The organism is Acinetobacter sp. YH12251 (assembly GCF_013417465.1).
GTDB classification, from domain to species: domain Bacteria; phylum Pseudomonadota; class Gammaproteobacteria; order Pseudomonadales; family Moraxellaceae; genus Acinetobacter; species Acinetobacter amyesii.
Genome location: NZ_VPDZ01000007.1, coordinates 115,344 through 173,014 on the forward strand (window position 1 = coordinate 115,344; position 57,671 = coordinate 173,014).

A 57,671-nucleotide genomic window follows, 5' to 3' on the forward strand; every position below is an offset into this window, starting at 1 on the left:
GCATGATTTTATTTGGTCGTAACATTGAATCTCCTGAACAAGTTCGTGCCCTAACCGACCATATGCGTCAAATTCGTCCTGATATTTTAATTGCGGTCGATCAGGAAGGTGGTCGTGTACAACGCTTAAAGCAAGGCTTCACACTCCTACCAGCTATGGGTAAGTTTGGAGAACTTTACTTAACTGAACCTGAAAAAGCAGTTGAACTGGCTGAACAATGTGGCTGGTTGATGGCAGCTGAAGTCCTGGCGGTCGGGATCGATTTCAGTTTTGCACCGGTGCTTGATTTAAATGATGTCAGTGATGTGATTGGTGACCGTGGTTTTGCCAAAAATATGCAAGACATTATTCCATTGGCAAGTGCTTTCTTAAAAGGTATGAAACGTGCGGGGATGGCGTCTACAGGTAAGCATTTCCCAGGCCATGGATCGGTGAAAGCAGACTCACATGTTGCTGCTGCCATTGACCATCGTAGTTATGAAGAAATCTATCAAAAAGACATGCAAAGCTTTATTCAACTGCAACCACAGCTTGATGCCTTAATGCCTGCGCATGTGATTTATGAAAATATTGATCCTAATCCTGCTGGATTTTCACCGTATTGGATTCAGAAAGTCTTACGTCAAGAGCTCCAATTTGATGGCGTTTTATTCTCCGATGATTTAAGCATGCAAGCCGCTTGTGTCGCTGGCGGCGCAGATGCTCGTATCCAAGCAGCATTAAATGCAGGTTGTGATATGGGCCTTGTATGTAATAACCGTGAATCTGCATGCATTGCGCTGGATGGCATTCAAAACTTGGCTCTCCCAAATCAAGAACGCCTAGAACGTATGCGCGGTAAAATCCCACAAATTGAGATTGGACAAAGCATTGAACTCGGAGCGGACTGGCAAAACGTGCGTAACCGTATTGTGGATTTTAAAAATCAATATTGCTAATCCAAGACTTTCAAAATTCTAGAAAATGGAGCACGACAAGGTGCTCCTTTTTGATTTATGATGAAGACAAAATAAGTGCTTCGGCGCTATACAAAAATTGCCAATAAAAACAACATTAGGTCAGGACGACATGACACAAAGTTTATCGGAACATCGACACATTTCCTTTACTGCACATTACACCGGCTATATTTGGTACAGCATGGGGATTTCGCATCCCGTTTTTGCCACACGTAAAGGCAAATTTTTAGCACGTTTAGTCCATCCTTTAGAAAGCTGGGCAGAAAAGAATGTGGGCGGTAGCATGCGTTCGACGCTTAAACAGCGCCATGCCATGATCGATCAACATTTAGATCAATTCATTACCCAACACCCTCAGCTACAAGTACTCGAAATTGCCTGTGGCCTCTCCCCGCGCGGTTGGAATTTTCGTACCAAGCATCCTGAAATTGACTATCGTGAACTCGACTTGCCGGATATGGCAAAAATCAAAACACAGGCACTCAAACAGATTGACCCGCATGCCCCTGAGGTCTTAACTGGCGACATTTTCACTCAAGATTTTGAACGTATTTTTCAGAGTTTTGACCCTGAACGTCCTTTGGTGGTGATTAGCGAAGGTCTGATTAATTATTTTGATCAAGCCCTGCTGAATAAATTATTACAAGGGATCACCGAATATGGTGCCTCGTTTCAGGAATTGCATTATCTGACCGACATCTATCCAGAACCCGTCAAGAACCGTTTAGCACGTTTTATTTGGGCCTGTAGTAAATTACTCAAAGTCATGTCTCGCAGCGCTTTTACTTTTCATTTTCAATCCCCTGCTGAATTACAGCAGTTCTTCAGTCATACAGGATTTGAAGAAGTAGACGTCGTTCAGCCAGCCTTATACTTTCCACAACAGCAACATGAACAAGTGATTCCTTTCCACGATGCAGAGCAGCACTGTGGCGATTTGGTTTGGATGGTCCATGCCAAAACAAAAAAACAGCGCTAAAGCGCTGTTTTTTTTTAGTTGTTCATGTTTTAACTGACGGCTTCTAATAACAATACATCTTCTTTTTGGCGTTGTACAAAGCGCAATAAACGCTCCGCCAACTCAAAACTACCATGCTTAAACAAAGCACGAACCTGCGTATCTACAACGTCAAAGATGAGACATTCAATTTTAAACTCACCTTCTTCATCTTCTAGATGTAATGCCAAATCCCGTGGATATGCGTGCATGGAGTCCAACATTTCAGCCTGCACATTCAACAACACCCCAAAATAATTTAAATCCATAATTTGAGTATCAACCACAAGGTCTGAATGGCGATGAGATAAATGCGTGAATGGCTGTTGTACACTCACCCGCGCTTCGCCACGGCGTTCGATATTTTGCATTTGCTCTCGGCTCATTGGAATGATCCCTTCCAACTGCTGAATAGACTCACCGCGTAGATAAGTTGCAAACAAATTCATAGTTTCCTTACGACGCTGCAACTGAGGTAAATGATCCGCATTGGCAATCATGGCAAATTGCATATTCGGACATTGCAAGGCAAAACCTGCATTTTCATGTGGCAAAGTAAAACTGTCGTACTGCCCGCATGACACCAATACATCACACTGTGGAATCGGCACGTCTTGCAAACGCAGCAAACGATTACAGTTAATGTCATAACGCTCTTGTTCGGTATTGGTGAATTCAGCCATTTGTCTAAAGAACAAACGCTTCGCTGTCGGTGACATCCGCGTCACATCCAGTTTGGCATGATTAACCAAATACAAAATCACCGCTTGACCAAATTCATCCATGCGCTGTTCTTTCATCAAATGCAAGGATTCTTCAAGCAACATGCGCCAACTCTTGCGCGTTTTTTGCATCACGCCCATTAAAATCATGCGATCAATCAATTCAGGACGTTGATCTGCCAGACCTGCTGCCACCACTGAACCTAGTGACATCCCCATCACGGATACTTTTTCTAGCCCGACGATATCCAACCAAACGCCTAACATCTGTGCCAGATCACCCAACTCTAAAGTCCCTGCCGACACCGAAGTATCGACATTGGTAATTTGCTGATTTGAGCCCATAGAGGGTAAATCAATTAAAATAATAGGTCCTGCCGCAAATAGTTGTTCGACACAATATTTGTAGGAATTAAAGTTTTGAAATGCCCCACCAATAATAACAATCGGGGTGCGATGAATCGTTTCAGGTTGTGCAATGGCCATATATTCGACCTTCCAGCCATCAATCCATGTCGTTCTGGCAGGCTGTTTAAAGCTTTGCTTGTCATATAGATCGAAAAAACTGTAATGCGTACTTTCCTGTACGGTGGGATCCATTTGGATAATGGAATTCATATTCCTTTCCTCCATTCCTGCCTTATTTTTATTGTCAGGAATTCATTTAGAGACTCTGCTCGACTTAGCGTCCTGCTCTTTAATCGTTATTTGTACGACTTCAATGTCGCTATTGTTTCATTCTATACAGAGGTTCATTTTACAAGCAACTGATATCCCCGCCGCTTATCTACTTTTGTTCTAAAAACAATTTCAAAATGTTAATTCTGGTCAGCATGTGCAATCGAATGTGCACTTAAGTGCTTCATTGTTCAGTCACAGGCTGTTAATATCGAGTTGAAATTTCTAAGTGATCAAACCGCTATGCAAGAGTCTATTGAACAATACATGCAAACGGTAGGACAGCAAGCACGCACAGCATCACGTGTGCTCGCAGGGGCTTCTACCCAGACTAAAAACAATGCCTTATCAGCAATTTATACTGCTTTACAAAACAGTGAAACTGCAATTTTGGCAGCTAACCAAGTGGATATGACCAAAGCGCATAACAACAACTTGGATAGTGCTCTACTTGATCGCTTAGAACTTACCCCCACACGCTTTAAAGGCATGCTCCAAGGTCTGAAAGATGTAATCGCACTCACTGACCCGATTGGCGAAATTACCGATATGGCCTTTCGTCCGACAGGTATTCAGCTGGGCAAAATGCGCGTGCCGCTAGGTGTTGTCGGCATGATTTACGAATCTCGCCCAAATGTCACCCTTGAAGCCGCATCTTTAGCGCTTAAATCAGGTAACGCGATTATTTTACGTGGTGGTTCTGAAGCGTTGGAATCTAACCAAGCAATTGCAGCAGCGATTCAACATGGCTTAACTGCCGCAGGTGTACCTGAACATGCCGTTCAAGTCATTAATACCCCAGACCGTGCTGCGGTCGGCCAATTAATTACTATGCCTGAATATGTCGATGTAATCGTACCACGTGGTGGCAAAGGCTTAATTGAACGTATCACCAATGAAGCACGTGTGCCCGTCATCAAACATCTTGATGGTAACTGCCATGTTTTTGTGGAAGCTCAGGCTGATTTGCAAAAAGCATTACCTATTGCGCTTAATGCCAAAACACACCGTTATGGCGTATGTAATGCCATGGAAACCTTGCTCGTCGATGAAAATGTCGCTGAAGAGTTTTTACCACGCATTGCTGAACTTTATGCTGAGAAAAAAGTTGAACTGCGTGGCTGTGCTGAAACCCAGCGCATTTTGGGTGAATCGATTGTTCCTGCAACTGAAGAAGATTGGTACACCGAATACTTAGGCCCGATTTTGGCAGTGAAAGTCGTTACTGGCCTAGATGAAGCGATTGAGCACATCAACAAATATGGCTCACACCATACCGACTCGATCATTACCGAAAACTTTAGTTTGGCTCGTCAGTTCTTAGCGCGTGTAGATTCGAGTTCAGTGATGATCAATGCCTCAACGCGTTTTGCGGATGGGTTTGAATATGGTCTTGGTGCTGAGATTGGTATTTCAACCGATAAAATCCATGCACGCGGACCAGTCGGCCTAGAAGGTCTGACTTCTCAAAAATGGATTGTGTTTGGTGATGGTCAAATTCGCCAATAACACCCAATAAGACAATGAAAGCTGTGCTTTTCTGAGTAAAGGCACAGCTTTTTTTATGACGAATTAAAAAACTAGACCCAGGGTTCACATATTGAAATATAAGCCTGCAAACACACAGGATATAGAATCGAAAACAGATTTTTTGACAATTAAATGCTTAAGAAGAATAAGAAAAGTTCAAATCACCTGCTTTTTTGCAACAATTTTAGGATTACAGAGCAGCAACCGCATGTTATGTTCTATGTATACCCCTTAAATCGTATAAATTTTGAGGATTATTTTATTAATAAATGAAAACTATGAAATGATAAATTTTAATTATTATTGTGCTCAGGGTCGATAGTGCTTAAGTCTAATCTCCTAAAGTCTATCTAGGACGATAAAAAAACCCATGATAAAACATCATCACAGATCTAAATTGCATCAATCAATACAACTGCAATCAGATCAACATTATGGATAAGTATTTCAATTAGAATTCGGGTATTTAAACGTGTCTACATCAGTATTAGTAATTAACTGCGGATCTTCTTCTATCAAATATGCGTTAGTTTCTGAGCGCCGTGAAGATCGTATTTTTGGTCTAGCCGAGAACCTAGGTTCTGCTGATGCACGTATTAAAGGGGTCACTACAGGTGGTGATGCGCTTGAGCTGTCTATTCCACATGCTGACCATGAAAAAGCCCTCGAAACTATTTTAGAGCGTTTGGCTCACCATAATCCTCAAGCGATTGGTCACCGTGTTGTTCACGGCGGTACATTAACCAAAGCTGAGCTATTAACACCAGAAATTATTGAACGTATTCGTGAAGCAACACCGCTTGCTCCATTGCATAACCCTGCTCACTTGGTGGGTATCGAAGCAACCATGCGTTTGTTCCCTGAACTTCCGCAAGTAGCCGTATTTGATACAGCATTCCACCAAACCATGCCGTCTCATGCATACCGCTATGCTTTACCAAAATTCTTGTACACACAGCATAACGTGCGTCGTTATGGCTTCCACGGTACTAGCCATGCCTACGTATCTGAGCGTGGCTCAATGTTGGCAGGCAGCTTTAAACAAGGTGGTTGGTTAACTGCTCACTTAGGCAATGGTAGCTCGACTTGTGCGATTTGGAATGGTCAATCTGTAGATACGTCAATGGGTCTAACACCTCTTGAAGGTGTGGTGATGGGCACACGTAGTGGTGATGTCGACCCAAGTATTCACAGCTTCCTTGCAAGCAACTTAGGTTGGGATATCTACAAAATCGATAAGATGCTGAACAGCCAATCAGGCCTACTCGGTTTGTCTGATCTTTCAAATGACATGCGTACGTTGATCGAAGCATCGGAACAAGGCAACGAAGATGCCGCACTTGCCATTGAAGTATTCTGCTACCGTTTAGCAAAATCTTTGGCAGGTCTCAGCTGTGGTCTACCACGTATTGACGGTTTATTCTTTACCGGTGGTATTGGTGAAAATTCTGCCTACATTCGTGAAAAAACGGTTTCATACTTACCGCACTTTGGTTTCAACCTGAGTAAAGAATTAAATGACAACCTAAAACGCGGTACTGAGGGTCGTATTGACCACGGTACTGGCCCACAAATTTGGGTTGTTCCTACCGATGAAGAAGGCCGTATTGCCAAAGAAACTGAGCATGTTGTAGACGAGGTGACAGCGTCTGTTACAAAAAAGTCTGATGCTGAAGCTGCGATTGCATAAGCAATCGCATCAGCCCCTTCGCCTTCAATATTAATTTTTAGCTTTAATTTAGACACCGTATGAAAACAATTTTACTCGTGCCAACTGGGGAAGGTGTAGGTTTAACATCTGCATGCTTAGGTTTAATTTATGCTTTGGAATGCCAAGGGGTCAAAGCAGGTTTTCTGAAACCATTTTCACAGGAAAATGTCGCAGATACTGTAGACCGTACAACGGCTCTTTATCGTCATTTATTTAATAATGAAACGGTAGAACCCATTCATCATGCCACCATCGTGAAACAACTGAGTCATGATGAAAGTGATGAATTGCTCGAAGAAGCAGTTCGTTTGCACCGTGAAATTGCAAAAAAGCATGATCTGATTATTGTTGAAGGCTTGGTTCCAAACAGCCGAGATAACTTTGCCTCAGAACTGAACGCGACATTAGCAAAAGCTCTTGATGCTAAAGTAATTATTGTCAGCACAGCAGATATTCAAAATGCCACGAAAACTGCTGAGAAAATTGACAGTTCTCTACGCCAATTCGGTGGTGCAGCATCTGAACGTACTGCGGGCGTTTTGTTTATGCGCACACGTGGTTTGCCAGAAGAATCTGCGCAAATTCCTGTCACGCTTGATCCAAATCTGCGTTTAATCAGTGATACCAATAAATTTGTGCTCGAATTACAACAAAGTAATCCGCAAATTGGTTCTACACAGCTACCTGTCATTGGCCTCGTTCCATTTAGTAATACGCTCAGCGTACCGCGCATGTCTGACTTGGCGACGCATATTCAAGCGGAATGGATCAACCAAGGCGATGCTGCTCATCGTCGTGTACTACATAGCAGCTTAGTTGCGTCGAATATTGAACATGAACTTCACAAATTTGTGGCAGGTGAACTGATTATCAGCGCCTCTGACCGTATTGATGTGTTGTTGGCTTCTAGCCTTGCAAGTAGCAATGGTATTCCACTTGCCGGTTTGGTTTTGACTGAACATCATCAACCGAACCCGCAAGTTTTGGATTTCTGCCAAACCGCGATTAAGCAAGGCTTACCGATTTTACATACGCCTTTAAGCACTTTTGAAACGGCACAACAACTTTCAAATTTAGGCAATGAAATTCCTGTCGATGACGTAGAACGTGCAGAGCAAGTGACTCGCTTTGTTTCAAGCCACATTAATGCTGAGTGGATTACTGAAGTATTGAATGGTTCGTATCAACCCCGTTTGTCCCCTTCTGCATTCCGTCATGAATTAGTACAAAAATCTATTGCTGCGAAAAAACGAATTGTTCTACCTGAAGGTGATGAACCACGCACCATTCAGGCGGCTGCCATTTGTCAATCACGTGGCATTGCACACTGTATTTTATTGGCAAAACCTGAAGCCGTGATTGAAGTTGCAAAAGCACGTAATATCGAACTTCCACATGATTTGGAAATTATTGATCCAGATCTGATTCGTGAAAACTATGTGCCTAAAATGGTTGAGCTGCGTAAAGGTAAACTCAATGATCTACAAGCACGTGAACAGCTACAAGATACTGTGGTTTTAGGCACCATGATGCTTGCACTCGATCAGGTGGATGGCTTAGTCTCAGGCGCAGTACATACTACGGCAAATACTGTACGTCCTGCATTCCAATTGATTAAGACCGCACCTGAATATTCATTGGTTTCATCTGTGTTCTTTATGCTGTTACCGGATGAAGTCTATGTATATGGTGACTGTGCAATTAATCCAGATCCAAATGCAGAACAGCTTGCAGAGATTGCGATTCAATCTGCAGATTCAGCGAAAGCCTTTGGTATTGACCCACGCATTGCGATGATTTCGTATTCAACAGGTACTTCTGGTGCAGGTGCAGATGTCGAGAAAGTGGCTGAAGCAACACGCATTGCCAAAGAACGCCGTCCTGATTTACTGATTGATGGCCCGCTTCAATACGATGCTGCATCGGTGGAAAGTGTGGGACGTTCTAAAGCACCTGACTCTAAAGTGGCTGGTCGTGCCAATGTGTTTATTTTTCCTGACTTAAATACAGGTAATACAACCTATAAAGCAGTTCAACGTTCTGCAAATGTAGTCAGTGTTGGCCCAATGCTTCAAGGTTTAAACAAGCCTGTAAATGACTTGTCACGTGGGGCTTTGGTCGATGACATCGTGTTTACCATTGCATTAACGGCAATCCAATCCGAACAGCAAGAAGCTTAATTTTAGTTTCGAGTTCTAAACCACCCTTTCGAAAGATTGGGTGGTTTTTTTATTCATTCCGATTTTCCCACATTTCAATCTTATTTATATTGCGATAATTTTCATCTTATTAATTCTTGTCATCTTAGAGTCAATATTATTGCTTATGGTATGAGCGCTTTTTTAATTATTCAAAACTTAGCTATATCATGACAAACTTAAAATTTTATACTCCATGTGCCATCTCTACATTAATATGGGTTTGCTTAAGCGCACACTCCATGGCCGCAGATTCATATCTAACACCTGACTCAGCTCCAAATAGTCTTGAAATATTATCTACTCCTCCACAAGCCTATAGTGGAGATTTTATTCGTGATCAAAGTATTTTTAAACAATCTCAATATTTGAAAAATACGGCTCGCTGGCAGCAAGCACAAATTGATGCTGATGTTTCAAATGCACACTTAGGGCGACCTTTTTCATCTGCATTTGGCGTAGAAATTAATGAGAAAAATACACCTATTTTATTTGAAATTTTAAGAAAGATTAAACTTGATAGTAGATACTCTACTCAAACTGCAAAAAAGAAATATAGCCGTGAACGTCCATATAGCTATTTTAATGTCAGCACTTGTACCCCTGAAGAAGAAAATGAAAAAAATCAATATGTTTCCTATCCTTCTGGACATACAACTATCGGTTGGACATATGCATTAGTCTTAGCAGAGTTACGTCCTGAGCGTCAAAGTCAAATTCTTAAACGTGGTATTGAATTTGGGCAAAGCCGAGTCGTGTGCAATATGCATTGGCAAAGTGATGTCGATGCTGGCCGTATTATGGGAGCAGCGCAATTTTCACGCCTACAGGCAGATCCACAATTTAAAGCCGATATGATCAAAGCCAAAACTGAAATTAACCATCTCATTTCTGCCACACATACAAAATCTGATTAAAAAAATCAGCATCTTGTCCCATTGCATGGATAGTAGATCACATGCATGGGCAGTGGTTTTTAATAGATGTGCATGTCCAATATAAAAATAAAGCGCTTAGAACCATCTAAGCGCTTTATTTAATTTAGCAGGAGTAGTAATCCCTTTTTATTTTGATTCAATCTGCTTCAGTTCTGGCTTGCCATAAGCTACTTCAAAACTGGCGACGGTCGTCATTTTTCCACCTGGTTTTTCAACAAAGTCTAGAACCTTCAAGTCTGTACGCATATAGTCTTTAAAAAAGTCTAAAGTCTGATAACCGCGTTGATCATTGATAAATTTAATGTGTGGATTTAACTTCAGCACATCTTCCTGCCCTGGACGGATTGGTTGACCATTGCCGGTAGAGGTTATCGATGTAGTTAAAAATTCGGTCGCAATCGATGGACTCTTAAAATCATTCAAATCACTTGGAATATTCGCTGCAAAATATTGATGCAAATCTCCTGATAAAATTACCGTATTACCATGAGGTGCATTTTTTTTGATAGATTCAATCAAGCGCTCGCGTGCGTATGGATAGCCATTCCACGTATCTTTCCCAAAATAAGCTTTGCCTGATTTGTTATAACGTACCCAAGGCATAACCTGAATTTGCTGTGCCAAGACATTCCAACGCTTATCATGGCGCATTTGCTTCGCCAACCATTGCTCTTGCACTTTACCAAGAATCTGCTCATTTCGGCTATTTTCCGTACGGCAGTAATCTACTTTATCAAACCCATCTTCTAACTGAGCTTTGGTGCATAAAATTGGAGAACGGTATTGGCGTGTATCTAAAATATTCATCCGTAGCATTTTGCCATAATCTAAAGTACGGTAAGCAAGGATATCTGGACCATTCGGCTTCTGTTTTAAGCGTACAGGCATATATTCGTACCACGCTTGAAACGCTGCTGCGCGGCGCAGTAAAAATATGTCTTTCTTCTCGCCTTTTTCTTCAATATCTGCAGCCCAGTTGTTATCCACTTCATGATCATCAAAGGTCATTGCAAAAGGTGCAGAGGCATGTGCAGCTTGTAAATCAGGATCCGCACGGTACTGCGCATAACGAATACGATATTGCAGTAAAGTTTGAATTTCAGGACCAATATGTTGACGTGCAGGAATTGAAACTCTTAGATCTCCAATTGCACGTCCCCCGCCTTTACCCTCTGGTCCTTCATAAATATAGTCACCATAGTGGAAAACTAAATCTATCTCTTTCTCTTTGCTCAAGTAATCATAAGCCGTGTAATAGCCTGTTTCATAATGCTGACAACCTACTACAGCAACACGAACTCGTTCTGGCATTTGATGTGCTGCTGGCGCCGATTTTGCTGTACCTACAGAACTTTCATAACCAGCCAATCTAAATCGATAATAATAGCGTGTCATCGGTGCTAAACCACTTATCTCTACATGTACTGTGTGATGTAAGTCAGGATGTGCCTGCGCCTTCCCAGTTTGCACAATTTTCTTAAATTCAATATCTGTAGCAATGTCCCAATCCACTTCAACAGCTTCCTTCGGCATCCCACCATCTACAGAAAGTGGATATGGTGCAACACGCGTCCAAATCACAAAGCCATCTGGCCAAGGTTCACCTGAGGCAACACCTAATTGAAATGGGCTAATCGGAAATTTGGCATTTGCCCACGTGCTTACTGGACTCAGTCCAGAAAATAACGCTAAAGACCCGACTCCCATCAAACCCTTTAAGAATTGACGACGATTCGAATTAATATGATTCATTTTTATTTCTCTATAAACTTATTAATAAATTAATCTGATCAGTTTTGGATTAGAAAATTGGCATGGTATAGGTCAAGTAGATACGGCTTTGTTCCTGCTTTGTTCCTGTACTTTTTTTGAATTTTCCGTATTGAGCGGTAAAACCTAAATTTTTGAATTTGCCTTCCGGCACTTTATAACGCAAGGTATAGTCAATTTCGGACTCAGTTGCACAACCACATTTACCAAAGTCACGTCCTTGTACTTTCAGGAACGATACATTTAAGCCTTTTAAGTATTGATTATTGAAGTCATATCGATAGCCATACCATGTGGACTTTTCGCCTGCATTAGTAAAGTTCTGCAACAAACGATTTGTTGGCAAATAAATGAACGTACCATCCGCACCATTATCTAAACTGCCCTGATTCATATGCAGAAAATCGCCATCATCACCAATTTTTTGCGCGCCAAATTGCAGCTGATGATTTTTAAATTTGTATTTGAAGTCTACACTGGCTGTCTGATTATCTACTTTGGCACCATAGCCTTTTTCACCACGCTCATTAGCTCCAGTCGCTTGAGTATCAAATAAACGTAAGTCCGTATTAAAACTCTGGTTTTCACTGAATGGAAATTTGTGTTTCACGCCGATAAATTGCTGTACATAAAAATCATCTAGCTCACCTGCATAGTACTGTAGCGTTAAATTTTTATTGGGCTTCCAGTCCGCACCGCCAAACATAAACCCATCACTGGTTTCGGTCGCGCCTTTAATAGAAAGCTTTGACGCATCTCGTGATGCACGTGGAATTGCTTTAGTGACGTAACCACCCGTTAAAGTCAATCCCTTTACATCTTTAGAAGTGACTTGACCACCTAAATAGGCAGATTCGAGCAAGCGAGCAAAGCTTCGACTTAAAATAGGTAAATTAGGGCGTAACTCCCCGACTTTTACATCAGTTTTCTGATAGCGCGCTTTTAAAGTGGGATATGCACGTGTCCAATAATTTGTTGGACTACCATCACCCTCTAAAGGAAACATCAACGAATTTTTGGCTTTATCTTTACTGCCGTCTAAACGTATACCTGCTGCCGCAGTAGCATCTAAACCAAAACCGACTTGACCTTCGGTAAAGCCAGATTGATAACTCAATTCAATACCTTGTCCCCAAACTGTCGAATCTTTATCGTTAGGCTCTTGATCTTGATCAAAATAATAATTTTTAAAATCTATTTCTGCTTTACTATCTTTAATAAATTCTGCTTGTGCTGCCTGCATTGTCAGCATGGGGGTGAAAACCATACAGCAGATGAGTGCTTTGTAATTCAACGTCTAACCTCTTTGGTCCTTGAGAAATACTGCAATAACCTAAAGACTCTGTATGACAATACACTTGCAATCCCATGACAATTACATGAAAAAATAAAACAAATGTTAAATATAAATATTTGATAATATAAAAATTAAAGTTATTTTTTATTTTTTTGTTTTTAAGCACTTAAATACGAAAAAAGTTGACCATTAAAAGAATTGCAAGCACTCCATTTTTTGACTGCTAAGCTTCGAGCCTGATATTAAAGAAGATTGCTCAAGAACTTTTATAAAACCTTGTTTAGAATAAAATTGAGTAGCTCGTAAATTAGTTAATTCAACACGAAGTACAATTTTTGTATAACCTTGGTTTGCTGCATATTTTGTAGACTAGATATTAAAAGATCAGCAACACTGTTTCCCCGATAATTCTCATACAACCACATTGCAACTACAGTAAATTCATGCTGTTTATCAATAGTACCTCCAACCATGCCTACAGCTCTCATTCCGTCAAATGCCAATAGAAACTGGCATGGTCTTTTTTGCGCAACTCTATCACGCCATTCAGAATCACTATGAGTTTTAGTTTTTTCAAAAGTTGCTGTAAATGCATCGGGACTGTCTTGTAATGCTTCTAGCCGTAAATTTTTCAGTATCTCCCAATCTGATTCAACAGTTGAAGGTATAGTAATAGAGCTCATTTTTATTTTATCTCTCAAGTAATTACTTCAAAATTTAGCGTTTATAATTAAAGTTTAGTAAAAAATTGAAAGCTCTAGCGATCAACGATGATTATCACTCTGAGGCAAACTAATGCCAAGACTAAAAATTAGCTATTACTCATGATTAGATTTGAAGATTTGAAGATTTGAAGATTTGAAGATTTGAAGATTTGAAGATTTGAAGATTTGAAGATTTGAAGATTTGAAGATTTGAAGATTTGAAGATTTGAAGATTTGAAGATTTGAAGATTTGAAGAAGAATATTATTTTTATCAAATTTAAAGCAAAAAAAAGAAGATAAAGCTTTAGGCTTGATCTTCTTGTTGACCGTAGAACCAAGTTGCTGCGATAAACAGAGAAAAACCAATAACTGACAACACTGGAGTAACCATATATTTCACACTCTAACTTTGATGAGGTCATTATGTAAAAGTTTTATGACAGTTATATGACAAATACGAAATATTCAAAAATAATAAATATCATTTATTTTCAACAATTTAAAAATAAAAACATATCTCCCTCTCTAGTTTTGTGACAAATATTTCATGAAATATGACAGTGAAAACGTCATTTTCAGGCCATTTATGACAGCGAGACATGGCACTGTTAAACCCTATTAAACTTTCGGCCAAAGATTAAGCGAAATACCCACACAACTGTGTTTTTGTCTTATAATTTAGCCCGCTAGCTATCAGCCCGCTCAAGAGATATTTGTATGACAACTATTATCAAGCAAGATGACTTGATCACATCGGTAAAAGATGCGCTTCAGTTCATTTCTTACTATCACCCACAGGACTTCATCCAAGCGATGAGCCGTGCGTATGACCGTGAAGAAAACAAAGCCGCAAAAGACGCGATTGCACAAATTTTAATTAACTCTCGTATGTGTGCAGAAGGCCATCGTCCTATCTGTCAAGATACGGGTATTGTGAACGTATTTCTTGAAGTGGGCTTAGACGTTAAATTTGATTTAACCATGAGCCTAGACGATGCAATTAACGAAGGTGTACGTCAAGGTTATCTTGAAAACTCAAACATTCTTCGTGCATCAGTATTAGCTGATCCTGCTTTTGGTCGTAAAAATACCAAAGACAACACCCCTGCTGTAATTCACTACAAACTCGTTCCGGGTAATAAAGTTGATATTACTGTTGCTGCTAAAGGTGGTGGTTCAGAAAACAAATCTAAACTTGCAATGCTTAACCCTTCTGACTCTATCGTAGATTGGGTACTTAAAACTGTTCCAACAATGGGTGCAGGTTGGTGTCCTCCTGGTATGCTCGGTATCGGTATTGGTGGTACTGCTGAAAAAGCCATGATGCTTGCAAAAGAAGCATTGATGGAAGAAATCAACATGGACGAATTACTTCGTCGTGGCCCACAAAACCAAATCGAAGAACTTCGTATCGAAATCTTCGAAAAAGTAAATGCTTTAGGTATTGGTGCTCAAGGTCTTGGCGGTTTAACGACTGTTCTTGATATCAAAATCAAAGACTACCCATGTCACGCTGCGGGTAAACCAGTGGGTATGATTCCTAACTGCGCTGCAACTCGTCATGCGCATTTCCAATTAGACGGTTCAGGTGTAGCGCATATTCAAGCGCCTAGCCTTGAAGACTATCCTGCAGTAACTTGGGATTCATCAACGTCTAAACGTGTTGACTTAGATAACATCACTCAAGAAGAAATGAACTCTTGGCAACCTGGTGACACACTACTTCTTAACGGTACAATCTATACAGGTCGTGACGCTGCGCACAAACGTATGGTTGACATGTTAAACAAAGGTGAAGAACTTCCAGTTGACCTAAAAGGTAAATTTATTTACTACGTTGGCCCTGTTGATCCAGTCGGTGACGAAGTCGTTGGTCCTGCTGGCCCAACAACTGCAACACGTATGGATAAGTTCACACGTCAAGTGCTTGAAGCAACTGGCATGTTCGGTATGATTGGTAAAGCTGATCGTGGTCCTGCTGCTGTTGAAGCAATCAAAGACAACAAAGCAACTTACCTCATGGCTGTCGGTGGTGCTGCGTACTTAGTATCGAAAGCGATTCGTGAAGCTGAAGTGGTTGCTTTCGCAGACTTAGGTATGGAAGCGATCTACAAATTTGTTGTAAAAGACATGCCTGTATCTGTAGCTGTTGACGTAAATGGTACTTCTGTTCACGCAACTGCACCAAAAATCTGGCAAGCAAAAATTGGTAAAATCCCAGTAGTTGATGCTGCTGCGAACTAATTTCGCCACATTCAAGATCTAAAAAAGCACCCCATCGGGTGCTTTTTTTAATGTCAATATTTAGGCTGTTTGTCGAATGACATTCGCTATTTAATATTTTCACACACTCAAAAACACGAGCTAATTACATTACCAAGTTAATGGATTCCACAGTTTAAAAGGCTTGGTCAACTGCACATCTTCCGCAGGATCATAATGAGGTGCTTTCAACTTCTGCGCACTTTTCCGCACTTTTCCAGTGTTTTGATCTTCTGCCACAAAGTTAAAACTGTTGGATTTCAACTCTGTAAATGCGATTTCATTTCGACCAATTTTTTCAGGCATGAGCAGCAATGGCCCTGAAACCGTTCTTTTACTGGATAAATTCTCTTCATCATATTTAATGAAGTAAGTTTGACCTGCTTCAACATCAAAGTCTAAATATTTAGGTTTTTGAAAATGATTCACCCCCAAAGGGCGACTCGACGATAAGCGGTAATTCCCCGCAGGTAACTCCACCCAGTAATAATGATTATTCAATAAACTTGGAATACGCTCATTGTTCAGAAATAAGCTGCTGGCCACAATTTCTTGACGATTCCATTTACTGTCTGGACGATATAAATACACAATCGCTGCTTGATCATGTTGAGCTTTCACTTCTTGAAAATGTCGACCTTGTTTCTGATTTACCCAACCACCAATGGTAAACATACCCAATCGATATTGCTCAATATGACCCGGTTTACTTTCAGGATCCACGGGCTTTAATGTTGAAGCCAATGACGTTTGCTCAATGGCTGATTTTCCATGACAACCCAGCAGCGCTACACTGCTTAAAAGTAGAATTGCAACTCCACGCATGATTATCCCTCACTGCGTCTTTTTTTATTTTTACACTTTTGTTTTCAGTTTTTTACATTCAGGCATCCACGCCATCCTGCTGAGATTAACATTCTGCCTTTATTTTTGGAAATAAAAAACGTGTGCAAATCTTGGATTTACACACGTTTCAGACGAATAGCGCTTAAGCAGATTTAGAGTTCACAACTTTTAAATCTGACTTCGGTGCAGCTTCTTCAGTTTTCTTTGGTTGACGTTCTGATTTAAATTCAGGTTCCGCTTCACCATTAATCACCGCTTCATTGATGACAACCGTCCCCACATCTGAACGACTTGGTAGCTCATACATCGTTTCAAGCAATGAATTTTCTAAAATCGAACGTAGACCACGCGCACCCGTATTACGGTCAAGGGCTTTTTTAGCCACGGCACGTAATGCTGAGTCTTCAAATACAAGGTCAACATTTTCCATTTCAAATAAATATTGGTACTGACGTGTCAATGCATTTTTTGGTTCTGTCAGAATCTGCATCAATGCTTCTTCGTCGAGTTCTTCCAAGGTAGCAATCACAGGTAAACGACCAATAAATTCAGGAATCAGACCAAATTTAACCAAATCTGTCGCTTCAACTTGGCGGAATAAGTCAGATAATTTTTTAGTTTCATCTTTCTTACGCACTTCAGCTGTAAAGCCAATACCACCTTTTTCCTGACGCTGCTGTACGATTTTCTCTAAACCAGAGAATGCGCCACCACAGATAAACAGGATGTTTGAAGTATCAATTTGGATAAATTCTTGCTGCGGATGCTTACGACCACCTTGAGGCGGAATCGACGCAACCGTACCTTCGATCATTTTCAATAACGCTTGCTGAACACCCTCACCCGATACATCACGAGTGATTGATGGATTTTCAGACTTACGGGTAATTTTGTCGATTTCATCGATATAGATAATGCCCTTTTGCGCTTTTTCTACATCGTAATCGGCTTTTTGAAGGAGTTTTTGAACAATGTTCTCAACGTCTTCACCCACATAACCTGCTTCAGTTAAAGTCGTTGCATCTGCCATCGCAAATGGCACATCTAAAAGACGCGCAAGTGTCTGAGCAAGCAGCGTTTTACCTGAACCTGTTGGTCCAACCAACATAATGTTACTTTTCGAAATCTCTACACCGTCTTCTGGTTTTTTACCACTAGTGCCAACTTTTAGGCGTTTATAATGGTTGTATACCGCAACAGAGAGGGTCTTTTTCGCAACATCTTGCCCAATCACATATTGGTCAAGCGCAGCACGGATTTCATGCGGTTTTGGTAAAGGACGAGTTGCCCAGTCATTTGATTCAACTTGCTGACTGGTCTGAACTAGGTCAAGACATACGTCCACACACTCATTACAGATGTACGCGTCCTCACCTGCAATCAGTTTCCCGACTTCAGACTGCGTTTTACCGCAAAATGAACAATGCTTTTGTCCTTGAGGATGTTCGGACATATTCACTCCAATAATTAATTCTTTAAAACTTATGGGCGTTTAGATAAAACTTCGTCCACAAGACCGTATTCTTTCGCAGCTTGCGCTGTCATAAAATTGTCACGGTCAGTATCTCGAGCAACAGTTTCGTAGTCTTGACCACTATGCTCTGCCATTAAACGATTTAAACGTTCTTTGATGAATAGAATTTCACGTGCATGAATTTCAATATCAGATGCCTGACCTCGGAAACCACCGAGTGGTTGGTGAATCATGACACGGGCATTTTCAAGACAGTAACGTTTGCCTTTAGCACCGGCGTTAAGCAGGAATGCACCCATTGATGCTGCTTGCCCCATGCAGTAAGTCACAACATCAGGTTTAATAAATTGCATGGTATCGTAAATCGCCATACCTGCAGTAACCGAACCGCCTGGTGAGTTGATATATAAATGAATATCTTTATCTGGGTTTTCTGCTTCTAAGAACAACATTTGGGCAACAATCAAATTTGCCATGTTGTCTTCAACTTCACCGGTTAAAAAAATCACACGTTCACGCAAAAGGCGTGAATAAATATCAAAAGAACGCTCGCCACGAGATGACTGTTCTACCACCATTGGCACTAGTGCGTTTTCAATTGTTGGAACATACATACGTTATTTATTCCTAAATTTTTCTGACTCAACCCATAATTCACAATATGAGGGATATTTGTCGAAATTGCAAAAGATTCCCAATTAAATAACAGATATTTTTTTCATAAGCATTGTGAAATCAGGACAACTTATTTGGGGGCAAATTTCGATAAAAAAAGGCGCTTAATGCGCCTTTTTTTGAAAGCTAGAAATTAGCCTTGTTGACGAGCTTGTTGCTCTTTCAATAAGTCTTCATAGCTCACAGTTGTATCAGTTACTTTAGCAGAAGCTAAGATGTGATCTACAACTTGGTCTTCTAGAATAACAGCTTCGATTTGAGCACGTTGCTGTTTATCGTTGTTGAAGTATTCAATTACTTCTTTAGGATCTTCGTAAGAAGAAGCCATGTCTTCGATGTAAGCATCAACACGTGCAGCATCAACTTCAATTTTAGCATCAGCTAATACTTTGCTGACTAATACGCCAAGTTTAACTGATTTTTCAGCTTGCTCTTTGAATAGGTCATCTGGAAGCATGCTTGAATCAAACGCTTTAGCGCCTTGAGCACCAAACTGTTGAGTGAATTGTTGGATCATTTGTTGACGTTGACGGTCAATTTCTTGAGCAACCATTGCTTCTGGAAGTTCTACTTCGTTTGCAGCTACAAGCGCATCAAAAGTTGCACCTTTCACTTGGTTACGAAGACCATTTTTCACTTCACGTTCCATGTTTTTACGAACGTCAGCTTTCAGTTTTTCAACGCCTTCTTCTTCAGTTAGACCGAAGATTTTTAAGAATTCAGCATCAACTTCTGGAAGTTTTTGTTTTTCAACAAGCTTAACAGTGATTTTGAATTGAGCAGCTTTACCAGCAAGGTTTTCAGCTTGGTAGTCTTCAGGGAAAGTTACATCGATAACTTTCTCTTCGCCTTTCTTCATACCAACGATGCCGTCTTCGAAGCCAGGGATCATACGACCAGAACCAAGAACGAGTTTAAAGTCTTCAGCAGCGCCGCCTTCAAACTTCTCGCCATCAACAGTACCTTCAAAGTCGAAAGTTACTTGCATGTCTTTTTTAGCCATGCCTTTAGTTTCAACCCATGAAGCGCGTTGTTTTTGAAGATTTTCAATCATCTTCTCAACGTCTTTGTCGTCAACTGAAGTTGTTTTACGTTCAACTTCTAGACCTTCGAACTTAACTTCAACTTCTGGATAAACTTCTACAGTTGCTTCATAAACTAAAGCATCATCTTTCATTTCAGTTTTTTCAATGTTTGGCATACCAACAGCATTGATTTTTTCTTGTTGGATCGCTTCGAATACTGTGTCACGAATGATGTCGTTTACAACTTCTTGATAGATACCAGCACCGTATTCACGACGAACAACGTTTACAGGTACTTTACCTGGACGGAAGCCGTTGATCTTCACAGTTTTGGCAGTGCGTTTCAAGCGAGCTTCAAACTGCTCGTTAATACGGCTCGTCGGTACAGATACATTTAAACGACGGGCAACGCCCGAAACCGCTTCAGAAGTTACTTGCATGGCTTCCTCGATAATTTGTTAGTTAAAACAGTTTTAAAAAAAAGTGCCACATTATATGACAACAATTAAAGATATACAAAAATGGATTATAACACTATAAATTCAGGCATGGATGCCCTTCTTATTTTTAGAATTTTTCAGCTTTTTTCGAAGAAATATTGATTATTTTTTAATTCACCATTGAAAATGAGAAACTTTCTCACTATTATTCTTAATGATATTTTTTTAATTTATTTTCATATATTTATCTTGTCCATATTTGGTATTCTTTTATGAGTAAATTTAATCTCAACCCTCTTTCCGCTGCTTTATTTGGGGCAATTGTAACTACTACGAGTTTCGCACATGCTGAAACGACTGAATCTCAAGCTCAACAGATGGAAACCATTGTTGTTTCTGCAGCGGGCTTTGAACAAAAGATCAAGAATGCTCCTGCTTCAATTACCGTGATTACGGCTGAAGACTTAAAAAATAAACGAATTACATCCGTTGCAGATGCATTAAGTGATGTAGAAGGTGTCGATATTAGCCCTACAGCAGGGAAAACCGGCGGATTAAATATTCGTATTCGTGGTATGGACGCCGAATATACCTTGGTTTTAATTGATGGCCGCCGACAAAATAGTACAGGTGACATTGCCCCTAATGGATTTGGTGAGTCGAATAATAGTTTTATCCCCCCTGTTTCGGCTATCCAACGCATCGAAGTCATCCGCGGACCAGCTTCTACTTTATATGGTTCTGATGCAATTGGTGGTGTAGTCAATATCATTACCAAAAAAGTTTCACCTGAATGGACTGGTTCGGTCACGTTAGAAGGGACAGTACTGCCAAATCACTCAGACTTTGGTAACCAACGCGCTGTCGATGCATTTTTAACAGGGCCAATCATTCAAGATTTATTGGGCTTACAAATCCGTGCACGTAAAGCGGAACGTGATCAATCAGATTTAATACGTAGTGATGACGATGATACTGGTGCTGAACTTAGTGGCGGAAATAGCCCAACTAAATCAGATCTAGAAACTATCGGTGCTCGCTTAACCCTGACACCGCACAGCGACCATGATATTTCAGTTGAATATGAAAAAACTGAACAATGGTATGACAATAGCAAAGGTCAATTAGGGACGCTTGGCGCAAACGGTGGTTATGGTGATGCTCAAGAGTATAACCGTGAGAAAATGATCCTCGCACATACTTGGAATAATGCTATTGGCAAACTTGAGTCAAGTATTATCAATACTCAAACAGAAACGGTTGGACGTTTAATTCCTGCACGTGCACAAGGAATGTCAACAGCCATCACTCCTCGTGTGTTAGAAAGTGAAGATACGATTTTTGATACTAAATTTACCACTCAACATTTTGAAGACCACCGTATTACTCTAGGCGGTCAATGGTGGGAAGCCAGTATCAGTGATGGTTTACGTGTAAAAAAAGAAGTTTCTTTTGAGCAATTGGGTCTATTCGCCGAAGATACTTGGTCGCTGAACGACAATCTTGCATTAACACTTGGTCTTCGTTATGACGACCACGATACGTTTGGTGACTTTTGGACACCACGTGCATATTTGGTATGGAATGCAAATGAAAACTGGACCTTCAAAGGCGGATATAGTGAAGGTTATAAAGCCCCACGTTTAGAACGTTTAACTGATGGTGTGGTCAATATCAGTGGTCAGGGTCGTACACCAACTTTTGGCAACCCAAATCTAAAACCTGAAACCAGCAAGAACTTTGAGTTTGGTACATACTTTTCTACCAATAATAATTTTGACTTCAACGTAACAGCTTTCTTTAGCCAAATTGAAGATAAAATTATGACGGGCAATAAAGAAATTAGCTGTAATACTGATAACACAACAACTTCGGGTATTAATTGGTCTAAAGCGGACTGTGAAGCATTCATGGCATCGGTGGGAACGCCGTGGGTGATGGATTATAACCGTGGCAAACCAGATTCATGGAATGTGACTCGTCCTGTGAATGCCGAAGAAGCTGAAGTTTATGGTATTGAAGCTGGTTTAAACTGGGCATTTGCCGACAATTGGAAATTTGGTCTGAACTACACTTGGACTGAAACTGAAATTAAAGATAGTAGTTTAGGTAATCCTGTACTTAATGACACACCAGAACATATGGTCAATGCTTCACTTAAATGGCAAGCTGCTGACTTTGTGAATTTATGGGCGCGTGGTGAGTATCGAAGTGAACGTGCACGTTTCACCTCAACCTATGACAATCTAACTGTAGCGAATCAACAGGTTTATGACGCCCTAGGTGACTACAAGGAATACGCATTATTACACGTCGGTTCAAACTTTAATGTAACGCCAAACTGGGATATAGGTGTTGCTCTGTACAATATATTTGATAAAAACTTTAACGATTACGAGAAAGTCGCAGATAGCTATTACAACCGTTATAGCAATACTCAGGAAGGCCGCCGTGTACAATTAAGTACAACCTTTAAATTCTAAATAACCGCATAATAAAAAACCTGCTTCGGCAGGTTTTTTTGCATAAATAATTTACGATTACTTCTTATTTAATTCACAATCATGTCTATATTTATAATCTCAATTAAACATAAAAAAACAATACATTTTATCAATATTTAAATAAAACATAGTCTTAATTAATACTTGTTATATCATTACATTAAATAGGACTATCACAATATGATTATTTATCGTGATTTACAATTACACAAAGATGTAAGAAAAAATAAGAATCATTATTATTCGCATACAAATTCACTATTCCAAAACGGGTTCGAAATGGCCTTCATTAAAACACGTAAGAAAATTGTTTCTTCAGCAATTGCTTCTTCACTTTCTGTTATTGCTGTTAATGCAATCGCACAAGAGCAAGTTACTCAACTTCCAACGATTAACCAAGAAGTTGCTGCTGAAAAAGCACCAAGCTTAAAAGTTGATAAATCTACGAATGCTAAATTTGTTGCTCCCCTTCTTGATACACCAAAATCAGTATCAGTGATTTCTAAGCAACTGATTGAAGACACGCAAGTCACAACTTTAAGTGATGCTTTACGTACAGTACCTGGAATTACCCTCGGTGCTGGTGAAGGTGGCAATCCAAATGGCGACCGTCCATTTATTCGTGGTTATAACTCTGAAAGCTCAATGTATGTTGACGGTGTACGTAACTCAACTTCTCAAAACCGTGAGATGTTTGCTGTAGAGCAAGTAGAAGTTACCAAAGGTTCAGCTTCTGCTATGGGTGGTGCAGGTACTTCTGGCGGCAGTATCAACATGATTTCGAAAGTTGCGAAAAAAGGTGACTTTTTAGAAGGTTCAGTTGCTGGTGGAACAGATGCTTATGCACGTGTGACGCTTGATGGCAACAAAGATTTTGGCAATGGGATTGCTGCACGTGTTGCCGTTATGGGCCACATGAATGAGAAAGCTGGTCAAGCTGATGGTGCTGAATACAAACGTGCTGGTATTGCCCCTAGTATTACTTTCGGCTTAGACACACCTACTCGTGCAACTGTTGGCTATTACTATCTAAAATCGGATGATACACCTGATTCTGGTGTGCCATATAACAATCCATTTGGCGCACCTAAAACTGGTGAAATGGACTACCGCCCATTAAACGGTAACGGTAAGCCAATAGATGTAAAACAAGGTATGTATTACGGCTGGAAAGATCGTGATTTCCAAAAACAAGAAAATCACATTGGTACTATCAAGCTAGAACATGACTTAACTGACGATTTGACATTGACCAATACTGCAGTTTATAGCAAATCTAAAAATGATTACCTTTGGACGAACCCTGATGACTCAAAAGGTAATTTTTTTGATAAATCAACCGGTCAATTAACGGGAAATGTATGGGCACGTGCAAATTCACGAATTGCGGATACAGATGGCTTTACCGATCAACTTTCTTTAGCAGGTAAGTTCAACACTGGCTTTTTAAAACACCGTTTTAACTTAGGTGCTGAATATTCAGATCAAGAAACGGATCGTACTCAATATATTATTGATGGTAAAAATTCGACCGGCTCTGCACATCAATCTTGTCCGGCAGATTCGATCGCAAATGGTTGGTGTACATCAGTGCAAAACCCTGACCGTGGTAATTGGACAGGCTCTTTAAGTACTGCTGGCGCAGATCTTTATAATATCGAAACTAAAAATACTTCAGTATATTTCCTTGATAGCATTGAATTACACCCACAATGGATCTTAGATTTGGGTGTACGTTGGGATGATTACTCAACAGAGCAAACGATGACTTATGGTGCGCTCAACAGCAATGTGACCTCAAATCCTGCTAAAGCTCAAGCTGGCGATAAAGTATCAATCAAAAATGAAAAAGACTTTATTAACTGGCAAGCTGGTTTAACGTTTAAACCAACTGAAAATAGCAGCATCTATGCAAGCTATGCGACATCCTCAAATCCAGTCGGTGTTGATGGTGGGGATGGCTCAGAAGGTATTACTGCAGCAATCGAAAATCTTAAACCTGAAGAGGTTAAAACTTACGAGTTAGGAACGAAATGGGATGTATTAAACGACCGTTTAAATTTAACTGCTGCAATTTTCCGTACAGAAAAAACCAATACACGTGCAACAACAACAGAGGGTACTACAAGCAACATTGGTGAAACACGTGTTGATGGTATCGAACTTGGTGTTACTGGTAATGTAACTGATAAATGGGCTGTAATGGCAGGTTATACCTACTTAGACAGCGAATTAGTTGACGGTGGTTTCACGAAAGTCGGTGACGACTATGTTGCAAATCCAAGCAATGGTAACCAAGTTCAAAACGTTGCGAAAAACTCAGCAACACTTTGGACAACTTACCAAGTCCTTCCACAGTTCACAATTGGTGGTGGCGCTACCTACATGGATAAAGTATTTGGTAATGCTACCAATACGAAATGGGTTCCAAGCTACGTACGCTACGATGCCATGGCGCGTTATAATGTCAACAAAAATGTTGATTTACAACTTAACGTAAACAACCTTTCTGACAAACGTTATTTCACTAAAGCCTACACATCTCACTATGCCACTGAAGCAGAAGGCCGCAGCGCAGTTCTATCTGTTAACTTTAAATACTAAGAAGAAATAAATACCATAAATAATTTATGGTATTGACTCAAATAGCCTCGCTTCGAGGCTATTTTTGTATATGATCGAAACACAAACATTACATTTCAAAAGGTCAGACCGTGATTCACCATATTCCAAATGTATTGAGTAAAGAACAGGTCAACTACTTCCGCACAGAAATGCAAAAAGTAGAATGGATTAATGGTCAAAAAACTACGGGCTCACTGTCTAAAAATGTTAAAAATAACCAACAGCTAGATATAGACCATCCATTAACACAGCATTTAGGTGACATTATTCTGCATGAATTGTCACAACACACGCTTTTTACATCGGCAGCCCTACCCCTCAATATTTTGCCGCCCTATTTTAACCGCTATGAAAATGGTGAAACGTTTGGTTTCCATGTCGACAATGCCATTCGCTGGATGCCCGACAGCAATCAAAAAATTCGTACCGATTTGTCCTGCACGATTTTTCTAAGTGAACCCGAAGAATATGAAGGCGGTGAACTTGTGGTAGAAGACACCTATGGCTACCACGAAGTGAAATTGCCTGCCGGAGATTTGATTTTGTATCCATCTACCAGTGTGCATGAAGTTACTCCTGTGACTGCAGGCTGTCGTATTGCGTCATTTTTTTGGTTGCAAAGCATGATCCGTGAAGATGCTGAGCGTCACATGTTATTTAATCTCGATCAAAGCATTCAAAATTTGCGTATGCAATTGGGTGATGCACATAGTGAAGTCGTCAAGTTGACTAGTCTGTATCACAACCTTATCCGCAAATGGGCCGAAATTTAAAGCTTAAGGTCAATAGACATGGACAAACTGACAATGACTGATCACAACATTTTAGCGCCACTCACTCAGATTCCAGCTCATTTACAAACCATTGCAGATTACGAAAAACAGGCTGAACTGCACCTTTCTCATATGGTGTGGCAATATCTTCAAGGTGGTTCTATGGATGAACACAGTGTACGTGGCAATTTGTCTCAGTTTAAACAGATACAACTGCTACCACGTATGCTGAAAGATCTAACCCAAGGTCATACTCAAATCGAAATCTTAGGGCAACGTTTCCCGCATCCAATTTTTGTAGCGCCCATTGGTCATCAACAACAATTTCATCCTGATGCTGAAGCTGCAACAGCCCTCGCTGCCGAAGTCCTTGGCAGCAATATGATCCTCAGTACATTTACCAATACAGATATGCGTGAGTTAAAGCAGGACAATCCGTACAAATGGTTCCAATTGTATTGGCAAGGTGAGCGCGAAAAGTCATTATCACTGGTCAAGATGGCAGAAGAACATGCTTATACAGCAATTGTAGTAACCATTGATTCCCCGCATACAGGGATTCGTGACCGTGAACGTCGAGTGTTTTTTCATTTGCCTGAAGGCATGCAACATCCGCATACCCCTGCACATATCCCATTGCCTGAGCTCAATGATGGCGACCATCCCGTATTTAACGGTCTGATGAAAATCGCACCGACATGGGCCGATATCCTTTGGCTCAGTCAGAACACATCATTACCGATTATTTTAAAGGGCATTGTCAGTCCACATGATGCTGAACTTGCCCTGCAACACGGTGTACAAGGCATTATTGTGTCGAATCATGGTGGTCGAGTACTGGATGGTTGCATTTCCCCTCTCACCGCTTTAGAACTGATTAAAAAAGTTGTGCCTACGGATTTTCCAGTTTTATATGATGGTGGTATTCGTCGAGGTTCAGATGTGTTTAAAGCGATAGCCTTGGGTGCATCTGCCGTATTAGTTGGACGTCCTTGCATTTATGGTTTAGCGACTGCGGGGGCTTTAGGCGTTGCCCATGTACTCAAAATACTGAAAGAAGAATTTGAGATTACGATGGCATTGATGGGAACAGCCACCGTCGATGAGATCAATAAAGATTATATTTTTCAAAAAAGCTAATTTTATAGAAAAATATTTTCCAGTAATGGCATCTTGACGCAAAAATAGGAAATTATTTCCGGAATATATGGACTAATATTTAGTTATACATTTACGAGCTTACGGTAAAGCTAAGTCATGTGAATCTTTACAGATTTATTTCGACTTTCGACTAAAGACTCCGATATTAAACTTGTAAATTGCTAGAATAGACACAATCTATATAAGTAGTACCTTGCCGTTTATCCACGACATTTATCCACGGTGCTATAAGGAGTTTTCACATGATGTTGGCAGATCCAAGCAAAAAATACCGTCGCATGTACCAACGTGTAGACTTACCAGACCGTCAATGGCCAAATAACGAAATCAATAAAGCGCCGATCTGGATGAGTACCGACCTTCGTGACGGTAACCAAGCGATCTTCGAGCCAATGAACATTGAACAAAAGTTTAAAATGTTCCAAATGCTTGTGAAAATTGGTTTCAAACACATTGAAATCGGCTTCCCTTCTGCATCACAAATCGACTTTGATTTCACGCGTTTGTTGATCGAAGGCGGTCATATTCCTGATGATGTGTACATCGAAGTTTTGGTTCAAGCACGTGATCATTTGATTCAACGTACATTTGAATCTTTACAAGGTGCAAAACGTGCCATCGTGCATATCTACAACTCAAACTCTCCAACCTTCCGCAATAAAGTGTTGAATGTTGATGTTGCTGGTGCAAAACAATTAGCGATTAATGCCGCAACGAAAGTCAAAGAATACGCTGCAAAACAGCCTGAAACTGAATTTGTATTCCAATACAGTCCAGAGTGTTTTACTGCAACAGAATTAGAAGTTGCTAAAGATGTCTGTGATGCGGTCACTGAAATTTGGGAAGCATCTCCAGAGAACAAAGTGATTTTAAACTTGCCTGCAACGGTTGAAGTTTCAGGTCCAAACGTCTATGCCGACCAAGTGGAATGGATGCACCGTAATATTGAGCGCCGTGACGGTGTGATCATTTCTGTACACTGTCATAACGACCGTGGCTGTGGTATTGCCGCTTCTGAGTTGGCGATCATGGCTGGTGCTGACCGCGTCGAAGGTTGTGTGTTTGGTAATGGTGAACGTACAGGTAACGTGGACGTTGCAGCGATTGCATTGAACATGTATACCCAAGGTGTTGCGCCAAACTTAGATTTCTCAAACATTAATGAAATCATTTCAATCATTGAAGAATGCACAGGCTTGCCGGTACACCCTCGTCATCCGTATGCTGGTGATTTGGTCTTCACCGCGTTCTCTGGTTCACACCAAGATGCCATTAAAAAAGGTTTCGAGTTCCAAAAGAACGAAGAAATGTGGGATATGCCTTATTTGCCAATCGACCCGAAAGATTTGGGCCGCGACTATGATGCCGTGATTCGTGTCAACTCACAGTCTGGTAAAGGCGGTATTGCGTACTTGTTAGAATCAAATTACAACGTGGTGTTGCCTCGCCGTATTCAAATTGAATTCTCGCAAATCGTACAGCAAAAAACAGATGAAGACGGTACCGAGATTTCTGCGCAAGCAATCTGGTCATTATTTAAAGACACCTATGTTGCTGCCAAAGATACGCATTATGCTGCGAAAAACTACCGCTTACATGATGAAAATGGCAAACAAGTCATTGAGCTTGATGTCGAAGTGAACGGTGAGATTCAGCAATTACGTGGTGAAGGCAACGGCCCAATCTCTGCTATCTTAAATGCCTTGCAGTTACCGATTGATGTCTTGAACTATGAAGAACGTAGCATCAGTTCAGGCGCACATGCTAAAGCCTTGGCATTAATTGAACTTCAAGTGAAAGGTACAGGTAAGTCTGCATTCGGCGCAGGTGTGCATGACAATATCGTGACCGCATCTATTGAGGCGATTATTGCCAGCACTAACCGTTTAATTGAACAAGGTGTTTTAAGTACTGAACAAGTGATTGCTGCTGCAGTCTAATTCAATGCTTTAAATATCAAATAGCAATAAAATGACTTTTGAAGGATACCCTCAAGTGGTATCCTTTTATTATTCATACTAAAGATTTAAGGCGAATTATTCCTGTGTCTTTTCCAGCTGACTCAGTGGGCTTAGTTACCCCACAAAAGTTTATTTTTGAAGAGCCGTTAGAGCTCGAATGCGATCGCATACTCCCTCGTTTTGAGCTCATGGTTGAAACTTATGGCGAACTGAATGCAGACAAATCCAATGCAATTTTGATTTGTCATGCACTGTCAGGCCATCACCATGCTGCAGGTTATCATCATGAAGATGACCGTAAGCCGGGTTGGTGGGACGCATGTATTGGACCAGGCAAAGCCATTGATACGTCAAAATTCTTTGTCGTAGCACTAAATAATATTGGCGGCTGTAGCGGTTCTACTGGACCGACCTCTCCAAACCCTGAAAATGACAATCGCCCTTATGGTCCTGATTTCCCATTAGTGACTGTACGTGACTGGGTCAAAACCCAAGCCATGTTGTCTGACCGTTTAGAGATTCAGCAGTGGTATGCGGTGATTGGCGGCTCTTTAGGCGGTATGCAAGCATTACAATGGTCTGTGGACTATCCAGATCGTTTACAAAAGTGCGTGATTATTGCCAGCACACCAAAACTGTCTGCGCAAAACATTGCCTTTAACGAAGTGGCACGTCAGTCGATTTTGTCTGACCCAGATTTCCATGATGGTCGATATTTAGAAAATGACAGTTATCCTAAGCGTGGTTTGATCTTGGCCCGTATGGTCGGTCATATCACTTACCTCTCTGAAGAAGCCATGAAACAAAAATTTGGCCGTGACTTAAAGTCAGGTAAATTTATGTATGGCTTTGACGTCGAATTCCAAGTCGAAAGTTATTTGCGTTATCAAGGTGAGCAATTTAGCCGTAACTTTGATGCCAATACCTATTTGATCATGACCAAGGCTTTAGATTATTTCGATCCATCACGTGAATATGAGCAATCATTAAAAACCGCGATGTCTAAAACCAAGTGTCAATTTTTAGTTGTTTCGTTTACAACGGACTGGCGTTTTGCCCCTGCTCGTTCGCAAGAAATTGTAGATGCATTAATTAGCAATCATAAGCCTGTGAGCTATGTGGATATTGATGCTGAACAAGGCCATGACTCTTTCTTGTTCCCGATTCCGTTATATGTGAAAAGCTTACGTGCATTCCTAGGCGGTGTAAAACACCTGCAAGAAACACCGAAGGAGACCAACTAATGCGTATTGATCATCAACTGGCTGAACGTTGGATTAAACCAGATTCAAGCGTACTCGATTTAGGGTGTGGTGACGGTGAACTGCTTGCACATATGAGCAAAAAGCACAATATTCGTGCATATGGCTTAGAAATTGATCAAGAAAAGATTGCAATTGCAGTCAGTCGCGGGTTAAATATCATCCAACAGGACTTGAACTTAGGTTTAAGTCGCTTTGCCGACCAGTCTTTTGACTATGTGGTTATGGCACAAGCCTTGCAAGCTGTAGATGCACCAGACGTTCTCTTAAGAGACATGGTGCGTGTGGGGAAACAGGCTATTATTACCTTTCCAAACTTTGCACATTGGAAGACTCGTTCTTTCCTTGCATTAAAAGGAATGATGCCCGTTTCAGACGCGTTACCCTATATGTGGTATAACACGCCCAATATTCATTTATGTACTTTCCGTGATTTTGAAGCGCTGTGTGCTGAAAATAACATCCGGATTATTAACCGACTTGCCGTGAATGGGGATCAACAAGACAGTTTACTCAGTAAACGTCTCCCAAATCTATTTGGTGAAGTCGCAATTTATCGAGTGAGCGCTCTATGAAAAAATTATTATTAAGCACGACGCTACTGATTGGACTTTTTAGCATACAAGCCCATGCGGATTATGTTGCTCCATCATCTTCAGTTTCTAGCCAAGCTGCTCAATATTCAATTATGGATATTCACAGCTTAAGTAAAGCTGCTAAAGCAGGTCAGCCCGGTGCTCAGTTTTACTTAGGCACTAAATATCAACAAGGTAAAGACGTTGCCAAAGATGAACGTCAAGCTTTTGCATGGTATAAGGCTGCTGCTGATCAAGGTTTATCTGCAGCACAGCTTAATGTAGGTCGTATGCTTGCAGATGGCATTGGGACTAAAAAAGATGAAGCGCTTGCTCGTCAATATTTCGAAAAAGCAGCCAGCCGTGGTGATAACCGCGCAAGCTTTAACTTAGCCATGATGGAAGAGCAAAAGAAAAACTACATGGGTGCATACCAATGGTATGAGCTTTCTACCCGTGATGGCATGCTCGACAACAAAGTGATTAGCTTGTCTGAAGGTAAGAAAACTGCTTTGGCAGCCAACTTAAGCCAAGACCAAATTCGTCAAGCACGTGACCGTGCAGACAAATGGATTCAAGCGCAATAAGTTTTTGAATCTTAAAAAGCGCCTTCGGGTGCTTTTTTATTGCCTGTCAACCACAGCATCTTGTTAAAATAGCCTCAAATCTTGTTTTATGGTGAATATTCACATGGCTTCAACTGATTGGTTATCTCAAGGCACTTTGGTGCTTGCAAGTAATAACAAAGGCAAAATTGCAGAATTTGAAAAAATGTTTGCCGAGCTTAATCTTCCTGTTGAAGTGATTCCACAAGGTCAATTAAACATTGAAGATGCCATCGAAGACGGTCTAAGCTTTGTTGAAAATGCCATTATCAAAGCGCGTCACGCATCGAAAATTTCAGGCAAGCCAGCCATTGCAGATGATTCTGGCATTTGCGTACCTGTGCTTGGTGGCGCACCAGGAATTTACTCTGCGCGCTATGCAGGTGAACATGGCAATGATGCCGCTAACAATGCCAAGTTGCTTGCTGACCTCAAACCACTCCGTAAAGAGGGTGAAGCCATCGAAGGGATGTTTGTATGTGTCTTGGCTTTGGTCCAACATGCAGAAGACCCACTCCCACAAATTTTCCAAGGGATTTGGCGCGGTGAAGTGATGGAAGCAGCACGTGGTGAAAATGGCTTTGGCTATGACCCACTGTTTTGGCTGCCTGAACTAAACGTTTCTAGCGCTGAATTATCAAAAGAAGAAAAAAATAAAATCAGCCATCGTGGTCAGGCGATGAAATTATTTAAAGCAAGTTTGAAATAATTTGAATTGGAGTTAATCTTAATGCCAAAGATTAACTCCAATCCCTGAATAAAAATAGAATAATTATGGCACTTCAACCGATACAGATCATATGCAACGCTTGCCATCACACTTCAACTGAAATCCCAACACGCTCATTTCTTGGTTTTCAAAAAATAAGCTGCCCTCATTGCCATGCGCAACTAACCTACCCGCTCACCTCAGGCTTTCGTACCACTTACGTTATTTTTGCAGTGGTGATCGTGCTGTCGATCATGCTTAATCTGTCGCAAGGTCAAATTGGATTTCCAGGCCTGATAGGTATCGCAATGATATACGCCCTCGTGCGTGATTGGCAGATTCGAAAACAGCTCAAGTAGTCGCCCTTTGCGGGCATCTATAATTCACTTTTCATTTTAAAGCGAAAAAAGATGCAAAATTAACCCATAAAAACTGACGACGATACAGCTCATAATCGTGCCTGAAGCAATATAACGTGCCGAAGTGCCTGTTCCTTGATAATGCGTTTCTAAAGCCACAATATTGGCTGCAGGGGGTAAGCAGAACAGCATGAACATCACCCCAATATATTTCTCGATCTGGGGAATCGGAAGAAAGGCATAACTCAAACTACAGATCACCGCGCCAACGGTGAGTTTCATCGCATAAATACAACTACTGTTCATCAGATCACGCCACTGTACCTTAGTTTGGCGCAGCCACATGCCTAAGACGCACATCCCTGTGAAACTCATTCCAATTTTTGCAGCCTGATAGAGCCAATCTAAGAGCTGATGTTCTTCTATATGCTGTAATCCAACTATTCGACAGACACCTGCAATCATCAAGGCAAATACAGGCGGTGACATCGCCACTTTTTGAATCACGCTCGACCATGGGAGTTGGGCTGAACTGACGGCTGTCACGGCCCACATATTGCCAAAGATAGAGCCACCGACATACAGAGCCACCATCGCTGCACTAATTTCAGGGCCAAACAGTGCTAATGCAAAAGGAAAACCCAGCCAAGCTAAGTTCAAATAACTGACACACAAGGCACGTAAACTATCTTTTAACAGCCAGCGAAATAAATAAAACATCAGCACGGCAACACTAAAGCTAAAAAGCATGAGTGCTAAACTTCCTGCTTGATAGAACACCATGTTGTAGATGATCACGGCTGGAATAAAACAGCGTGCAAGTAAGCTAGAGAAAATCGATTTGAGCGATGATGTTCCTGATAATGATGCCAATCCGAGGCCACTTAAAAAACCCAATATCGGAAGAAGAAACGCCACTACACCACCCTCACTGCTCAATCCATGCATAGTAACACTGAACATAAGCTTCGCGGCTGTCTTTAAACTGCAACATCTTGGTCACTTCACTGTCATCTACAACTGCTGAAATGTTGTGCAGACCAACAAGAGGATAACAAGATGGCTGGACTATCGATTTGGCATGTACTGATTTTTGCAATTGTGGTGATTTTACTCTTTGGTACATCAAAACTAAAAAACTTGGGCAAAGATGTCGGAGGCGCAGTCAAAGATTTCAAAAAATCGATGCGTGATGAAGACGCAGCAAATACACAGCTTAATGAGCCTCGCACGCTAGAGCATGAAGCTCAAAATAAAACCAATTCCTCAGTTCAAAGCTAAGGAGTTGTCATAATGCTTAATATTGGTATTAGCGAATTACTGGTGTTCAGCATTATTGCGCTGATCGTACTCGGCCCGGAAAAACTGCCTGAAGGTATCCGCTTTGCAGGTAAATGGTACGGGAAAGTTAAACGACTGATCAGTAACGTGCAAACAGATATTGATCGTGAGCTTCGCATGTCCGAACTTCGTGAAGAAATGCAAAAAGAAATGCAACGTATTCAACAGCTCGAAGCGCGTATGCAGGCTCAGATGAATGAATTGCAACAAACGCAACACCCCATAGAACAGACTGCGCAAAAACAACAAGAAGCAGTCCTACCTGACAATAAAAATTTATCCCCACGTTATCAGTACATCGAACGTGGTCAGAGCACGATATTTGCCGTGGTTACACCCCAAATGAAAATAAAGCACGAAATTAAAACAGATCAAGCTCCTGTATTAAGTTCGACCGATGCATTAGCAGAATATCAGGTGGCCGTATGACAGATCTTTCACTAAATAATTCACAGAACACTGTGCCTGATTTGGAAGAAATGCCGATCACCAAACATTTGGTGATTTTGCGTCGGCATTTGATCAAAATTACAGGGCTCATTTTGATTCTGTTCTTTTGTTTATTGCCCTTTGCCAATCAAAGCTATCAATTGATGTCAGAGCCTCTGCGTGCGCAGTTGCCGATGAACTCATCCATGATCGCAACGGATGTGACCGCCACCTTTATGGCGCCGTTTAAGCTAAATTTCTTTGTCGCGCTAATGCTCGCGATGCCCTTCGTGATTTATCAACTTTGGGCCTTCATCAAACCTGCACTGTATGAAAAAGAGCGGCATTTGGCGATGCCCTTATTATTCGGCAGCATCGTCCTCTTCTATGCCGGAATTGCATTTGCCTATTGGGTTGCCCTACCATCCATCCTGCATTTTTTTATGAGTGTTTCCCCTGAAACAGTCGCGCCAATGACGGATATCAATAGTTATTTAAGTTTCTGCTTAAAGCTTTTTTTGGTGTTTGGACTGACCTTTGAAATTCCAATCATCACGTTAATTTTGATTTTGATCGGGGTGGTATCTACTCAAACCTTGGTGGAGAAGCGTCGTTTTATTATCGTCGGCTGTTTTTTTGTCGCCATGTTTGCCACGCCACCCGATGCGCTTTCGATGATCATGCTGGCCATTCCCATGTGGATGCTCTTTGAGCTGGGTTTGTTCTTTGGCAAGCTGATTGAAAAACGACGTGCATCTGCACCTTAAACAAACTTAATTTTCGACAATTTTGGTGAGTTTTACACCTAAGAGGCTGAGATAGCCTCTTTTTTTTATGCACCCATTTAATGTTTTGCAATTTACATGCAGCGAAATCTAAACGCCTATTTCATCAGTTTGCAACATTAGCTTCAAAGCATTGTCATATTTTATCGATAGTTTTATGTGATCAACTTTTACCCAGCACACCTTTGCCAGGATTTAAATTCATGACAAACATGCCATATAACGAAGATCAAGAACTTGATAACAACACTTCGGATAACCTTCATTTTCGTGACATTTTAGAACAACGCATCAGCCGTCGTAGCTTGATTACCAAGACTGCGAGTGGTGCAGTCGCACTTGCATTGGTATCTTCATTAACGGGGTGTAATGATGACAATGACTCAGATTCAAATAGCAATACCAAACCACCAGTTACCGATCCAAATCAAAAACCGACCAAGTTCAATTTCACACCGGTGAAAAAAAATTTAGACGATATTGTGACTGTTCCTGAAGGCTATCAAGCGCATGTGCTATATGCGATGGGTGACTCGATTAACCCTGCATACCCAGCGTGGGATGATAACAATGTTCCTTCTGGCCCGAGCTTCCAATTCCGCTCTGGTGACTGCCATGACGGTATGAGCTTCTTTGGTTTAAATATCACCTCTGGACGTTATGATGCCAAACAGTCTGACCAAGGTTTGTTGGTGATGAACCATGAATACATCAATCCAACCTTCTTACACCCACAAGGCCCAACCAAAGTAGATGGCCGTCGCCCTGAAGATGAAGTCATCCGTGAAGTCAATGCACACGGTGTTTCTGTGATTCAAATTGAAAAAGACAGCAAGACTCAAGCCGTTAAACTGGTACAAAACTCTCCATTTAACCGTCGTATCACAGCATCGACCGTAATGGACTTTAAAGGCCCAGTTGCAGGCTCAAGCTTAGTTTGCACGAAATTTTCAACCAATGGCCAGCAAACCCGTGGTACACACAACAACTGCGGTAATGGCTATACCCCTTGGGGCACTTACCTGACAACAGAAGAAAACTTCATTGGTTACTTTGCTCGTGCAAAAGACGATGATGCCAAACGTAGTCCGGCTGAAATTGTGGCACTCAACCGTTATGGCCTAAAAGCGGGTGCGAACTCGCGCTATGGTTGGGAAACAGCGATTGGAAGTAATGAGTCTCAAGATTTATATGACCGTTGGTCAGCGAATGTTACCGGTACTCAGGCAGCGGAAGATTACCGTAATGGTCCAAACACCTTTGGTTGGATTGTCGAAATTGATCCATTTGACCGCCGTGAAAACCCAGTAAAACGTACTGCACTTGGTCGCTTTGCACATGAAGACTGCCGTGCAAGTCGCTTACGTGAAGATGACAACCTCGCGTTTTACATGGGCGATGATTCACGCGGTGAATACATCTATAAATTTGTATCCGACCAAAAATGGAATAAAAAAGATGTCAACGGTGGCTATGCCGCGGGCGACAAATACATGAACAACGGTAAGTTATACGTCGCCAAATTTAACAATGACGGCAAAGGTCAATGGATTGAATTGAGCTATAACGTCAATGGTTTAAACCAAAGCAACAGCGTGTATCCTTTTAGCTCACAAGCAGATGTTCTGACCTTCGCACGTCTTGCCGCAGATGCTGTCGGTGCTACCAAAATGGACCGTCCTGAATGGGTCGCTGTGCATCCAGACAATGGTGAAGTCTATGTGACCCTCACCAATAACTCGAACCGTGGTACGACGCATGCACTAGATGCTGCCAACCCTCGTAACTACACCGACCCTGAAGGTGGTAAAGGCAACGTCAACGGTCATATTATCCGTTTCCGTGAAGATGGGGATACAACCACAGCGCTCAGCTTTACTTGGGATATTTACCTGTTTGGTGCTGAAGCAAAAATGGCGAGCAACATTAACTTATCCGGTTTAAATGACAATAACGACTTGTCATCACCTGATGGGATGTGGTTCGACCCACGTGGTGTGTTATGGATTCAAACCGATGACGGTGCTTATACTGATACCACCAACTGTATGATGCTTGCTGCGCTTCCGGGTCAAGTCGGTGATGGTACAAAAGCCACGACATCATCGGGTCAAGAAACCATTGTGGGTGCAAAACTGAATGATGAAAACTTACGTCGCTTCCTGACTGGACCTAAAGAATGTGAAATCACAGGTGTGACGATGACACCTGACTACAAAGCGATTTTTATCAATGTGCAACATCCCGGTGAAGATTCAGCATCCTATGCTGAACCGACCAGCCACTGGCCGGCATCACAAACCAATGCTGCAGCGACCTCACGTCCTCGCTCAGCGACCGTTGTCATCACCCGTAAAGATGGTGGAGTGATTGCTGGTGAAGCGGTAGAACAAGCTCAGCCAACACAAAAAACCGCATAAAACACCTTTTAAAAAAAAGCCGACGAATCGTCGGCTTTTTTTATGGCTTTAAATGCACTTCTATCTGGGTGATCTGTCCTTGTTGCTCACCCTGCTGCTGTTTTTCTTGCCAATGCCACTGTGAATCCCGCATACACAACAAATTTGAACAGCGGGTGCCATACACTGGACTTTGAATAAAGGTTGAAGACAGCAAATGTTCCATCTCTGTCTGAATCCCAGTATTGGGTAGCAGCGCTGGAATGATTTTACGTTCATCTTCCAAAATATCCCACGCAGCGGCATCTATGTCCGCCTGTGGTTGCTGGCTTTGTAGCATCGGTAAAAATTCTTGCGTGAAACGTTTGCGTAAATGTCGGGTCTTTTCCCAATGTTCAGTCATTAAACCATTGGATGTGACATACACCCCTTTGGCTAAGACTTGTGGCGCTTCACCGCGATTACTCATATAAACGGCTTGAGTGGCATCGCCAACGAATAAATTAAAGCCAGCATAATTACATTGGATTTGTTCCAGTGCTTGCGCAAACCGAATGGGCGTTTGCTCAGATTCTAAAAATTGCTGAATCAAAGCGCCACGTGAAGTGGGATATGTGGTCTGATCACGACCATCACGAAAATTGGTCACAATCGCCCAACGCCCTTGAGCGGTTATCCCCATCCATGTTCCACCAGACTGTAAGTCCTGCCCTGCAATAATCGGACTATCTACCCATTGCTTTAGGCCTGCCGTCGGTCGATGATAAAACTCATCACGATTCGAAATCAGGCAGAGTGGCATGTCATCCAAGACCTGCCAAGCAAAAGCCACAATGCACATATTCAACTCTCAATATCTTTACACATTGAATGTACAACATTTTTCAGCACATTCAGCTAAAATCTGTGCAAAACATAATGACAAGGAACAGCAATGCTGACATATCCAAATATCGACCCTGTGGCGATATCACTGGGGCCACTACAAGTTCACTGGTATGGTCTGATGTATTTATTGGCCTTTTTATTTGCATGGGGCTTGGCAACCTACCGTGCAAAACAACGTGACGGCTGGAACGCAGAAATGGTCTCAGACCTGATTTTCTACGGTGCATTGGGTGTCGTGATTGGTGGACGCTTTGGCTATGTCTTCTTTTATGGTTTCGATCAGTTCCTTGCCAACCCATTGTGGCTATTCCAAGTTTGGACAGGCGGTATGAGCTTCCATGGCGGTTTCCTTGGGGTCATGATTGCCATGTTACTGTGGTGCAAGAAATATAAAATGACTTGGTTCCAGACCCTCGACTTTATCGCACCCTGCGTTCCAACAGGCTTAATGTTTGGTCGTATTGGGAACTTTATTGGTGGCGAGCTATATGGTCGTGCAGTGACTGACCCAAATTTTGCTTTCGGCATGATCTTCCCGACCGATCCACTTCAGTTGGTGCGCCATCCGTCGCAGCTCTATCAAGCCCTCTGTGAAGGTTTAATTCTGTTTATCGTGCTGTGGTGGTTTAGTTCAAAACCTCGTCCACGTTATGCCGTTTCAGCCTTGTTCCTCATCGGATATGGTATCGCACGCTTCACCGTTGAATTCTTCCGTGAGCCGGACAATGGTCAACTGTTCATTGGATGGATGAGTAAAGGTCAATTCCTGACGGTTCCGATGATTCTGATTGGCCTATGGATGATGTGGTATGCCTACCAGAAAAAAATCTATGACTGGGGTCCACAAAAGAATCATTAATATTTTCTAAATATCTTTAAGCAAGCGAGGTCCAAGCCTCGCTTTTTTATGCGCTGAAATTTATTCCTTCATACGCATTTACTCCACATGAAGTGACTGAATTAGACAACTGATCTGTGCTAAAGTTTATTCAGCTTATTTTTAAACTATCGATCCATGCTTGAATTTTGGTTTAACCCCAGCGTTTCTGTACTTAAAAAAATCTTTTTTTTTATTGCGATGGCCGTACTGACCGGTGTTCTGTATTGGATGGAACCCCTAACACTTCAAGCCATTCTAATGTTCATGGGTACAGGCGTCATTTTCCTGATTTGTCGTTATTGCAAGATTCATTTTGCAGCAAAAAATCCAACAGGTTTGCTCTATCGTTTATTGACCTGGATACCGATTGCACTGCTGTTAGCATTGGTTTTTATCAACATGAATAAGGGTGAAATTTTGATTCCGGGTGCTCAAGGCATTGGCTTTATGGCTTTGGCGATCTGCCTACTCTCCCCGATTTCTCTACTGAATAAAAACGAGAAAACTTCACCCCAAGGTAAAATTTAAATGCTGACGTTTTGGTACTCTGAGCGCTGTAACCGACAAATCAAGCTCATCATTTGTATTAGTACCTGCGTGCTTATTTTTCTATGCGCTGAACAAAAACAACTAGATCCCCGCTTTGCGGGCATAAGTTTAGCCATTGGTTTGATGATTGATCTGCTTTATAAGCTCAGACAAGACAAACTAAAAACACTGTCTCAGTCATTAAAATGCGGTTTGGCTGGTTTGCCAATTTTATGTTTAGTGTGCTTAATTTATTTTCTACCCAATGAGCAACGCTGGATTTTAGCGCTGCAATGTGTGGGCTTTGCTGCAATTGGATTATTTATCGTCTCGATCTACAGTCAGCGTGCAAAAAGGTTTGAAGACTAACCTTTTTTCACTGAAGGATTATCAATCTGCTAAGCGATAATAGCTATATTTCACATTTGGAGTTCGATAGACCGCATAACCCGCTTGACGATAATCAGACACCCAATCCTTACCTGAATATGCTGCGATATGACCATAACGGCTACTTTGATTGCGGTCGATAATATAAATATCGCCTTTCTTTGGTCGATCAAACGCTAAATTAATTTTTTGATAACCAATTTTTTGTAATGTGCTGCCCCAGTCTGCTGCGGCAACGGGGTGACCGTTAAAACGTGCCCCTGCGGACTCAAGTGCTAGACGAACACTGCGGGCACATTTCTGAGTACTGCTTTGGCGGGTAATGCCTTGTAAAAATCCAGTCAAACGATCGATATCGATACGCTGACCATTTCGGGATACCACATTTTTAGTCGCTGCTTTTTGAGTGGTATTGGACTTGCCCGTATTTTTACTCGCCTGAGAACGAATTATGATATTTGCCTGAACTGGAGCATGCACTTCACTCAAGTTTACATTGTGATCATAAGCCATTCTTTAACCCACACTCCCGCCTATATTTAGGCATTCAAAAATTTTAACGAGGGTGATAGTACCGCGTAAATCATGTTTTTTCATGTAAAAAATGTAAGATTTCTTAAACAAATCTTCACATTTAAATACGACCGTCTATTTTTAATTCAAATAGATTTATTTTTGATATCAAACTCTTAATCAAAAATAGCTGTTCAATATCACCTCTTCATAATGAGAAAAATCACGTTTATTTTTTAATCAAACTTATCTGTACTTTTTTCAACACTGCGAAAGAAGCATCTCTCAATATGTAAAAAATAGAGCTTCATTTTCTAAGCTCATGCTTGATTTAACAGACATATTGTCTCGTTAACACTTGATGTAGTTGTTATAAATAGACGTCTTCAGCTCAGGCAACTCAGCTCTTGTTGCCTGCAAAATTTGGTCATCACCCAATAAACACCGTATGTTTTTGATTTTTTAAACCTGACCATATTCAAGCACCCATCGCAGTTCCTTCCTCACGCAAAACAAGCTAATATGTGCTACAAGAAATTTAGCAAATTATGAGAGAGACATGCGCCAGTATTTAGACCTTTTACAACACATTCTCGACAACGGCGGCGACAAGGGCGACCGTACGGGTACGGGAACACGTTCTGTATTTGGTCATCAAATGCGCTTCGATCTTTCTCAAGGTTTCCCTTTACTCACCACCAAGAAAGTTCATTTCCGCTCTATCGTGATTGAACTGTTGTGGTTCCTTAAAGGCGATACCAATGTTCAATATTTGCAAGACAATAAAGTATCGATTTGGGATGAATGGTCTACCGCAGAACAAACTGCACGCTTTGGTCGTCCTGCCGGTGAATTAGGTCCTGTTTATGGTCATCAATGGCGTAATTTCGGTGCAACCAAAAAAGCCGATGGCCTATATGAACAAGATGGTTTCGACCAAATCAAATGGTTGGTCAATGAAATCAAAACCAATCCTAACTCTCGTCGTCTAATCGTGTCTGGTTGGAACCCAAATGAGGCAGGTAATGTTGCATTGCCACCATGCCATACCTTGTTTCAATTTTTTGTTCAAAACGGAAAATTATCTTGCCAATTATATCAACGTAGTGCTGACGTTTTCCTAGGTGTGCCGTTTAACATTGCCAGCTATGCCCTGTTAACACACATGATTGCACAAGTTTGTGGTCTTGGTGTGGGCGACTTCGTTTGGACCGGTGGGGATACACATTTGTATGCCAACCATTTCGAACAAGCGCAGTTGCAACTGACACGTGAACCAATGGGTCTGTGCCAATTAAAACTCAATCCTGAAATTACCGATCTTTTCGATTTTAAATTTGAAGATATTGAAATCGTAGGTTATGAATCACATCCTGCAATTAAAGCCCCTGTTGCGGTTTAATTTTTATATTAAATTTCAAATAGTTAAAACCAATATTAACAATTGATTTTACCTTAAAAAAGACAGAAGCTATTTAATTTAAGATTTTATAGTTACAATATCCAAATTCAGCTTTTTAATAAGCCGAATTTGGATATTGCTTTTTTTATGGTTTGGATTTTAACGTTATGACTTTCCAAAATTTAGAGGTTGTGCATGTTGTTGCAATGGATAACCAACGTTGTATTGGGAAAGATAACGATCTTCCTTGGCATATTTCTGCCGATTTAAAGCACTTTAAAGAAATCACTCAAGGTGGAGTGATTATATTAGGTCGTAAGAATTTTGACTCAATTGGTCGCCCACTTCCTAAGCGTGTCAATTGGGTTGTAACGCGTAATCTCGATTGGTCTTTTGAAGGTGTTAAAGTAGCTCATTCAATTGAAGAAGCCTTAAAAAACTCTATGGACGATGTTAAATCTTCAGAAAAGCCAAATACTATTTTTATTATTGGCGGTGGAGAAATTTTTCAACAAACCATTAATATCACCGATCGTCTAGAATTAACACACATCGATTTAAATGTTGATGGAGACATTTTCTATCCTGAAATTCCTGCGGACTTTCAAAAAGTGGCATCAGAACAACACATCGACGACAAAACTGGGATTGCTTTTGAGTTCGCAACTTACCGAAAATAAAGAAAAATCTTAAGCTAAAAGAAAAATATGCAACAGAGTGACCAACGAGCAATGTTCAAAAAAATAGGGCGAAGTATTCTTCATGCTCTATTTAGTGTGTTTGTCCTCTGTTCTTCGATTTGGCTCTGTGCCGCCCTGTGGATACAGCAACCGGCAGGCTGGTTAGGCAGCCGCATTATCATTGGGATCTGGATTGCTTTCGCCCTGAGCATTTTAGGCTTCTATATTACCCAACACTTTTTTAGCCGTCGTAAAGATGTCTTGATTTATATTGTGGGCTTTATCTGTGGTCTATTTTGGTATTTTGGCATGGAAGCACGCCAAGATCGTGAATGGAATCCTGAAGTAGCAGAAATTCTACATTATGAAAAGCAAGACAATCTCGTCACCTTGCACAATGTGCGTAATTTCGACTGGCATGCCGATGGCAGCTATACCCCGCGTTGGGAAACCCGCCAATATGACCTGAGTCAAATCAATGGCGTCAACATCATTACCTCGTATTGGATGGGGCCGCAAATTGCCCATACACTGGTCAGTTTTGATTTTGCTGACCGACCACCGCTGACATTTTCGATTGAAATTCGCAAAGAGAAAAACGAAGAATTCTCTGCGATTGGTGGTTTTTTCCGTAAATATGAACTGAGCCTTATTGCATCTGATGAAAAAGATATCATCTATACCCGCAGCAATACACGCGGAGAACAGGTTTATTTCTTCCCCGTAAACATGCCAAAATCTGAAATGCAGGCGCTGTTTATTGAATATCTACATAAAGCCGATGAACTGCAGACTCAGCCCAAATGGTACAACACGCTCACTAGTAATTGTACAACACTGGTTTTTGACATGATTCAAGCCGTTTCCAAACATCAACTTCCAACCGATTACCGCTTATTTGCATCCGGTTATTTGCCGAATTATTTATATGACCTCCATGCCATAGACCAAAATTGGGATATGAAAACATGGTATCAAAAAGCCCATGTTAACCCTCGTGTCTCTCAAATCAAGCAACTGAGCAGTGAACAATATTCCAAATTAATTCGACAAGGTTTGCCGCATTCACATTCAAATCCAAGCGCCAATCAATTGTAATTCTTAAATAATGATACAAATATGGCTAGCTTATCTGTGCGATATTTGCTTAGATAGTTGAAATGCTTCCACGGGGAAATTCCGATGCTAAAACAAATATTTGTTGCTGCAACTTTGGTTTCAACTTTAGTGGTGACAGGCTGTGAAAGCATGCCTGCACAAGACAACACCATAACTGAAAATTTAAACCTATTACAGAATCGTACTTGGATTGCCACTCAGATTGGCAACACTCCAATCAAAACAGCACCCAATGCGCATAATATTCCAAGCATTCAATTCGATGCGGCTTCAAAACGTGTCTCAGGTGCAGACGGCTGTAATCGTATAATGGGTGGCTATAATGCTGGCAAAGACACCATAACGTTTGGCCCGATTGTTGCGACACAAATGGCTTGTCTCAATAACAATGGGCTAGAGCGACAGTACCATGCAGCACTCGAAAAGGTAACGCATTATCAAGTTTTTGGAAAAACCTTGAAATTGCTAGACCGTCACGGCAATTTATTAATTCAATATGAAAGCGCTGTTCAACCGCGTTAAATCATTAAAAAAGTCTGCTTCGGCAGACTTTTTTATTCACTGTTCAGTCATGCCAGAGACATTTAATGCACATAAACTAGTGATTAGTATACAGACGTACATTGCAGTTTTTAGCTATAACCCCATATTAAACATCAGGGAACAAGATAGGATTTCACTATGCAACAAGCGGTATTTGGTGGTGGGTGCTTTTGGTGTGTAGAAGCAGTTTTTCTACAACTAAAGGGCGTGCAAACAGTCGTCAGTGGTTATGCAGGGGGAGTTACTCAGCATCCGAGCTATGAGCAAATCTGTGAGGGAAACACCCAACATGCAGAAGTCATTCAGATCAATTTTGATGACAGCCAAATCAGTTTTAGCCAATTGCTGGATGTATTTTTCGCAACTCACGATCCAACCACGCTGAACCGTCAAGGCAATGATGTCGGTACACAGTATCGCTCAGTGATTTTCTATCAGGACGAATCACAAAAGCAGCTGGCTGAACAACGTATTGAAGAATTAAAAGCTGAAGGCATCAATATTGTGACTGAACTGAGTCCAATGCCGACCTTCTACCCTGCCGAAGAATATCATCAGAACTTCTTTGCACGTAACCCAAACCAAGGTTATTGTAATTTTTCAATACCACCTAAACTCATGAAATTACGTAGCAAATTTCAAGACCTACTCAAATCTGAGTGATCTAATTAAACGGCATCTATTTTCAAAATAGAGACATAAAAAAAGCGACATTTCAGTCGCTTTTTTTAGTTATCTTTGCTCAGTGCTTAGTTATCACTGGCAAAGGCGATATCGCTGAGTCCGGCTCCACTCGCACGCGACATCACTTGTGCAACTGTGTCATAACGTGATTCTTTATCGGCTTTTAATACCAATGCAGGCTTACGTTCTTGCTGACCAGCTGTATTTAGACGACTTTCTAAATCTTCGAGCGTGACAATATCACCATTCCAAGCGATATCACCCGCTGAGTTAATGCTGATGGTGACGCTTTCAGTTGGCAGATCAATCACTTCTGCAGTCGTTTGTGGCAAGGTTAATGGAATTGATGGGTTGGCAACAGTCGCAGTCACCAAGAAGATGATCATCAATACCAACATAATATCGATGAGCGGAATGAGGTTCATCTCATTCATGCCAGCATCGTTGTCTTCACCCAATTGAAAAGCCATTAAGCTTGACCTCCAGCTAAACTTTGCTGTGCAGTTTTCACGTCTTCTTTCTTCGCTGCAGATTCTTGTTGCAACATAGTATCAATCAATAAACCATGCGCTTGATCTTGCAATTCATTCGACAGTGTACGGTTAAAACGAACACAAATGTTATAAGCCAATACCGCAGGAATCGCCACAGCCAAACCAAGACCGGTCATGATCAAAGCTTCACCGACTGGAGTTGCCACTTGCGCTAAACCCGCTTGACCGCTTTTACCCACTGCTACAAGGGCATGGAAAATACCCCATACTGTACCGAACAAACCTACGAACGGTGCAATTGAAGCAATCGTACCCAATACAGATACGCCTTTTTCAGCATTAGCTTTTTCTACCGAAATTTGACGTAGTAATGCTTGTTCAGCCACAGCCTTACGTTGTTCAAAAGCCAAAGGAGCAAATTTCGCTTTCAGTTTGCTTAGTGCATCTGCAAGGTGGTTATACGCCACTTGTTTGAGCTGACGTGTGCCCATAATACGAAGAACGAAGATCGTCCAAGTCGCAATCGACATTGCAAGTAACACGAAATACAGTGTTTTGCTGACTGCATCTGCATGTTGCCAATAAACTGAAAAGTTCATATTCGAACTCCTAATGGGTTAGCCGGAATCTTAATTAAGTTTAAAGTTAAATGGTTGATCAACTCGCGTCGGAGTTGCGACACCATTATCAATATATTTGGATAAACGCGCACGCTTCACTGCTGCAGTCACTTTACGGTTCACAGCAGCACCACAAGTCGAGTTTTTAATCGTTGCTGATTCGACTTTACCTTCAGCACTTGCAGCAATCGCAACTTCAACTGTACACGACGCTTTTAATTCACCATCTTCAAATTGAACATTCGGTTTCTTAATCCAACTGACACCATTACCAATGCTGACTGTTTTAGGTGTCGGTGGCGCAGGTGGTGCTGGAGGCGCAGGTGGTGGTGCAACAGGTGCCGGAGGTGTTGGTTCAACACGAACGACTTTCGTTTCAGAAACCACAGTTGAAACAACAGGTGTTGGTGGTACGTTTTTGACCGCTTCAACAGTTGGTTTCGGCGCATCTTTCTTTTTCACCTGTTCCACTTTTTCCACTTTCTTCGGTGGAGGTGGTAAAGGCTTATCTACAATTTTAACTTCTTTTGGCTTTGGTGGCTCTTTCTTCGGTTCTGGTTTTGGCTTCGGAGGTTCTGGTTTTTTCTCTTCAACAATCTTCACAAAGCGAACTTTAATCGGATCTTTTTCGATCGGTTTAAATTCTGGTGCTTTCATATTGCTGACCGCCCACAATACCCCCATATGCCCTACCACAACAGCGAGAAGCGCAGTAATGATTTTCTTTTTCATCGGGTTAGGTGATTGCATCATTGGAGCGGGAGATTGACTCATTAAACTCAGTTACCTTGAAGAAGCGATTGCATTTATTTTGTCAAAAATACAATCATGCTCATCGGTTAGCACAATTAAAGTACGGCAATAATAAATGAGAAGTGTTTTCATTTGCAACTATTAATTCGTCAGATTTAATGACTTTTTTTAATCATAATATAAAAAAGGCATACCTAAAGTATGCCCTTTTATTCAAAAATTCATCTCGTTTTATTGAAATACAACAGTTTTATTACCATCGACAATAATACGATCTTCAAGATGCCATTTGACTGCACGTGCGAGCACATTACGCTCTACGTCCTGACCTAACTCGCGCAATTGTTCAACGGTAAAGTCGTGACTTACACGCTCTACGTCTTGCTCAATAATCGGACCTTGGTCAAGATCAGCAGTTACATAGTGCGCTGTTGCACCAATCAGTTTCACGCCTTTTTCATGCGCTTGCTTATATGGGTTCGCACCAACAAAGGCTGGGAGGAATGAATGGTGAATGTTGATCACTTTCATTTCCCATTTTTGAACAAATTCTTCGTCTAAAATTTGCATATAACGAGCAAGAACGAGTAAATCATTGCCTTGCATCAACTGATCAATTTGCTCATAAGCTTCACGTTTGTTTTCTTTATTCACAGGAACAACTTCAAACGGAATACCGAAATTTTCTACAGATTCACGTAAAGCATCGTGGTTAGACACGACTTTGGTGATTTCACATGGCAAACCACCACGTGCATGACGCCACAACAGCTCAAGCAAAGCATGGTCAACTTTTGACACCAAGATACCGACTTTCTTCACATCACTGACTAAAGCTAAACGCCAGTGCATGTTGTAACGCTCAGCAACATTGCTCGCAAATGTTTGAGTTAGACTTTCTTTACGGCTTTGTAAATTGTCCAATTCGAACTCAACACGCATGAAGTATCGCCCCCCTTGAGCTTCAGTCGCGTATTGATCAAGTGCGGTAATATTTGCTCCCTGATGATACAAAAAGCTCGATACAGCTTGCACAATCCCTGGTTTATCTTCACAGGTAATGAGTAAGCGTGCTGTGTTAGCGGTCGACATATTCATGTTGGTTTATATCACTAATCAGTTAAATTGAAAAAAGAGCCGAGTATTCTAACGCTTTTTAAAGCCAGACTAAATAGTCTTATTCAGTAACCTGATGCTTTACGTTTGAAAGACTTGCAAATAAGTCCGACGGCCCTAAAGTTTCGAGCAATCGCTCATAGGTTTCACGGCTTTCACCACGTAGATATGCGCCTTCTAAGAACACCATTTGTCGCAGTGCTTGCCACACCCACTTTTCTTCCAAAGTGTTGGAGTCGGTAATATGGCCCGACATATAAAGGAAGTTGGTCCAGTTGGTCAGCACGATCCACAAATTAATGGTTAAGGCCTCAATTTCAGAATCAGTCATCTGCATTAAACCTGCATCGACAAAGGCACGATAAATTTTCTGGCCTTGTTGCATGACTTGACCAGCAAAACGTGGATACATTTTACGGAAATCTTCATTATTTTCGACCAAGTGATAAACATCACGATGTAAAAAGCGATAAGCCCATAATTGGCTACTTAATACTTGAAAATAGCGAATTTTATCATTGGCATCTAATTGACGATCATCAGGAAGCGCTAACATTTCTAGCGTTTCTTGCTGATATTGCTCCATTAATTCCTTAATAATTTCACTTTTATTTCGGAAATGGTAATACAAGTTACCTGGGCTCATTCCCAGTTCAGCAGCAATATGATTGGTTGTCACTGAACGCTCGCCACGCTCATTAAACAACTGCAAACTCAGCTGCAAAATACGTTCTTTCGTTTTTAAGGTTTTGGTGTGAGACATCCTAAAACAACCATTTATTTCAAAGCATTAGAACACTAACACATAAAGTAACTTGACTATTTAGAGTATTTGCTCTAAAAATTAATTAATCGCTAATTTGGATATGGTCGTGCGACATGAATAGTCAAACAAAAACAACTTCAATGACACCACATTCTTTTGATCACCAGCATCTCAACAATATGTTGGAACAGCAGAAACAATCGTATTTACGTTACCCATTGCCTACAGCGAAGGAACGTATTGACCGTTTGGCTCGGCTTAAGCGTATCTTAGTTAAGTATCAAGATCAATTTGCTGATGCAATTAATCAAGACTATGGTAACCGTTCTATTGGTGAAACCAAGATTGGTGAGTTGCTCACATGTCTTGAACACATCAAATATTATAGCAAGCATTTGACAGACTGGATGAAACCATCCAAACGCCATGTCGGAATTATTCATCAACCTGCAAAAGCATGGGTGCAATATCAACCGCTTGGTGTCGTCGGCATTATTACGCCATGGAACTACCCACTGCTTCTTTCTATAGGCCCACTGATTTGTGCTTTGGCTGCGGGCAACCATGCCATGATCAAAATCTCGAGTGCCTCTGCGGCATTCGGTGATGTATTAGAAAAAGCCCTCGCAGAAGCATTTCCTCAAGAATTGGTCGCAGTCGTCAACGGTGGTGGCCCAATTTCAGATGCGTTTAGTCACCTTGCCTTCGATAAAATGATTTTTACTGGCTCGACCAATGTCGGTAAAACTGTCATGGCTGCTGCGTCTGAAAACTTAGTTCCGGTGATTTTAGAATTAGGCGGAAAGTCACCTGTATTGGTTCATCCGTCTATTGACCTAGCAGATGTCGCACAGCGTCTTGCGGTTGGTAAACTTTGGAATGCAGGTCAAACTTGTGTTGCACCTGACTATGTGTTCTTACCTCGTGGTAAAACGGCTGAATTTTTAGATCACTATAAAGTGTGCGTTGAAGCCATGTACCCAAGTATTGCTCATAATCAGGACTACACCTCGATTATTAATGACAAGCAGTACAAGCGCCTACAAGGTTATTTAGAAGATGCACGTGATCAAGGCGCACAAATCATCAGTTTTAACCCACAAAATGAAGATGTGGACGCTGTACGTAAAATTGCACCGACTGTGTTAACAGGTGTCACTCCAGACATGCAAATTATGCAGCATGAAATATTCGGTCCGATCCTTCCGATCATGGAATATGATCAAATTGACGAGGTTATTGCTTTTATTAATAGCCGTCCTCGTCCACTTGCTTTATACTATTTCGACTTTGATCAGGCACGTGCCGACTATGTCGCAACACGTACCCATTCAGGACATTTCGGACAAAACACGGTATTAACCCATGTTGCTCAAGATGACCTGCCGTTTGGCGGTGTGGGGGCTTCGGGTATGGGTAAATATCATGGTCCAGAAGGTTTCTTCAGTTTGTCGCATGAACGCTCGGTGATGTCGAATCCAAAACTCTATAGTTTGAAATTCATTCTTCCACCGTTCAATAAGCCGATCCACAAACTGATTTCGAAGACACTTCTTCGATAAACGATCAAGGCATGAACGATCACACTAGGTGATCGTTCGTTTTATGCAAAATCGCTTGTCTTTTAAGCGCATTTTTGATATAAAACGCCCCTTGAATGAATTCAATGTTTTTTTTGACTGGCCATACAGATTTGCTGTTGGCTAAATCAATGGAGTTACACCATGTCTAAGGTTTGCCAAGTTACCGGCAAGCGTCCAGTCGTTGGTAACAACGTCTCACACGCCAACAACAAAACTAAACGCCGGTTCGAGCCGAACCTGCATCACCACCGTTTTTGGTTAGAAAGCGAAAAACGTTTCGTACGTCTTCGTCTAACTACTAAAGGTATGCGTATTATCGACAAATTGGGCATCGAAAAGGTTGTTGCTGACCTACGTGCTCAAGGTCAAAAGATCTAAGGAGCTACGAACATGCGTGATAAAATTCGCCTAGTTTCTTCTGCTGGTACAGGTTATTTCTACACTACCACTAAGAACAAACGTACTATGCCGGAAAAAATGGAAATCAAAAAATTTGATCCAAAAATCCGTCAACACGTAATTTTCAAAGAAGCTAAAATCAAATAATTTTAGTTTTTTGAAAAAAACGACCTGCTTAGGTCGTTTTTTTTTGCATTTTTTTTATTCGAATTGCTAAACTTTCAGAATGCTTTTGGCACTTTTTGTGCTTGTCTTTTTTACCCTTAACTTAGGCTTAAGGAGTTTTTAGTGCCTCATGATGTAGAACTCATAATATTACTTGCTGTTGGCTTTGGTTTTGCCTTAATTTTTGGCTATATAGCTGCGCGCCTGCGACTTCCTCCCCTCATCGGCTATCTGATTGCCGGTATTATTATTAGCCCAAATACGCCTGGAGTAGTTGGTGACATCCATCTCGCTAACCAGTTGGCCGAACTCGGTGTCATGTTCCTGATGTTTGGCGTGGGTATGCACTTTTCACTCAATGATTTGATGCAAGTCCGTCGTATTGCTTTGCCCGGTGCCATTTTACAAATTGCAGTGGCGACCTTACTGGGTATGGGAATTTCCATGCTTTGGGGCTGGAGCATGGGCTCAGCCTTAGTGTTTGGCTTAAGTTTGTCGTGTGCAAGTACGGTGGTTCTCCTCAAGGCTCTAGGTGACCGAGGCTTACTTAACTCCGTGAATGGTAAAATTGCTGTAGGCTGGCTCTTGGTTGAAGATCTGGTCATGGTCTTGGTTCTGGTCTTACTCCCTGCCACAGCAGTATTGCTTGGTGGACAGCCACTCACAGAAAGTAGTGCAGATGAAAATATCTGGCTCACCCTTGGTATTACCTTACTCAAAGTGGCAGGTTTTATTGCCTTTATGCTAATCATTGGTAAACGCTTAGTGCCAATGATTATGCAAGTGGTTGCACGCTTAGGCTCACGTGAATTATTCACGCTTACCGTGGTTGCAGCAGCTGTGTCTATTGCCTTTGGTGCCTACAAGGTATTTGGTGTATCCATGGCGCTGGGCGCATTTTTTGCCGGTATGGTGGTCAAAGAGTCTGACTTTAGTCACCGTGCAGAAGAAGAAACCCTTCCGCTTCGTGAAATTTTTTCAATTTTGTTTTTCGTCTCCGTCGGCATGCTGTTTGATCCACGGATCTTGATTGAACAACCGCTTCACGTCTTAGCTGTGGTCGGCATTATCATGATTGGTAAGACCATCGCTGCAATGGCGTTGGTGTTGTTCTTCCGTTACCCCATCAATACAGCATTAACCGTTGGTGCGAGTTTGGCGCAGATTGGTGAGTTCTCATTTATTTTAGCGACCTTAGGTGCATCTCTAAATCTCCTTTCAATGGAAGGTCAAAATCTGATACTGGCAGGCGCTTTAATCTCGATTACGCTGAATTCATTTATATTCTCTGCAATCGAGCCTATGCAGCGACTCATCCGTGAGCGCTCGAATTTGGCCCGTTTACTGGAACGTAGTAGTGACCCATTGGCCATGTTGCCGGATGAGGTCTCACAGGATTATCTGCGTGATCAGGTGGTGCTGATTGGTCATGGTGAAGTCGGTCGTCGTATTACCCGCGAATTAATGAATGAAAACATTAAAGTGGTTATTGCTGAAGAAAACCGTGAAATCGTGGAAAACTTGCGGGAAAAAGGCATCGCTGCGGTATCCGGTGTAGCAACAGAACCTGGGGTTTTAATTCAAGCCCATATTCAACACGCACGCCTTTTGGTCATTTCACCTATGGATATTTTAGATATTCATAAAATTGTCGATATTGCCAAAATGCTGAATCCTTCTATCCAAGTATTGGTGTGTGCGGAAAGTAAAGAAGAAGCTGAAGTCATTCGTCGTGACAATATCGGTGAGGTTTATTATGCCAAAGAGGAAATGGCGAAAAATATGAGCAATCATATTTTAAATCAAATCCAAATTGCGCATCACCAAACACCGACACACTAAATGCCTAAATAAAACGCTTAGGGGGCAATACCCAAAAGGCGATGCATTAAAGCATCGCCTTTTTTTAAACTGATATAATTCAGTAATATTAAAATCACAAATAATTGAATTTAAAAAACATATTGATAAAATGAGCACCAAACAAAGCATCATTATAAAAACTTCAAAAAAGATAAACATGTTCATTCTCTATTTAGGCTTTGCCATTATTTTAATTGGCGGTCTGGGCTTTCTCATCGCTGCATTTAAAACCAGTATTTTATGGGGACTGGGCTGTCTATTGTTTTATCCCATTTCCATCGTCTTTCTGATTCTGTATTGGCAAGATGCCAAAAATCCTTTTTTTCTTACAGCTCATCGGGGTCTTTATTGTATTTTTAGGTTCGATACTGATCTCACCTACTGAACTGGGCACAGTCTAAGTGTCATTTTGGGCATAAAAAAACGCACCGAAAGGTGCGTTTTCATCATGATCTAAAAATCAGTGCCTATATGATTAGCTCATATATTTAGGCTTTTCATCGACCACTTCGGCATGCCATTCATCCACTTGTTTTTCTAACAAACCAAACAATGCAGCCTGAATCATTTGCTGAGCGATCACACTCATTTGATCGCCCAAAATATTGCGTAATTCTTCATTAAATTGGATAGTCACCAAAGGCTCTTTTTCTGAGCCTGCATTACGCAATGCCAACTCACCACCTTCCAATTGAACCAGCTCTAAAATTGCTTCCTGGTTCCCAAAGAGTTCTTTCAACTGTTCTATAGACATATATCCCTCCATGCGCAACATGGTGATAAAGGCATCTGCACTTTGTATTACTTAGATAATCTTATATCGGGTTAAATAAATTTATTTCAAGTAGCAATAGTCCAATTAGAACTCCACCATCTCGTTACGAAATCCATCAATTAATTGAGTTAGATCACGATGCCATTCACGCAAAATAGCGGTATCTGGCAACCATGCTTGCGGTGTTTGGGTAACTTTAATAATTAAATTTGAAGACGTTTCATCTTCTGGCTCTGGTGCAGACGGTTCAGGTGCATACTGACACATACGATGTGCGCGTTTCAGCTCTGCAATAAAACCTTGCTTGGCCAATTGCTGCATAACAGTCACTTCAGGTGATACCTGACCTTTTTCAGCCATCAGCGTTTCAATCGACTTTAACGTGGGCGCAGGCTCATTTAAACGATAGTAACGCACCAACTCTTGTAAAAACGCAAGTACTGCACCATGCAAATGAAAAACCGCTGCTTCGCGATAAGCCTGAGCTTGTTGAACATGATCGGTCTGCTCGGCTTGCTGACATGCAAGACGGCTAAAATATAACTTTTGATTGGTACGATCAGCATGAAAGCGAGCAACACGAGACATGAACAATTCCCTAAATTTTGGCGTTTTTCTACATGAATAAGCTTAAACGGATTTTTAGGAAATTCACAATAAATATTATGGATGATCGATTTCAATTAAATAAATGTCACGCTTTGCAGGAACAGACATATCCCAATGGATCATCCTGATATTTTCCAAACGCCAAGCCCAGTACCCTGCTGCCCAATATGTCGCCTGCGCTAGCTCTACCTCATTTTCAGTCCATGCATGAACGTCATATACATCGACCATCGCCACCGCACGTCCAATATCTTCATCTCCACTTTCATGTAAGTAGCGTTGATTTTCCACAATCACTAAATCTTTTAAAGGCAAATGCTCAGGCCGCCATGAGCGGACTTCAAGCGTTTTAAGCCCGCACGCAATGTTCGAACCAGATGGCGCAACAATAGACAAAGCCGAGTAGCATTTTTTCATAGATCACCGATAAAAAAAGGAGCGTAACGCTCCTTTTTAAATTTATGCTTTAGGCTTATCTTCAGCCGCTTTTACGCGAATACCTGCACCTTTGACTTTCAAAGTATTCAGGCCTTTAATCGCTTTTACAGCTTCACGACCATTTGGCATTTCGACAAAACCAAACCCTTTCGATTTACCTGTGCTTGCATCCATAACAACAACAGCAGACTCTACTGCGCCAAATGGTTTAAACAGTTCAACCAATTCTGCTTCAGTAACTGAACGCTCTAAGTTACGTACTAAAATTTTCATTCAATCTTCCAAATAGACAGCATCATCAAAAAGCATTTGTCTATTTTGCTTTTTAACTTGCGTGTAAATCACGTCAAAAATCTATTTTAATCGAGATCGATACCAAAATCTAAATTAATCGATTTTCTTTCGATTAACGCACTTTTTACGGTTTGTTGACGGGTTTTATAATGTGTTTCCAAACTACATAGGTTTCGAGTTAAATCATTCATAAAGTAACTTTCTACTTTACGCCCTTGCTCATCGACAGTTTCACGCGCCCAGTGGTTCAAGTTTTGCTTAGTCAAAATCAATTCATTTTGCGCACGTGTCAGCGCCACATATAACACGCGGCGCTCTTCTTCCACTTCATCGAAATTGCCTTGGGCACGTGCATGCGGGTATTGCCCTGGCGTGACATTCGCCACATAACAGACTTTTTGCTCCGTTCCTTTTGCCGAATGAATGGTAATTAACGTCACGACATCACTATCTGATTGCCGTTCAATTTCAGAAATGGACACAGGATCGAGCACATACTCTTCAAGAAATTCACTGAGCTGTGTATGCTTTGATGCCAGTTGTTTCACCAGATCAAAATCCCCGACACGGCGGTTCCAATCTTTTTTATAGTTTTCTTCTAGCTGCTCAGAAATCGCTTGAACAGCCAAGCTTACACATTCTTTGACCTGATCTTTCAACACCGACATTTGCTTCATCATCAGAATCGCTTGGTCAGGTACTTTGCCAAACTTTTCCAACTTGGTTGCAATGGCTTGCATTTCTGGCTCGAGTAAAATCTGCTGCGATAACTTACTCGCACCGACATCACCCACACCATTCCACAAGGTTAAAAAACGCATCCATGCAATATCATCTAATGGATTCGCCACCACACGCAGTACACTCAGTAAGTCTTTTACATGGGCTGTTTCAAGTAATTTCATGCCGCCGATAAAGCGATACGGCACATTTGCGGCAATACAAGCCGCTTCAATATGACGAGCAGCAAAGCTTGAACGCACAAGCACCATATGATCCGACCATTTGCTGCCTTCGAGGTAATGACGCTCTTTGATGTCGATGGCAATCCATTTGGCTTCATCAAACTCATTCGGGAAAATATGCATTTTCGGCTTAATCCCTTCACCACGATAGGCATCTAGGCGTTTGTCATATTTAATTTCACTTTCATCCAACAACCAATTTGACAGATCTAAAATTTCTTGGGTTGAACGATAATTTTTTTCGAGTTTGAAAATCTGTGCGTCGGGTACACGCTCTTTGAAATGATGAATATTTTCAAAATCTGCACCACGGAAACCGTAAATGGACTGTGCATCATCGCCAACACAGAACAAGCTGACACGTTCTTTTAATGGCTCAAGTAACGCCCATTGCAGAGGATTGGTATCCTGCATTTCATCGACCAACATGTGGCGACAAATCGAAGCCACATAATCGACCAGTCCATCTGATTCCGCCAAGGCTTTCGCCACAATCGCCAAGATATCGTCATAATCGAGAAAACTACGCGCACGTTTACGAGCTTCGTATTCTTTCATGATATCCGCGATTTGATCTTTTAAAGCAAAGTACTCAGGCATTTGCTTTTCCATGGCAATGCTAAGTTTTTGACGCGTATTCCGCGCAAAAGAATATAGGTCACAGAGTTCTTTTGGCTTGGGTAAGTGATTGGGGTTTTTCTTATCATCACGGCCACGAATCAGACGGAACATCATGAGTTGATCATCACGATCAATAATCGAAAACTGTTCTAGACCAAAAGCTTTTGGAATGCGGCGCAAGAGGTACATACAAAAGGTATGAAAGGTTGATGCACGTAACCCTTTGGCTTGCTCCCCCAGAGCCAACTCCACACGAGCGACAATTTCACTGGCCGCACGGCGAGTAAAAGTCAAAATTTGAATTTGATTAGCAGGCACGCCTTGATCAATTAAATAAGCTGCACGCGCCACGATGGTTTTGGTTTTACCACAACCTGCTCCTGCCAAAACCAAGCTATGCTGTGCTTCTGTTGTTGCGGCTTGTTTTTGTTGAGGATTTAATTCATCAATCAGGTTGGCTAAACTCATATGTACTCATCATTTCATGGATAGGTATAGTTTAGCAGATTGAAAAAAAATACATGCTAATGTAGGATCAAAATTAAAACTAGAAAAAGATAAGTTTATGAAAAATTTTAAGCTAATTAACCATGTCCTTCAGCCAATTTTATTACTCATAATATTTACAAATCATCCATCTTACGCAAAAAAATTGACTCAAACTGAATTTGATCAGTTGATAAATAAAAATAATCAGAAAGGATTTCAACTCCATGATGAGCTAGCTGTAGCTCTAATTTCTGGCAATCATAAACTTATATCCGATAATTTATGTGCAACTTATAAAATGAGTAAAGCACAATATGAAATTGCTTCAGAGAATTCTGAATTATTAAAAGCGAAACGGGCAAAAGAAAATGCAATAGAA

General features: G+C 41.2%; 56 protein-coding genes (2 of these 56 cut by a window edge). 35 read left to right on the forward strand and 21 right to left on the reverse strand.

All coding sequences use genetic code 11. The features are described from left to right. Both nagZ and FTV27_RS07725 read left to right on the forward strand, forming a co-directional pair. Positions 1-938 carry the 3' portion of a beta-N-acetylhexosaminidase gene (gene nagZ, locus FTV27_RS07720; RefSeq protein ID WP_180034909.1) on the forward strand. The gene continues 85 nt to the left of window position 1, outside the view, so 938 of the gene's 1,023 nt are visible here — the last part of the coding sequence; its start codon lies beyond the left edge, outside the window; it ends in the stop codon at positions 936-938. A 130-nt stretch (positions 939-1,068) separates the two neighbouring features. Then, positions 1,069-1,938 (forward strand): class I SAM-dependent methyltransferase, encoded by an 870-nt coding sequence (locus FTV27_RS07725; protein WP_180077861.1) that lies wholly within the window; start codon positions 1,069-1,071, stop codon positions 1,936-1,938. A gap of 29 nt (positions 1,939-1,967) precedes the next feature. Here the strand turns inward: FTV27_RS07725 and FTV27_RS07730 are convergent, their stop codons facing one another. Next, a complete protein-coding gene (locus FTV27_RS07730; protein ID WP_180055650.1) occupies positions 1,968-3,296 on the reverse strand; it encodes an alpha/beta fold hydrolase in 1,329 nt (442 codons plus the stop codon). 303 nt (positions 3,297-3,599) lie between these two features. On the opposite strand from FTV27_RS07730, the gene FTV27_RS07735 reads away from it, so the two are divergent. From FTV27_RS07735 to FTV27_RS07750, 4 genes are all read left to right on the forward strand, one after another. Next, on the forward strand, positions 3,600-4,865 hold the full coding sequence (locus FTV27_RS07735) for a glutamate-5-semialdehyde dehydrogenase (protein ID WP_180077863.1): 1,266 nt from the start codon (positions 3,600-3,602) through the stop codon (positions 4,863-4,865). Between the two features lie 493 nt (positions 4,866-5,358). Beyond that, on the forward strand, positions 5,359-6,576 hold the full coding sequence (locus FTV27_RS07740; protein ID WP_078192700.1) for an acetate/propionate family kinase: 1,218 nt from the start codon (positions 5,359-5,361) through the stop codon (positions 6,574-6,576). Between the two features lie 59 nt (positions 6,577-6,635). Further along, positions 6,636-8,777, forward strand: coding sequence for a phosphate acetyltransferase (gene pta / locus FTV27_RS07745; RefSeq protein WP_180077865.1), 2,142 nt, complete (start codon positions 6,636-6,638; stop codon positions 8,775-8,777). A 260-nt stretch (positions 8,778-9,037) separates the two neighbouring features. After that, on the forward strand, positions 9,038-9,712 hold the full coding sequence (locus FTV27_RS07750; RefSeq protein ID WP_180077867.1) for a phosphatase PAP2 family protein: 675 nt from the start codon (positions 9,038-9,040) through the stop codon (positions 9,710-9,712). Positions 9,713-9,859: 147 nt separating this feature from the next. Here the strand turns inward: FTV27_RS07750 and FTV27_RS07755 are convergent, their stop codons facing one another. From FTV27_RS07755 to FTV27_RS07765, 3 genes are all read right to left on the reverse strand, one after another. Then, positions 9,860-11,485 (reverse strand): alkaline phosphatase, encoded by a 1,626-nt coding sequence (locus FTV27_RS07755; RefSeq protein ID WP_180077869.1) that lies wholly within the window; start codon positions 11,483-11,485, stop codon positions 9,860-9,862. Between the two features lie 49 nt (positions 11,486-11,534). Then, positions 11,535-12,755 (reverse strand): OprD family outer membrane porin, encoded by a 1,221-nt coding sequence (locus FTV27_RS07760; protein ID WP_180034916.1) that lies wholly within the window; start codon positions 12,753-12,755, stop codon positions 11,535-11,537. Between the two features lie 356 nt (positions 12,756-13,111). Next, positions 13,112-13,483 carry a GNAT family N-acetyltransferase gene (locus tag FTV27_RS07765; protein ID WP_180077871.1) on the reverse strand — a complete coding sequence of 124 codons (372 nt, stop codon included), beginning with the start codon at positions 13,481-13,483 and terminating at the stop codon, positions 13,112-13,114. Positions 13,484-14,222: 739 nt separating this feature from the next. Between FTV27_RS07765 and FTV27_RS07770 the strand changes: the two genes are divergently transcribed. Continuing rightward, on the forward strand, positions 14,223-15,749 hold the full coding sequence (locus FTV27_RS07770; RefSeq protein WP_078189659.1) for a fumarate hydratase: 1,527 nt from the start codon (positions 14,223-14,225) through the stop codon (positions 15,747-15,749). Between the two features lie 129 nt (positions 15,750-15,878). Here FTV27_RS07770 and FTV27_RS07775 read toward each other — a convergent pair whose 3' ends face one another. From FTV27_RS07775 to tig, 4 genes are all read right to left on the reverse strand, one after another. Continuing rightward, positions 15,879-16,592, reverse strand: a complete 714-nt coding sequence (locus FTV27_RS07775; RefSeq protein ID WP_180077873.1) for a DUF2846 domain-containing protein — start codon at positions 16,590-16,592, stop codon at positions 15,879-15,881. 163 nt (positions 16,593-16,755) lie between these two features. Continuing rightward, a complete protein-coding gene (clpX, locus tag FTV27_RS07780) occupies positions 16,756-18,066 on the reverse strand; it encodes an ATP-dependent protease ATP-binding subunit ClpX (protein ID WP_180077875.1) in 1,311 nt (436 codons plus the stop codon). 29 nt (positions 18,067-18,095) lie between these two features. After that, on the reverse strand, positions 18,096-18,701 hold the full coding sequence (gene clpP, locus FTV27_RS07785) for an ATP-dependent Clp endopeptidase proteolytic subunit ClpP (RefSeq protein WP_078192707.1): 606 nt from the start codon (positions 18,699-18,701) through the stop codon (positions 18,096-18,098). 194 nt (positions 18,702-18,895) lie between these two features. Beyond that, entirely contained in the window at positions 18,896-20,227 is a 1,332-nt protein-coding gene (tig, locus tag FTV27_RS07790) for a trigger factor (RefSeq protein WP_078192708.1), read from the reverse strand. A gap of 272 nt (positions 20,228-20,499) precedes the next feature. Here tig and FTV27_RS07795 point away from each other — a divergent pair, with 272 nt between their 5' ends. The 10 genes from FTV27_RS07795 to FTV27_RS07840 all read left to right on the forward strand — a co-directional run bounded on the left by FTV27_RS07795 (position 20,500) and on the right by FTV27_RS07840 (position 32,761). Next, positions 20,500-22,710, forward strand: coding sequence for a TonB-dependent receptor domain-containing protein (locus tag FTV27_RS07795; RefSeq protein WP_180077877.1), 2,211 nt, complete (start codon positions 20,500-20,502; stop codon positions 22,708-22,710). A gap of 300 nt (positions 22,711-23,010) precedes the next feature. Then, entirely contained in the window at positions 23,011-25,335 is a 2,325-nt protein-coding gene (locus FTV27_RS07800; RefSeq protein ID WP_180077879.1) for a TonB-dependent siderophore receptor, read from the forward strand. Between the two features lie 110 nt (positions 25,336-25,445). After that, entirely contained in the window at positions 25,446-26,129 is a 684-nt protein-coding gene (locus FTV27_RS07805) for a Fe2+-dependent dioxygenase (RefSeq protein WP_180077881.1), read from the forward strand. A 33-nt stretch (positions 26,130-26,162) separates the two neighbouring features. After that, positions 26,163-27,269, forward strand: coding sequence for an alpha-hydroxy acid oxidase (locus FTV27_RS07810; RefSeq protein WP_180077949.1), 1,107 nt, complete (start codon positions 26,163-26,165; stop codon positions 27,267-27,269). A gap of 263 nt (positions 27,270-27,532) precedes the next feature. Beyond that, the gene (leuA, locus tag FTV27_RS07815; protein WP_180021075.1) at positions 27,533-29,230 is read left to right on the forward strand and encodes a 2-isopropylmalate synthase; all 1,698 of its coding nucleotides are present in this window, start codon (positions 27,533-27,535) and stop codon (positions 29,228-29,230) included. A gap of 104 nt (positions 29,231-29,334) precedes the next feature. Next, positions 29,335-30,495, forward strand: a complete 1,161-nt coding sequence (locus tag FTV27_RS07820; RefSeq protein WP_078192713.1) for a homoserine O-acetyltransferase — start codon at positions 29,335-29,337, stop codon at positions 30,493-30,495. Beyond that, entirely contained in the window at positions 30,495-31,088 is a 594-nt protein-coding gene (gene metW / locus FTV27_RS07825; RefSeq protein WP_067763682.1) for a methionine biosynthesis protein MetW, read from the forward strand. Before FTV27_RS07820 ends, metW begins: the two co-directional genes overlap by 1 nt. Further along, positions 31,085-31,675, forward strand: coding sequence for a tetratricopeptide repeat protein (locus tag FTV27_RS07830; protein WP_078189669.1), 591 nt, complete (start codon positions 31,085-31,087; stop codon positions 31,673-31,675). The genes metW and FTV27_RS07830 overlap by 4 nt, the downstream gene beginning before the upstream one ends. A gap of 103 nt (positions 31,676-31,778) precedes the next feature. Then, complete coding sequence (gene rdgB, locus FTV27_RS07835; RefSeq protein ID WP_078192870.1) at positions 31,779-32,402, forward strand: RdgB/HAM1 family non-canonical purine NTP pyrophosphatase; 624 nt, start codon at positions 31,779-31,781, stop codon at positions 32,400-32,402. 65 nt (positions 32,403-32,467) lie between these two features. Then, positions 32,468-32,761 (forward strand): hypothetical protein, encoded by a 294-nt coding sequence (locus FTV27_RS07840; protein WP_180077883.1) that lies wholly within the window; start codon positions 32,468-32,470, stop codon positions 32,759-32,761. Positions 32,762-32,797: 36 nt separating this feature from the next. Here the strand turns inward: FTV27_RS07840 and FTV27_RS07845 are convergent, their stop codons facing one another. Continuing rightward, positions 32,798-33,679, reverse strand: coding sequence for a permease (locus FTV27_RS07845; RefSeq protein ID WP_180077951.1), 882 nt, complete (start codon positions 33,677-33,679; stop codon positions 32,798-32,800). Between the two features lie 141 nt (positions 33,680-33,820). Between FTV27_RS07845 and tatA the strand changes: the two genes are divergently transcribed. The 4 genes from tatA (at position 33,821) to FTV27_RS07865 (ending at position 37,736) form a co-directional block, all read left to right on the forward strand. Further along, positions 33,821-34,042, forward strand: a complete 222-nt coding sequence (gene tatA, locus FTV27_RS07850) for a Sec-independent protein translocase subunit TatA (protein ID WP_078189673.1) — start codon at positions 33,821-33,823, stop codon at positions 34,040-34,042. Between the two features lie 12 nt (positions 34,043-34,054). Beyond that, entirely contained in the window at positions 34,055-34,531 is a 477-nt protein-coding gene (tatB, locus tag FTV27_RS07855; RefSeq protein ID WP_180040547.1) for a Sec-independent protein translocase protein TatB, read from the forward strand. After that, positions 34,528-35,298: a twin-arginine translocase subunit TatC gene (gene tatC, locus FTV27_RS07860; RefSeq protein WP_078192716.1), complete on the forward strand. Its 771-nt coding sequence runs from the start codon at positions 34,528-34,530 to the stop codon at positions 35,296-35,298. Before tatB ends, tatC begins: the two co-directional genes overlap by 4 nt. A gap of 221 nt (positions 35,299-35,519) precedes the next feature. Further along, a complete protein-coding gene (locus FTV27_RS07865; RefSeq protein ID WP_180077885.1) occupies positions 35,520-37,736 on the forward strand; it encodes a PhoX family phosphatase in 2,217 nt (738 codons plus the stop codon). 40 nt (positions 37,737-37,776) lie between these two features. On the opposite strand, the gene FTV27_RS07870 is transcribed toward FTV27_RS07865, so the two are convergent. Then, positions 37,777-38,556, reverse strand: a complete 780-nt coding sequence (locus FTV27_RS07870) for an NRDE family protein (RefSeq protein ID WP_078192717.1) — start codon at positions 38,554-38,556, stop codon at positions 37,777-37,779. Positions 38,557-38,649: 93 nt separating this feature from the next. Here FTV27_RS07870 and lgt point away from each other — a divergent pair, with 93 nt between their 5' ends. The 3 genes from lgt (at position 38,650) to FTV27_RS07885 (ending at position 40,380) form a co-directional block, all read left to right on the forward strand. Beyond that, on the forward strand, positions 38,650-39,462 hold the full coding sequence (gene lgt, locus FTV27_RS07875; protein WP_078189677.1) for a prolipoprotein diacylglyceryl transferase: 813 nt from the start codon (positions 38,650-38,652) through the stop codon (positions 39,460-39,462). A 156-nt stretch (positions 39,463-39,618) separates the two neighbouring features. Beyond that, positions 39,619-40,011 carry a hypothetical protein gene (locus tag FTV27_RS07880; protein WP_180077887.1) on the forward strand — a complete coding sequence of 131 codons (393 nt, stop codon included), beginning with the start codon at positions 39,619-39,621 and terminating at the stop codon, positions 40,009-40,011. Continuing rightward, positions 40,012-40,380, forward strand: a complete 369-nt coding sequence (locus FTV27_RS07885) for a hypothetical protein (RefSeq protein ID WP_078192719.1) — start codon at positions 40,012-40,014, stop codon at positions 40,378-40,380. A gap of 21 nt (positions 40,381-40,401) precedes the next feature. Here FTV27_RS07885 and FTV27_RS07890 read toward each other — a convergent pair whose 3' ends face one another. Further along, complete coding sequence (locus tag FTV27_RS07890; protein WP_078189680.1) at positions 40,402-40,914, reverse strand: peptidoglycan amidohydrolase family protein; 513 nt, start codon at positions 40,912-40,914, stop codon at positions 40,402-40,404. A 559-nt stretch (positions 40,915-41,473) separates the two neighbouring features. On the opposite strand from FTV27_RS07890, the gene thyA reads away from it, so the two are divergent. The 5 genes from thyA to msrA all read left to right on the forward strand — a co-directional run bounded on the left by thyA (position 41,474) and on the right by msrA (position 45,321). Then, entirely contained in the window at positions 41,474-42,316 is an 843-nt protein-coding gene (gene thyA / locus FTV27_RS07895) for a thymidylate synthase (protein WP_078189681.1), read from the forward strand. Positions 42,317-42,483: 167 nt separating this feature from the next. Further along, on the forward strand, positions 42,484-42,996 hold the full coding sequence (locus tag FTV27_RS07900; protein ID WP_180004562.1) for a dihydrofolate reductase: 513 nt from the start codon (positions 42,484-42,486) through the stop codon (positions 42,994-42,996). Between the two features lie 27 nt (positions 42,997-43,023). After that, positions 43,024-44,094 carry a DUF4105 domain-containing protein gene (locus tag FTV27_RS07905; protein ID WP_180077889.1) on the forward strand — a complete coding sequence of 357 codons (1,071 nt, stop codon included), beginning with the start codon at positions 43,024-43,026 and terminating at the stop codon, positions 44,092-44,094. An 84-nt stretch (positions 44,095-44,178) separates the two neighbouring features. Beyond that, positions 44,179-44,637 (forward strand): META domain-containing protein, encoded by a 459-nt coding sequence (locus FTV27_RS07910; protein ID WP_078192722.1) that lies wholly within the window; start codon positions 44,179-44,181, stop codon positions 44,635-44,637. A gap of 159 nt (positions 44,638-44,796) precedes the next feature. Then, the gene (gene msrA, locus FTV27_RS07915) at positions 44,797-45,321 is read left to right on the forward strand and encodes a peptide-methionine (S)-S-oxide reductase MsrA (protein WP_180024449.1); all 525 of its coding nucleotides are present in this window, start codon (positions 44,797-44,799) and stop codon (positions 45,319-45,321) included. Positions 45,322-45,407: 86 nt separating this feature from the next. On the opposite strand, the gene FTV27_RS07920 is transcribed toward msrA, so the two are convergent. The 5 genes from FTV27_RS07920 to FTV27_RS07940 form a co-directional block, all read right to left on the reverse strand. Beyond that, positions 45,408-45,812 carry a biopolymer transporter ExbD gene (locus tag FTV27_RS07920; protein ID WP_078192724.1) on the reverse strand — a complete coding sequence of 135 codons (405 nt, stop codon included), beginning with the start codon at positions 45,810-45,812 and terminating at the stop codon, positions 45,408-45,410. Then, positions 45,812-46,435, reverse strand: coding sequence for a MotA/TolQ/ExbB proton channel family protein (locus tag FTV27_RS07925; protein ID WP_078192725.1), 624 nt, complete (start codon positions 46,433-46,435; stop codon positions 45,812-45,814). Before FTV27_RS07925 ends, FTV27_RS07920 begins: the two co-directional genes overlap by 1 nt. Before the next feature lie 30 nt (positions 46,436-46,465). Continuing rightward, positions 46,466-47,230 carry a TonB family protein gene (locus tag FTV27_RS07930; protein WP_180077891.1) on the reverse strand — a complete coding sequence of 255 codons (765 nt, stop codon included), beginning with the start codon at positions 47,228-47,230 and terminating at the stop codon, positions 46,466-46,468. A 210-nt stretch (positions 47,231-47,440) separates the two neighbouring features. Further along, positions 47,441-48,307: a formyltetrahydrofolate deformylase gene (gene purU, locus FTV27_RS07935; RefSeq protein WP_078192727.1), complete on the reverse strand. Its 867-nt coding sequence runs from the start codon at positions 48,305-48,307 to the stop codon at positions 47,441-47,443. Positions 48,308-48,386: 79 nt separating this feature from the next. Then, positions 48,387-49,088 carry a TetR/AcrR family transcriptional regulator gene (locus FTV27_RS07940; protein WP_180034938.1) on the reverse strand — a complete coding sequence of 234 codons (702 nt, stop codon included), beginning with the start codon at positions 49,086-49,088 and terminating at the stop codon, positions 48,387-48,389. Positions 49,089-49,204: 116 nt separating this feature from the next. On the opposite strand from FTV27_RS07940, the gene FTV27_RS07945 reads away from it, so the two are divergent. From FTV27_RS07945 to FTV27_RS07965, 5 genes are all read left to right on the forward strand, one after another. Further along, the gene (locus FTV27_RS07945; protein ID WP_180077893.1) at positions 49,205-50,653 is read left to right on the forward strand and encodes a coniferyl aldehyde dehydrogenase; all 1,449 of its coding nucleotides are present in this window, start codon (positions 49,205-49,207) and stop codon (positions 50,651-50,653) included. A gap of 162 nt (positions 50,654-50,815) precedes the next feature. Continuing rightward, positions 50,816-51,052, forward strand: coding sequence for a 50S ribosomal protein L28 (gene rpmB, locus FTV27_RS07950; protein WP_000048256.1), 237 nt, complete (start codon positions 50,816-50,818; stop codon positions 51,050-51,052). Positions 51,053-51,064: 12 nt separating this feature from the next. Then, positions 51,065-51,220: a 50S ribosomal protein L33 gene (gene rpmG / locus FTV27_RS07955; RefSeq protein ID WP_001205031.1), complete on the forward strand. Its 156-nt coding sequence runs from the start codon at positions 51,065-51,067 to the stop codon at positions 51,218-51,220. A 141-nt stretch (positions 51,221-51,361) separates the two neighbouring features. After that, complete coding sequence (locus FTV27_RS07960) at positions 51,362-53,080, forward strand: cation:proton antiporter (RefSeq protein WP_180077895.1); 1,719 nt, start codon at positions 51,362-51,364, stop codon at positions 53,078-53,080. 178 nt (positions 53,081-53,258) lie between these two features. Next, a complete protein-coding gene (locus tag FTV27_RS07965; RefSeq protein ID WP_257229995.1) occupies positions 53,259-53,486 on the forward strand; it encodes a hypothetical protein in 228 nt (75 codons plus the stop codon). Between the two features lie 90 nt (positions 53,487-53,576). Here the strand turns inward: FTV27_RS07965 and FTV27_RS07970 are convergent, their stop codons facing one another. From FTV27_RS07970 to FTV27_RS07990, 5 genes are all read right to left on the reverse strand, one after another. After that, positions 53,577-53,855, reverse strand: coding sequence for a hypothetical protein (locus tag FTV27_RS07970; RefSeq protein ID WP_078192732.1), 279 nt, complete (start codon positions 53,853-53,855; stop codon positions 53,577-53,579). Between the two features lie 105 nt (positions 53,856-53,960). Next, positions 53,961-54,464, reverse strand: coding sequence for a DUF6586 family protein (locus FTV27_RS07975; RefSeq protein ID WP_111884067.1), 504 nt, complete (start codon positions 54,462-54,464; stop codon positions 53,961-53,963). Positions 54,465-54,539: 75 nt separating this feature from the next. After that, positions 54,540-54,902: an ASCH domain-containing protein gene (locus tag FTV27_RS07980; RefSeq protein WP_180077897.1), complete on the reverse strand. Its 363-nt coding sequence runs from the start codon at positions 54,900-54,902 to the stop codon at positions 54,540-54,542. A gap of 42 nt (positions 54,903-54,944) precedes the next feature. Continuing rightward, positions 54,945-55,196 (reverse strand): RNA-binding protein, encoded by a 252-nt coding sequence (locus FTV27_RS07985; RefSeq protein WP_078189697.1) that lies wholly within the window; start codon positions 55,194-55,196, stop codon positions 54,945-54,947. A gap of 86 nt (positions 55,197-55,282) precedes the next feature. After that, the gene (locus FTV27_RS07990; RefSeq protein WP_168377891.1) at positions 55,283-57,271 is read right to left on the reverse strand and encodes an ATP-dependent helicase; all 1,989 of its coding nucleotides are present in this window, start codon (positions 57,269-57,271) and stop codon (positions 55,283-55,285) included. A 97-nt stretch (positions 57,272-57,368) separates the two neighbouring features. On the opposite strand from FTV27_RS07990, the gene FTV27_RS07995 reads away from it, so the two are divergent. After that, positions 57,369-57,671: the 5' portion of a hypothetical protein gene (locus FTV27_RS07995; RefSeq protein WP_180077899.1), read on the forward strand. Its footprint extends 81 nt past the window's final position; the window shows 303 of its 384 coding nt (coding positions 1-303); the start codon lies at positions 57,369-57,371; its stop codon lies off the right edge, out of view.

Bases quoted from the DNA above. Each gene is read 5' to 3' on its own strand.
- FTV27_RS07725 (WP_180077861.1), top strand. From the start codon at position 1,069: ATGACACAAAGTTTATCGGAACATCGACACATTTCCTTTACTGCACAT.
- FTV27_RS07730 (WP_180055650.1), bottom strand. From the start codon at position 3,296: ATGAATTCCATTATCCAAATGGATCCCACCGTACAGGAAAGTACGCAT.
- FTV27_RS07735 (WP_180077863.1), top strand. From the start codon at position 3,600: ATGCAAGAGTCTATTGAACAATACATGCAAACGGTAGGACAGCAAGCA.
- pta (WP_180077865.1), top strand. From the start codon at position 6,636: ATGAAAACAATTTTACTCGTGCCAACTGGGGAAGGTGTAGGTTTAACA.
- FTV27_RS07750 (WP_180077867.1), top strand. From the start codon at position 9,038: ATGGCCGCAGATTCATATCTAACACCTGACTCAGCTCCAAATAGTCTT.
- FTV27_RS07755 (WP_180077869.1), bottom strand. From the start codon at position 11,485: ATGAATCATATTAATTCGAATCGTCGTCAATTCTTAAAGGGTTTGATG.
- FTV27_RS07760 (WP_180034916.1), bottom strand. From the start codon at position 12,755: ATGCTGACAATGCAGGCAGCACAAGCAGAATTTATTAAAGATAGTAAA.
- FTV27_RS07765 (WP_180077871.1), bottom strand. From the start codon at position 13,483: ATGAGCTCTATTACTATACCTTCAACTGTTGAATCAGATTGGGAGATA.
- FTV27_RS07770 (WP_078189659.1), top strand. From the start codon at position 14,223: ATGACAACTATTATCAAGCAAGATGACTTGATCACATCGGTAAAAGAT.
- FTV27_RS07775 (WP_180077873.1), bottom strand. From the start codon at position 16,592: ATGCGTGGAGTTGCAATTCTACTTTTAAGCAGTGTAGCGCTGCTGGGT.
- clpX (WP_180077875.1), bottom strand. From the start codon at position 18,066: ATGTCCGAACATCCTCAAGGACAAAAGCATTGTTCATTTTGCGGTAAA.
- clpP (WP_078192707.1), bottom strand. From the start codon at position 18,701: ATGTATGTTCCAACAATTGAAAACGCACTAGTGCCAATGGTGGTAGAA.
- tig (WP_078192708.1), bottom strand. From the start codon at position 20,227: ATGCAAGTAACTTCTGAAGCGGTTTCGGGCGTTGCCCGTCGTTTAAAT.
- FTV27_RS07795 (WP_180077877.1), top strand. From the start codon at position 20,500: ATGAGTAAATTTAATCTCAACCCTCTTTCCGCTGCTTTATTTGGGGCA.
- FTV27_RS07800 (WP_180077879.1), top strand. From the start codon at position 23,011: ATGGCCTTCATTAAAACACGTAAGAAAATTGTTTCTTCAGCAATTGCT.
- FTV27_RS07810 (WP_180077949.1), top strand. From the start codon at position 26,163: ATGACTGATCACAACATTTTAGCGCCACTCACTCAGATTCCAGCTCAT.
- leuA (WP_180021075.1), top strand. From the start codon at position 27,533: ATGATGTTGGCAGATCCAAGCAAAAAATACCGTCGCATGTACCAACGT.
- metW (WP_067763682.1), top strand. From the start codon at position 30,495: ATGCGTATTGATCATCAACTGGCTGAACGTTGGATTAAACCAGATTCA.
- FTV27_RS07830 (WP_078189669.1), top strand. From the start codon at position 31,085: ATGAAAAAATTATTATTAAGCACGACGCTACTGATTGGACTTTTTAGC.
- rdgB (WP_078192870.1), top strand. From the start codon at position 31,779: ATGGCTTCAACTGATTGGTTATCTCAAGGCACTTTGGTGCTTGCAAGT.
- FTV27_RS07840 (WP_180077883.1), top strand. From the start codon at position 32,468: ATGGCACTTCAACCGATACAGATCATATGCAACGCTTGCCATCACACT.
- tatA (WP_078189673.1), top strand. From the start codon at position 33,821: ATGGCTGGACTATCGATTTGGCATGTACTGATTTTTGCAATTGTGGTG.
- tatB (WP_180040547.1), top strand. From the start codon at position 34,055: ATGCTTAATATTGGTATTAGCGAATTACTGGTGTTCAGCATTATTGCG.
- tatC (WP_078192716.1), top strand. From the start codon at position 34,528: ATGACAGATCTTTCACTAAATAATTCACAGAACACTGTGCCTGATTTG.
- FTV27_RS07865 (WP_180077885.1), top strand. From the start codon at position 35,520: ATGACAAACATGCCATATAACGAAGATCAAGAACTTGATAACAACACT.
- FTV27_RS07870 (WP_078192717.1), bottom strand. From the start codon at position 38,556: ATGTGCATTGTGGCTTTTGCTTGGCAGGTCTTGGATGACATGCCACTC.
- lgt (WP_078189677.1), top strand. From the start codon at position 38,650: ATGCTGACATATCCAAATATCGACCCTGTGGCGATATCACTGGGGCCA.
- FTV27_RS07880 (WP_180077887.1), top strand. From the start codon at position 39,619: ATGCTTGAATTTTGGTTTAACCCCAGCGTTTCTGTACTTAAAAAAATC.
- FTV27_RS07885 (WP_078192719.1), top strand. From the start codon at position 40,012: ATGCTGACGTTTTGGTACTCTGAGCGCTGTAACCGACAAATCAAGCTC.
- FTV27_RS07890 (WP_078189680.1), bottom strand. From the start codon at position 40,914: ATGGCTTATGATCACAATGTAAACTTGAGTGAAGTGCATGCTCCAGTT.
- thyA (WP_078189681.1), top strand. From the start codon at position 41,474: ATGCGCCAGTATTTAGACCTTTTACAACACATTCTCGACAACGGCGGC.
- FTV27_RS07900 (WP_180004562.1), top strand. From the start codon at position 42,484: ATGACTTTCCAAAATTTAGAGGTTGTGCATGTTGTTGCAATGGATAAC.
- FTV27_RS07905 (WP_180077889.1), top strand. From the start codon at position 43,024: ATGCAACAGAGTGACCAACGAGCAATGTTCAAAAAAATAGGGCGAAGT.
- FTV27_RS07910 (WP_078192722.1), top strand. From the start codon at position 44,179: ATGCTAAAACAAATATTTGTTGCTGCAACTTTGGTTTCAACTTTAGTG.
- msrA (WP_180024449.1), top strand. From the start codon at position 44,797: ATGCAACAAGCGGTATTTGGTGGTGGGTGCTTTTGGTGTGTAGAAGCA.
- FTV27_RS07920 (WP_078192724.1), bottom strand. From the start codon at position 45,812: ATGGCTTTTCAATTGGGTGAAGACAACGATGCTGGCATGAATGAGATG.
- FTV27_RS07925 (WP_078192725.1), bottom strand. From the start codon at position 46,435: ATGAACTTTTCAGTTTATTGGCAACATGCAGATGCAGTCAGCAAAACA.
- FTV27_RS07930 (WP_180077891.1), bottom strand. From the start codon at position 47,230: ATGAGTCAATCTCCCGCTCCAATGATGCAATCACCTAACCCGATGAAA.
- purU (WP_078192727.1), bottom strand. From the start codon at position 48,307: ATGAATATGTCGACCGCTAACACAGCACGCTTACTCATTACCTGTGAA.
- FTV27_RS07940 (WP_180034938.1), bottom strand. From the start codon at position 49,088: ATGTCTCACACCAAAACCTTAAAAACGAAAGAACGTATTTTGCAGCTG.
- FTV27_RS07945 (WP_180077893.1), top strand. From the start codon at position 49,205: ATGAATAGTCAAACAAAAACAACTTCAATGACACCACATTCTTTTGAT.
- rpmB (WP_000048256.1), top strand. From the start codon at position 50,816: ATGTCTAAGGTTTGCCAAGTTACCGGCAAGCGTCCAGTCGTTGGTAAC.
- rpmG (WP_001205031.1), top strand. From the start codon at position 51,065: ATGCGTGATAAAATTCGCCTAGTTTCTTCTGCTGGTACAGGTTATTTC.
- FTV27_RS07965 (WP_257229995.1), top strand. From the start codon at position 53,259: ATGTTCATTCTCTATTTAGGCTTTGCCATTATTTTAATTGGCGGTCTG.
- FTV27_RS07970 (WP_078192732.1), bottom strand. From the start codon at position 53,855: ATGTCTATAGAACAGTTGAAAGAACTCTTTGGGAACCAGGAAGCAATT.
- FTV27_RS07975 (WP_111884067.1), bottom strand. From the start codon at position 54,464: ATGTCTCGTGTTGCTCGCTTTCATGCTGATCGTACCAATCAAAAGTTA.
- FTV27_RS07980 (WP_180077897.1), bottom strand. From the start codon at position 54,902: ATGAAAAAATGCTACTCGGCTTTGTCTATTGTTGCGCCATCTGGTTCG.
- FTV27_RS07985 (WP_078189697.1), bottom strand. From the start codon at position 55,196: ATGAAAATTTTAGTACGTAACTTAGAGCGTTCAGTTACTGAAGCAGAA.
- FTV27_RS07990 (WP_168377891.1), bottom strand. From the start codon at position 57,271: ATGAGTTTAGCCAACCTGATTGATGAATTAAATCCTCAACAAAAACAA.